This is a genomic window from Photorhabdus kayaii, from assembly GCF_025384895.1.
Lineage (GTDB): Bacteria > Pseudomonadota > Gammaproteobacteria > Enterobacterales > Enterobacteriaceae > Photorhabdus > Photorhabdus kayaii.
Map to the genome: position 1 here is coordinate 1 of NZ_JAJAFZ010000025.1, position 56,695 is coordinate 56,695.

The window sequence follows — 56,695 nt, forward strand, 5'->3', positions numbered from 1 at the left end:
GCTTGTCCCCGTCAGGGGCGGGTTTCCGGTAACAGGAGCTGTTAATGCCTGCTTTTCATTCACCTTCTGATCCGATAATCCTGCCGGCTTCAGAGACATTAACCCCGAAACAACAATCCCTCATCCGCGATTTGATCCGTGATGAATGTGACTACCGTGATCGTGACGCACTCTTCAAACTTTTGAGCGTGATAACGCTGCTTAAATTTGCAGGGATCTTAACGCTGGGTGTGTTGTTACTGGTTTTCCGGTTGTTATGGGGATAAAAGGAGACGAACCATGCTAATGATCTTTGTGACAGTGCTTTGGGGCGTGATTCGCTGGATTTCTTTGTCGTTTTACCATGTGCTGTCCTGGTTGTTACGGCGAAGACCGGTGAGGTTACCAGCAGCTCATGCGCGAAGACACACGGTGTATGCCGGTAAATGGCAACTTTCTGATGACGCGAAGTCGTGCGGGAGACCGGTTGTGGTCAGAGATAGACACAGCTACAAACCGGGTGTGGAGTTGCTGTATTTCGGTGAGGAGAGTCCGGAGCCGTTTTATGGCGAGCGGTACCTTATCGACGAAACGGAAGCGGTGGATTCGGCGCAACAGATGCTCACGCGTCTGCTGAGACAGCGTAGTTTGTCGAAAGCTTATGATGAGGCCGCATAATGGTCAATGAGACGTTGATTGCCGTTACCCGGGCGGTGATGCCAGCTGTGGCGATTGAAGAGCCAGTCTGGCTGCGAATGGTAAGTTATCCGTCTGCGCCAGAATATGAAACAGAGCGGTTTCATCAACTGATTTACCAGGCATTCAAAGCCTGGTCGGCAGCAAAGCCGGGAGTCTGTGAGGTGACGTTTGGTTTTTTCTGTTTGCCGCATGACGGCGACATGAAGGCCCCCTTATGGCAAGCGCTGCGGCTTAAACATGAATCTGATCGGTTGCTGATTGCGTTGGACGCCTAATTTATTGATCACCCTGACGGGGAAACCCGTGAGGGTTAACTCCGTCAGTCATTTTTTTACAACAGGAGTTAACCCTATGAGTACAATGACGACTAAAGAATACATTCGGGAATCGTCCCAGTCTCTGTCAGTGCAGGCGCTGACTGAACCGGAGATATTCAAAAAAACCCGTAGCCGGTTTAATCAGTGGTTGCAGGCACAATTCGACAATCACTATCACACGCTGAGAAATCATGGTTACCGCTGTTTTCTTGCTCGCCATCATCCGACCGAGCTTGAGCGTTACGATGAGGCTTCTGAAGCCTTACGGCGTGAGGAATTTCACCGGTTCAGTGAGTTGCAGACGCTGGGGCTGTTCCTGTATCAACAGGTTCAGTTAAAGGAGAAAAAACTCAGGCAGCGTCGTCGCTGGCTGTTGACCGGGATAGCATTGACGTCGCTGGTGACAGGCGTGTGTTTGATGTTTCACGCTTACGAAGTTGACTTGTCAGCAGTTTATCACTGGCTGACCGCGTTACCGGCCAGAATAGCTAATTATTTCATGCGCTAATTATTTATCCCCCGGGGAGAGACGACTCCCTGTGGAAGGGGCTCTTCCTTAATTTTAGACAGGAAAGATGATGACCCTTTCTTACCTACCGGATGATATCTGCCGGTTAATAACCCGACGTCTTACAGACAGCCTGGAAAGTGGATGGGCGCCCTGGCAAGCGGCCAGTGAGTACGGTTTGCCGCAGCATGCGCTGACCGGACAACCGTTTAGCGGTATCAATGTGCTGTTGCTCTGGCAAACTATGTTGCAGCGGCAGTTGATATCTAACCGCTGGTTAACCGGTGATGAGTTAAGAGCGTTAGGCGGATGGGTGGTCAACGGTGAAAAACCAACAACCATCGTCCGTTACCAGCCTTCAATGTCGCTGATACGTGTCATTAATCTGGAACAATGTGAAGGACTGCCGACAGAACTTCAACCCGGTTGTCCTTTACCTCCCCGTCCGGCTCCCGGTTTTACCGCTGTTCAGCAACTGGTGACGGCCAGTGGGATCCCGGTGGTTCATCGATCGGGCATCATGCCCGTTTACCGACCATGGCATGATCGTATTGAGCTGCCTGTCCAGCGGGACTACGTTGAAGATTCACAATACTGGCATGACTTGTTGCATCAACTGGTTTATGCCACTGGCCATCCGTCCCGGTTAAACCGCTTTGGCCTGACAACCCGAAGTGAGTTAGATGAAGCTCGGGAACAATGGGTGACAGCATTGGGCGCGGCGTTTGTGGCGGCATTAACCGGTGTTCGGGGTAACTCGGTCTATCCTGATAATACAGTACCCTGGGAACACGCTTTGGGTTCAGATCCGTGGTGGTTATTTCAGGTGGCTAATGATGCCCGCCGTGCCATGGATTATTTGCAAGACCGGAGACAGCAGTTACCGACCCAGGTGGAATTGTGGCAGCAGATAGCTACCGTGTTGCTCAGTGAGCACTATGGTTTGCCGCTGAATGACACCATGCTGGAATATGATGAGGTGGTTCAGCGCCATATTGATGAGGGTATCACACCGCTGATGGCTGTCAGTGCTTTAGCCCGAATATATCACTGGGAACGGCATGACCAGCCAGAAGGCAGGTTGTTTCCGGAAGAGTTGGGGCAGGCCAGCGAGGCATTGGCGTTATTCGCCAGCCAGCCATCGTATCTAAACTATGCTCGGATCCCGGTGACAGAACCCGCTGATACTGGTGAACCGGACAGATCATCACATTCTGAATGGTTGTTGTTACCGCCGGTGGCGTCTGACCGTGGTTATGCGGATGAAGATAATGATCCGCCTGACGATAACGTTGTGGCGCTGCCATTAGCGGCAACTTACCGGGAACCGAATCCACATAAACAGGCTTTTATCAGACTGTTTAACCAGATTGCACCCCATGAAAACCGCTGGCAGGTGTTCTGTGATTTTGTGCATATGGCCGCCTGTTCATTGTATAACGCGCTGTTGCAAAATGAGGAATTTGAAGCGGACTATATGCAGCGGGTTAAACGTTATTCCCGTGAAGATGCATTCCGGCTGAGTCGTTTGCTGAGTGAAGTTATTACGGGGCTGGAGTATGCAGTCGGTGATTTTCTGGGGGCTATTTTCATGGCGCTGGAATTAGGTCATGACCGGGCTGGTCAGTATTTTACGCCGTTTCCTGTCAGCCATATGATGGCCAGAATGCAGTTCACTGAAGGCTTGACGAAGTTGGGATCCGGAGAGCATGAATATATCACGGTGTCTGACCCGGCTTGTGGCGCCGGCGGGATGATTATTGCGATGCATCAGACTCTGCTGGAAGCGGGGTTTAATCCTCAGCAGCAGATGTTGGCGTTTTGTGTCGATATCGACCCGGTTGCCGCGATGATGACGTATATCCAACTGTCGTTGCTGGGTGTTCCGGCCGTGGTCACGGTAGGCAATTCACTCACTCATGTCATGTCTCAGCAAATGGTGACGCCAATGTACCATTTAGGCTTCTGGCAGTTCAAACGTCAGCGTCAGGAAGCTGAAGACGAAATAGTGATGCGCAAGGCTGGCTGACATCACATCTTTAATTCAAAGTCACCATTGGGTGGCATCACATTAACCCGATAGGGGATATCCCCTACAGGGGGAACCCCGTCAATCACGAGATTTCCCTTATGTCTTTATTACGTTTTTATATTCGGCATCAATTCGCAGAGCGAATGGGGCTGGAGCTGGATGACGACGCTATTTTCTATCTGTTTCATGAGAGCCAGGGAGATTACGTCAATACCTATATAAAGTTTACCAAAGAGTTACTTTTGCCCATCATGACTCATCTTTTGGACAGTTTGTCTGAGGATCCGGCAAACCGGGCCAGATGCAGAAATAGTGAGCGTATCCTGACGTTATGGATACGGGGAATGGATGCGATATCTCATGCTTATCAGGATCCGATGCTGATGCCCTATACCCATCCGGAAAGCAGTGGTCGTGTGGATACCCTTATCAGACCCGACACAGCCGTTTTGCTGAATATGTCGGCGGAGGAGTTTCTCCGTCTGACGGCACAGGATAACTTGCCGGAGGAGGAACAAATCACGCTGGAACAGTTCAGTAAAACGCAACAGTACTGGACACGTTTTATGGACTATTTGGATAAGCAGTTGACAGAAACGTGTCTGTATTGTTTTGAACGTTTGGGTCAATTTCTTCGTTACTTACAGGTTGAACCCCGTTTAATCCGGCGTTTTTCCTCCGCTATCGGTTACATCGATGTATTAATGGGGCCACAGGATTTGCACAATATTGAGGCAGAGGAATTTGAGTCAGGGTATCTCGAAGACTATATCGATGCGGTCTCCGATGGATTGATGACACCCGTCCAGTTTCGGGTTGATGTGGTATACAAAAATGATCGTGTGATAGAGAGTTTTCGATCAGATGTAGACATTGAAGATGTTAACAACCCAACAGTCAGAGATTATCGGGATGTGGTGGATGAGGCAATCACCTGGGTAGATGAGCAGTTTGTGCTGAAAACCCGTTCAGTGAACCTGTCTTCGCCAGTACAGAGGCTGGCAGCATAACTAAAATTTAACCCATTGGGGGAAATGTTCCCTCAATGGGAACGTTTCTCCTCAGGAGAACGACGATGTTACTTTTTAAGGCTAAAGACCTGAAGCCCGTGTTGCGGGAAGCGATAGCCCATCAGTGTGACGTGTTGCTGGTCAAGGATCAGGGCATTTATATCATGTCTGATATGGGTACGATGCAAAACGGCAGACATCTTGTCGCTTATGCGTGCGGTTATCATCCAGAGAAGGACGAAGGCTGGTATGAACGTGCCCGGGAGGCGGTGGGCGGAGATGATTTTGCGGAAAAGCTGGGTTTCTCCGTATTGACACTCAACCGGTTACTGAATGACAAATGTGATCTGAAGGTGACGCTGACAGCCACACAAATTATCACACAATTTTATCCCTGATTGCCGGGATGCCGGCAGTCATTTTCACCCTGACGGGCGTTATTTCCCGTCAGGGGATAACGCCCGTTTTTATTTCGGAGCGTTACTGATGAAAAAGATTAAGACCAAAACAGCCCCAAAAACTGTCCGCAAGAATAAAGTCGCCCGTCGTCATGGCAGGCGTTTCCGGCCTGATTTGTACCGGGTGATGACGGGCAGGATTATCGCGGCGTTTGGAAAAAGAAGGCGCCCTGATGTACAGGCCACAAAATTGTGGAGACCGGCTGTCCGGCTATAAATAATTCGGATAGGGCTATCCGAAAGCCGGATAGCCTTTTTTCACATCGCTGAACTTATCATCTGCCTGTGGGGGTATAGCCTTCACAGGGTATGCCCTGTTTCAGGTAAAAAAGAGGATTTTTTACTATGCCGAAGTGTTACGCCAATCGTTTGCATATCACAGGCCAACCTGACCAACTGGAGGCTCTGCAACAATGGGGATTGGGAGACGTCATTCCCTATTACGGGCAGGCTATCCATCAAAGTATTAAGCTGTTTGTCGCGGGCTGTGCCGGTCTTCTGCAACCCACTGAAACGACAGATTATCCACTTTATCTGGCGCTGGTAGCGCAGGGAAAAGGAGACGGCTCACCGGAAAACCAGGCGTTTGAGCAATGGCTGGCCTTGTTAAAAGAGAATGTTGCGCTTGATGAAGTCACCAGCCAACAGATTGACAGGCTATACCAACAAAGTGGTCTGGCTGCGCGAAAATGGGAGACGTTGCTCCCGGTAGCGCAGAAAACCATTATAGCTTTGTTTAACCAAAAGTCCTGCGACTGGTTCGGTCTGGTTGACTGGAACGGAGAGCATGACACGGAAATGCTGTGGTCTCATCTTGATGACAGGCTGACAGAGACAGTTCCTTGTGACTTGTTTCTGCTGATACCGACCCGTCTTGCGAGTGAAATCAATGGATTTTGCGGTGGATTGTTAAGGGATCACGAAACGACTCATGAGTTGTATTTCCGATTGTACGATATGGCACGGCCGCGAGGTTATGAAATAGCCTGGAAGTACAATGATGATGGTAGTCTGACCGGGGATTTTGATACAGCACCCTGGGAGCCATGGTATGAAAAAATTATGGTGCCTTTATCCAGGCAATATCACTGCCATATTACCCATTATTTTGAGGATGTCTGTGGCTTTTGTGGTTACGACAAGTACCAGAATGGGCAGTGGGAAGCTGGCAGCTTTGATGAGCTGGAATTTGGTGAGGAAGGTGAGGGCGGTATCCGTAAAGTGGTCGGGCCGGCCTACATTCTCGGCAATATTTCATATGACGGATGTTAGTGCGCTGACAATGTTATCCCGCAGGGAAATTCCTTGGGTGAATTGACATAAAAAACAGGTTCAGGTTTACCTGAGCGTCTGATAACACTACTGCCGGCGGATATGACGCCGGCGATTTACCCATTGGGGGAATATTCCTCTGAGGGGGAGTGTCCGGTTCTTGGGCCGAACAGGACGGAGATGAGAAATAAATCGATTGAAGTTGTTTTGTTTATCCCTGACACGTTTTGGTCTGAATCGGTAGTGCTTCCCAGATGCACTGGACACATTCTATTTCCCTTAATCCTTTCTTACATGAGCCGTCATTTGCCTTTTGTACTTATCATGATTGATTCAACGAAATAACCGGATACACGCTTCGTTTACCCGTGACGGAATTGGGAACGTTTGAATCATTGCGTGCGGTTTTCATTGATTAATTTTTATTCCCGGAAAAGAGTTTTGCCTTGTCCCTGTCAGAGGATGTATTAGGGTTTTGGGGAAAAAAGAGGAGATTAATCGTGTTGAAAAAAATTAACATCCTGCTGGCGGGAACATCCGCAGGAAAAAAGTCACTTCCACAACCCACCGCCATCCCAGAAACGGTCAAAGCAGGCTACTTTTTGCCGTCTGAGTCCAGACTGTTGCTGGATACTTCCCGGCGACGGCAGTGTTTACAGTGTCTGTGGGACAATAGCGCATTACCTAAAACACACTATCAGGCATTGTGGCTGGCCCCGTTACATGAGTGTGTTGCATTGATGCAACAACTTCCGGCGGCACCGCAGGGGTCTTATGCCCACCTGGGGGGCTTGATAGATGTGACTTTGCAATGTACTGCATTTGCCGTACGTTTGGCGAAAGGACAGATGTTACCGCCGGGTGTGGCCCCTGAGACGCAGGCAGAACAAAGTGTGATATGGAGCACGGTGGTGTTTTACGCTGCGTTATTTCATTTTTTACCTGTTTTGGCCCAGTTTGACGGGGAACTGGATGAAGGCCAACCCTGGTACCCGGGATTGGTTGTGCCGCAGGGGCCGTATCGTTTTCGGTTCAAAATTCCTCCCGTGGAGACGAGGGTTGGCTGTCATTTCGGGGTGTTACTCGCCGGACGATTGCTGCCGGCTAAGGCGTTGACCTGGCTGGCGTCAGTACCTCATGCCTTGCCTGCGCTGTTCTGTATTTTATCCGGTGATATGAAGGAAGATGACGTAATAAATCAGATAATGACAGAAGCTTTGAATAAAGCGGGCGCACCAACAATATCAGAAATATTATCTGTCACGGCGGCATCACCGCAAATGATTGTTTCAGGAAATCCTGATGTCTCTGCTACGCCTTTATCAACCGCAATGGACAGTGTTCTGCCTTCTCAGAGACGGCAGGAAGATAACCCGATGACTGAAATTGTTTCATCAGCCGTGAGGCCAGTTGATGAGATCTCTTCTGCCGTCATGACAGTCGCGCCGGAGCTGGGGATGCCGTCGGATGGGAGCACGCAACAGCTATTGTCATTAATGGGGATGAATGTTGCGGGCACAGTGACAGAACAGGTTATAGCGAGTGAAGCAGAAATCGTACCGCCAGACACGCCGGTGCCTTCACAACACGCGGTTCAGGCAACATGGCAGAACGAAAATGCGATTGAGACATCCTGTATTGGAGAGCAATTCTGGGATTGGTTGTCCGCTGGATTAAGGCATGGGGTAATGACCATTAATACGCCGGAAGCCCGGATACATCTGGTCAGTGGTTTTGTGTTTGTGAGTGCGCCGGCCATTTTCTTCCAGTTTCTCGGTGAGAAGAAACAGGCGGATGGCAAAGAGGTTAGCCAAAAATGGAAACGGGTACAAACCGCATTTGAGCGACTGGGACGACATCGAATCAGTGGTGGAAAGTGTTTTTGTTGCTGTCATCTTTATGATTCGGCTGATCGGACTGGCTCCTATCAACGTATTCATGGCTACTTAATCAAAAACACGTTGCTTTATCGTGACCGTTCTGTACCAGAGGATAGCCCTTTTCTCATGATTTCATGAGAAAGCATCTTTAATAACAATATGTTATTTTCTGCGCCCCGCAATGGGTTTTTAAATTGATGAAGTGAGGAAGTAGAGATGGACAGTATGACCTGGGATAACCTGCTGGATGAGTATTTCTTTGCCAAAATGTTGCGGCCGGATACGGAGTCAAGTTATCGCAAGGTGGTGAATACCTTCCAGGTGTTTGCAGGTGTGGACAATCGGCCTGCTCAAGTGACCCGACAACAGGTGCTGGCGTGGCGCAGATATGTGTTGCATCAGTCTGGCCTGAAAGGTGTGACCTGGAACAGTAAGATTGCGCATATGCGGGCGGTGTTTAATTTTGCGATAGAAGAAAAAATACTGCCCCAAACGGAAAACCCCTTTAATGGTGTGGTGGTCAATGCGAACAAAAATAAAAAGAAAACATTGACCAAAAAACAACTGACGGCCTTGTATCTCACGATGGGGCAATTTGAAGAGCGGGAGCGACAGGCAGGGGATAACCATCGTGCCCGCTGTGCATTATATCCGACCTGGTATTGGCTGACGGTACTGGATACATTGCGTTATACTGGGATGCGGCAAAATCAGCTATTACATATTCGGCTTGGAGATGTTGATCTGAAAGAACGCCGGATTATTCTTTGCTCCGAGGGGAGTAAGAACCATTATGAACACTTGGTGCCGGTGGTGAAATGATTGTATCCGCGACTGGAAGTTTTGCTGGAACGTGCCCTGGCGGCTGGGGCAAAACTGAGTGATCCTCTGTTCTGTGTGAACTATTTTACCGCCAAAACAGACAGAGGAAGTGAAACCGACCAGTTACAGACGATAAAATCATTCTTTCGGCGCTTATCAAAAGAGTGTGGATTTGATGTGGGTCCACACCGTTTCCGGCATACCCTGGCAACTGAACTGATGAAAGCGCCTGATCGTAATTTGCAAATGGTGCGCGGATTACTGGGGCATCGCAGTATTGCCACGACGATGGAATATATTGATATCAATCTGGATACTGCCGGACGTGCGCTGGAGCGCGAATTGATGCTGTATATCGATGTTGAGCCAGAGAGAAGCGAAATGTTAATCGGATAAAACAGAATATTCCCGCTGTTGCTTGAATCTGTCTTTTTCTGCATAAATCATTCCCTGTCGCAAGATGGGGAATTTTTTTGAACCGATGCAATCACCCATAATTAACTTTCTTCTGATCAATGAGGAAAGTTGAGTAACCAACATACAACATCGTGTTAATTAATTCATTGATTTTAGTTTGGATGGCTTGACAGTTGCAATAGAACTTGTAAATATTGCGCTCGAACGAAAAATGGATATCTGATTTCTCAGATACCCTGAATCTAGAACCCCTTTAATTAACATCGAAATATTGCATGATTGAATAATGCCACGCGATGCATTTTTAGGTCCCAGTATCGAACGCTTGTTGAGCTTTTTCATCTCTCAAATCAACGTGTTTTGAATTGGTGCCCGGAGGCGGAATCGAACCACCGACACGAGGATTTTCAATCCTCTGCTCTACCGACTGAGCTATCCGGGCAACGGGGCGCATTAAACCGTATTCGGTAGAGCCCGTCAATAGATTTCTTTGGAAATAGTGACTTGTGCTTTGAAATTATTCGATTGGCTAGAAATATAAGCAAAATAATAACGGAGAGTAGAAAATTTGCTCTCCGTTATTTTCTTAATATTTTAATGTGTTAATGATGGTAGTTTTTCTGGGCAGTATTGACTTTCATCAGGTAGCGACGTGATTCTGCCGATGGATGTTTGGTTGTCAGGGTTTCATAAACGTCACCCGGTGCCATGTTATTAATAATTTGAGCCGCTTTTTTCTTATCGCTAGAAAATACTCTTAATACACTACCGGCACCACCGTTGTAAGCCGTTATTACTGCGTAGCGGCGAGATGTTGCATTAGTGATATCAACCAGATAACTGTTTTGTAATATCGATAAATATGCAGTGCCGGCATCGATGTTATTTCCTGGATCAAATAGATAACTACGGCTTGGTTGCCCTGATTTACCTTTCATTTTAAAGACATCACGGCCAGCAGTATGTTGTACAACTTGCATCAATCCAAGCGCATCAGAACGGCTGACTGCATAAGGGTTGAAGCTGGATTCTATTTGCATAATTGCCAAAATTAGGGATTCATCTATGCCATATTTAATGGAAGCTTGACGAATCAGTGGCAGATATTTATGAGCACGTTTGTCCAAATGGTTTGGTACCAGTTGTATAGTGACAGACCAAATGACATGTAAACCGGATTGGCGTTTTTGTAATTTGTTGGCAATCAGATAATCTGCAAAGTGTGTTGCTCGCCATTCCCAACGAATCGGTTGACCATTATTGTCCATAACTTGTCCGTAAAGGAAAGGTTCTTTACTGATCTGAATATCGTTAGTGTCAGAATAAAGATCAACGGAACCTGGATCATCACCCATTAATAAGGTCGTGATAATGGCCTTGCGTAAATAGGTTGTAGGGTCAATTGGAGAAATTGTCTCAATCGTGATCGTTCCAGCTTCAAAATTGATATGGCTGCGGGTCCGGTATTGATCGGTATATTTAACGTAGTCCTTTGGGCCTGCAATTAATACTTCATGCAACCCCCAAATGTTCTCAATGTTATGAGCAAACTGGCCCATCAAAATATCAAAACCATTGGTATCTTTTATATATTCTTCGCGGTATTCACTATTTTTGTTGCTGGTACAGGAAATAAGAATTGGGGCAATAACAAACAACGCTAACAGTTTTTTCATCTTACATTGCCATCTGGTGTTGAATACAACATCAGAGCCAGTGGCTCTGATGAAAGCTAAATATTATTTTTCTGGTGGGGTATATCCATCAATTTGAATATCATGACCTTCGAACAGGAATTTGGTCATTTCCTGTTCAAGTAGTTTGCGATCTTCCGGGTTCATGGTGTTGAGTTTTTTCTCATTGATCAGCATGGTTTGTTTGCTCATCCATTGTCCCCACGCTTCTTTGGAAATTTCATTGAAAATGCGTTTGCCCAATTCGCCCGGATAAAGCTGAAAATCCAGTCCTTCGGCTTCACGTTGTAAGAAAGTACAAAAAACAGTTCTGCTCATAATAAATCCTCAAAATAGTGGGAGTGGGATTCAGCTCAGTTGCTGTAATAGATATTCAACTGGTGCTGCCAGCCCAACAGTTGCGGGTTGCTGTAAGTTATACCAAAGTCCTGTATTTTCATCCATGCAGGTAGTAAAGGATAAGATATTTATTTTTATCGGCACAATATCTAGATGAAAATGGCTAAATGTGTGGCGGAATGCGGTGAGTTGTTCATGTTTACTGTGAGAAATACCTGATTGTTCTAGCCATCCGTTTAGCAAATCCATGCTTTCAAACTGAGGAAACGCAAACAAACCACCCCAGATCCCTGTTGGTGGGCGTTGTTCTAGCCAGACAGAATCATTATTCTGCATCAGCAAGAAATAAGCTGTTTTCTCAGGAATGCTCTGTTTAGGTTTTTTACCGGGATATTTTGTCCAGCTATGGTTAGCGTAAGAGATACATCCTTGATTTAATGGGCAGATTTCACATTTCGGCTTGCTGCGAGTGCAAACCATTGCGCCTAAATCCATTATGGCCTGATTAAAATATTCCACCTCTTGTACTGGCGTTACATTGGTGCTGATTTGCCAGAGGCTGCTTTCGACCTCTTTTTTACCCGGCCAACCTTCCACGGCATAACAGCGGGCCAATACCCGTTTAACATTGCCATCAAGAATGGGGAAATGTTTACCTTGAGAAAGTGAAAGAATTGCGCCTGCTGTTGAACGACCAACACCGGGTAGGGCAACCACATCTTCAAAAGTTGTCGGGAATTTCCCTTGGTGCTGCTCCACAATCTGTTGTGCTGCTTTATGTAAATTACGAGCGCGGGCGTAGTAACCAAGACCGGTCCATAAATGAAGGACTTCATCAAGGGGGGCTGCGGCAAGTAAAGTCACATCGGGAAAACGTGAAATAAAGCGCTGAAAATAGGGAATGACCGTCGCAACCTGAGTTTGTTGCAACATCACTTCTGAAAGCCAGACGTGGTAAGAGGTCTTTTCCAGTTGCCAGGGCAGGGTTTTACGACCGTAACTATGGTACCAATCCAGTACCACTTTGGAGAATTGCTTTGCTTCCATCATTGGGATAATTATCTTTAGGGAATATCAGTGTTTCGTGAACAGGATTGCAACATAGTGTTACTTCACTGTAAACCGGAACTTTGTTTTTGCAGCACTGCGCAATCTGGGATTAAAATTGTACTTGTCATTATTGGACTTGCTAAAATCGCCCATCTTTGGATAATGCGCTCTCTTTAGGTGGTTTGCCGGTAAAGCAGCCATAATTGCCTGAATAAATGTCTTTAAAACTGACAGAAATACCATGATAAATAACGTAATTTCGCCGGAATTTGATGAAAATGGCAGGCCATTGCGCCGTGTTAGGAGTTTTGTTCGTCGTCAAGGCCGGTTAACTAATCGTCAGCAACAAGCACTTGATGATCTCTGGCCAAAAATGGGTGTTGAATATCAGACGGAAAAGCTAGATATGAAGGCACTTTTTGGGCGTGAAGCCCCCATTGTGCTGGAAATTGGCTTTGGTATGGGAGCATCACTTGTCACTATGGCAAGCCAGAATCCCGATAAAAACTTTCTTGGAATTGAAGTTCATGTACCTGGTGTCGGTGCTTGTCTGGCTTCCGCTGAAGATGAAAATATCGGTAACTTGCGGGTGATGTGCCATGATGCGATTGAAGTGCTGGAAAACATGATCCCGGATAATAGTTTGGAAATGGTACAGCTTTTCTTTCCGGATCCGTGGCATAAAGCACGTCATAATAAACGCAGGATTGTACAGCCACCATTTGTGGAACTGATAAAAAGCAAGTTGAAAGCGGGGGGCGTATTCCATATGGCGACTGACTGGCAGCCATATGCTGAACATATGTTGGAAGTGATGAATGGCGTAGATAATTACCTTAATTTGTCTGAAAATGGTGATTATGTGCCGCGTCCATCTTCACGCCCGATAACGAAATTTGAATTGCGCGGTCAGCGGTTGGGGCATGGCGTATGGGACATAATGTTTAAGAGGATTAAGTAATGGCTAAAAACCGCAGTCGTCGTTTGCGTAAAAAGATGCATATTGATGAATTTAAAGAGTTGGGTTTTTCTGTTAAGTGGAATTTCCCATCTAATACACCTGTAGATGTTATCGATAGCACTGTTGATGCATTTATTGATGAGCTGATTGAATCCAATGGCTTAGCATTGGATGCCAGCGGTTATCTGAATTGGGAAGGCTTAATCTGTTTGCAAAAAATTGGTAAGTGTACAGAAGAACACCGCCAATTGGTTGAAAAATGGCTGAAAGATCGCGGTATGGAAGATGTTATGACCTCTGAATTGTTTGATGTTTGGTGGGATTGATTAATCTATACCCTATGGATTTCAAGATGCATCGCGACGGCAAGGGAGTGAATCCCCGGGAGCATAGATAACGATGTGACCGGGGTGAGCGAGCGCAGCCAACAAAGAGGCAACTTGAAAGATAACGGGTATATCGCTATAAAATAGCTTGCGTGAATCACAACAGGGGCACCTTTAATCGGTGCCCCTGTCTGGAGTAAAATCAGTGAGTACAACGTTCTCTAATACGTTATTGTCGGATATTTTGCGACAAGTTCGTCCCTTGCTTGGCCAAGGGAAAGTAGCAAATTATATTCCTGCACTGGCGGAAGTTCCTGCTGATAATCTGGCAATAGCTATCTGTACCATCGATGGGCAGATATTTCATGCAGGAGATGCTGAGAAGCGTTTTTCGATTCAATCTATTTCTAAAATATTAAGTCTGACTTTAGCCATGACACGTTATCAGGAACAAGAGATCTGGCAGCGAGTCGGGCAGGAACCTTCTGGTCAGCCATTTAATTCACTAGTTCAGTTGGAACTGGAAAAAGGCAAACCTCGTAACCCTTTTATTAACGCGGGTGCATTAATTGTATGTGACATGTTGCAGTCGCGATTGAGTGCACCTAAACAGCGTATGCTGGAAGTGGTGCGCAAACTTGCTGGTTGTCCTGATATTTGTTACGACAGCAAAGTTGCCCGTTCTGAAATGGAACATTCTCACCGCAATGCAGCGATTGCCTATCTGATGAAATCCTTCGGTAATTTCGATAACGATGTGCTCGCGGTACTGCAAACTTATTTTCATTATTGCGCTTTGAAAATGAACTGTATTGAGCTTGCTAAATGTTTCATTTATTTGGCGAATCAGGGGAGTACGATAGGTTCTGAGCAGCAGATTCTTAGTCCTCGTCAGGCCCGGCAGATTAATGCACTGATGATGACCTGTGGTATGTATGATGGTTCCGGTGAATTTGCATTCAGGATTGGTATGCCAGGAAAATCGGGTGTTGGTGGTGGGATCGTGTGTGTCGTGCCGGGAGAGTTTACAGTTACTGTCTGGTCACCGGAATTGGATCGATCGGGGAACTCTTTGGCCGGTTGCGCTGCCCTAGAATTGTTAGCCGATCGTGTTGGGCGATCCATTTTTTAACTCTCAGGTGATTTTCTTAGGAGAAAACATGTTACGCAAAATTATCATTGCTGCATCTTTGCTATTTGTTGCTCAGACTCAAGCAGGTTATGAATGCCAGGTAAATCCACAGAATGACATTATTATTACTTCTCAATCAGTTCAAGTTGTGGGGGCAAGTGGCAATCTCCAGATTTCACCTGATGGTTCAGTAATTCGTGATGGTAGGAACTTAAGTTTAAATACAGAACAGCGTCAGAAAGCACAACGTTATCAGCAGGCTTTGCGGCAGGATTTGCCTTGGATTAAACAAGAAACCGGAAGACACCTGATAACGGCCCGTAAATCCTTGGATAAAGTCGTAGTAGATACTATCGGTAAGGATAGCAATGTGCGTAATCGGTTGTCTGATCTTGAGTCAGGGCTCAATCAGCAAATAAACCGAATTATTGAAACTCGCTCTGATGGCATGGCATTCCACCATCAAGCGATTAAGCAGGTTGAAAAAGATAGCCGTAGCTTAATTGAGCAAAGTCTTGGTGGAGTGTTACAGGACAGTATTAATGAGATTGGCAATAAGCAATTTAGCCTAAATGGTGATAATAATCAGGCACTACAATCTTTGCTTGGTAGTTTGGGTGGATTGCAGAATAATTTGAAAGCTGAATGGCGGGCTCAGGAGGAAGATTTCCAGCGTTTTGGCAAAGAGGTTTGCGGTAAGATCAGTGGCCTTGAGCAACAACGAATTGAATTACTGAATTTTATTAAATAGTTGCTGATAATCACAAATAAGAATCAATTTGAAATTGATTCTTATTTAGATTGACATATTTTTTTCGCTACCTAGAATGCAAATGCTTACTAAATATTCTTTCTTGGAGTGCAATATATGAAAAAGATAATCCCCGTCGTTCTGGTATCGTTATTTGCTGTTGCAAGCCATTCCGCATTTAGTCAGAAATCTGCTGTAGTTACACCAAATGCTGTTACAGCTCAGGCTGATGATAAGGTTATAGTTAAGCACCTTTCCGGTGAAACTGAGGTCAAAAAGAATCCTCAGAAAGTTGTTTTATTTGATTTCGGCACTTATGATTCATTAGTTAAATTAGGTTTATCAGATAGGGTTGTTGCATTACCTACTGGTAATACGCCTGAATATCTCCGTAATAGCTTACCTAAAGAGGTAGAAAATGCGGGGGGGATGAAAGATCCTAATCTGGAAAAACTGGCGCAACTTAAACCTGATTTGATCGTTATTACTGGTCGTCAAGGTTCTTTCTATGAAAAACTGTCAAAAATAGCACCGACAATTAATTTGGGAACTGATAGCAAAAATTATTTGGTTTCAGTTGAAAGTAACATAACGTTATTAGGTGAATTATTTAGTAAACAGAGTGAAGTGAAAGATCAGATTGCCGATCTGGAAAAAACTATTGCTAAAGCTCAGGATAAAGCTAAATCTGCTGATGCAAAAGTTTTAGTATTGCTGCATAACGCAGATAAATTAATGCTGAATAACCAGAGTGTCGTGTATGACGTGGTTAAGGCACAGAAAGCGGAATTAGCTATTCCTGCTGGTGAAAATAAAACCAAACGCGTTGTAGTGACTTCTGATATGATTGCTCAAGCCAATCCAGATGTGATTTTAATTATTGACCGCAGTGAAGCAATTGGTGCTGGTAAGCTAGATAAAGCGAAGTTTGAAGATGATAAAGTGAAATCCACTTCAGCGTACAAGAATGGCAAAATTACTTATCTGAAGTCTGATCTGTGGTATTTGTCTGGCGGTGGTTTGGAAAGTCTGTCAGCACAAGTTAATGCGGTGGCTGATGCCCTTTAATCAGGTCATGTGCCATTTTGAATTTGAACAGTGATTGAAGTTCCACAATGGATTGTTTTAGTTTGGTCTGACAGTTATCGGTTTTTTATGCTGGTAACTGTCAGGTTTGGTCTGAGCTATACTCTATGGATTTCAAGATGCATCGCGATGGCAAGGGAGCGAATCCCCGGTAGCATAGCTAACTTCGTTATTAATAAATATATTTATATCATATGTAAGTAAGCTGAGAAATTATTTACATTGGTCATTTTTAAAATAACCAAAATTAATCTAAATATTTTTTCAGATGATAATTTACTTTCTGTGAAAAAATAATTTTTTTAAAATATTAATAGTAATTTACATATTGAATTTACAAGATGAAATTATTTTATATTTTATATTTTAATGTCTGATTTATTCGATTTTATAATATGGAGAATGATATTTATACTGAAAGGAACTTATAATAAATAATAAGTTCCTTGATAATTAAATGAGATTACAGATAAATGCTTTATGAACAAACATGAACTGCGTTTGCCGCATCAATCCCCAATGTAGCTATAGCAGCACCAGCCAGAGCTAGTTCTGCAATAAATGCGGCTCCATCTGTAGCAAACCATATAGTTAATTGTGCTGCTGCGGTTACCCCAGTAATTACCCAGTCATACCAATGCATTGAGTCCTTTAATGCCTTGATTATTCCAGAAAAACCTACAGCATTCTTAATTTCAGAAATTAATGACCAAATAATCTTCGCTTTATCAAGAAGAGAAGTCGCATTTTTAAAGTCTTCGATTGTAGCAAGTAATCCACGTAGAGTATCCTGGCTTAACTCTTTTAATAATGCGCGTGTGGCTGCACGAGTTTCAGCTTCATTTATACCTAAAAATTGGAATACAAGACCAAAAGCATCAGCAACAACCGTACCAATTGCAAGAATACATGGAGATACACCGGCGTATTCAATTGGCTTTAATTCTCTATCAATGCGAAGATGAGTTAAATTATTAAGGAATAATCTCTTGTGAGCATCATTTACAACCATATCAAGGCTGATATTTGCTTTTTGATAATCGGAAAGTTGATCATAAAAGTCTTTATAATACGGAGTCAGTGCTGTAGCCAGCTCTTCTTTGGATAAAGTATATAACATTTCTTTATTTTCAACGTTCATTTTTTATTCCAATTCAAGTTAAGTTAAGAATAATTTTTGAGAATGCTTGTGCTAATAAGAATATAATAAAGAGAAAATTAAATATAGTCGTATTTGAGATAATTTAAATGATATTATTGTGCTGTAATTCACATATATTAAACTTAATTCTTGTGTATAATGTGTTTTTATTAAACTTCAATTAATATACTTGCTGATGGTCGATATTAACTATTATCTACATGGATAAATATATTTATACGAGAGATTCATAAATCTTTATATTATTATTTTTTGTATTATATTTTTTTTGTTTATTTTTATGTATATTGAGTTTTTATTATTGAAAATTAAATTGTGAATTATTATTTTGATATTAATTGGGATGTAATCAGTCCTCCAAAAGGAGTAGGAATCCGACACTGGTCAATCAGTCACTACCATCTAATGGAGTCCCCACTGAAGTTCAGCGGGGGAAATGTATTATGAATAGAAACGAAACCAATGGAGGTATCAATTTTATGCAAAGATAATCTTTGTGGAGTTGAATTTTCCGAAGGCGATTTTTGTGTTAAAGAAATAGTTCCAATAATGAATTTAGGAACAGTTTGCCTTTCTGCGTAATTTGCCAGTGTGTTGCTGTTTCAGAGAGATAACCAGCGGCTAAGGCTTGTTCAATTTGAGTACGAATTGAGGTTTCAGATAACCCGGTGAAATCACTGAAATCTTGTTTTGGCATCATTTCCAGTAGACGGAATCGGTTCATAAAAAATTCAAATGGTCGATCTTCATTTTCTACCTGATGCTGTTTATCCAGATAGCGCCCCTGCATATATCCACGAGGATGTTTGGTTTTCACTGTGCGTAGGATACGGCCATCTTCAAATGTGATTTTTCCATGAGCGCCACAGCCAATACCAAGGTAATCCCCAAAACGCCAGTAGTTGAGATTGTGCTGGCATTGATAGCCTGGCTTGGCATAAGCAGAAGTTTCATATTGCTGATAACCTGCCGCTGTCAGCAATTGGTGACCTTGTGAAAAGATATCCCATAAAGCATCATCGTCGGGTAGAACGGGAGGACGAGAACCAAAGCTGGTATTAGGCTCAATAGTCAACTGATACCATGAAAGATGCGGTGGTGATAATGCAATTGCCTGACGTAAATCATTCAGCGCTTCATCAAGACTTTGGTTCGGCAAACCATGCATCAAATCTAGATTAAAACTGCGTAGCCCCAGACTGGCGGCTAAACGTGCTGCCCGTTTGGCTTCATCCGGCCCGTGAATACGGCCAAGACGTACTAGTTTATCCGGGCTGAAACTCTGCACGCCAATGGATATTCGGTTAATACCCGCTTGCTGGTAACCGCTGAAACGGTCGATTTCCACAGTACCCGGATTGGCTTCCATCGTAATTTCAGCTTGTGGCGATACCGGCAGGAGAGCACGAACGCCATCCAGCAATTGTTGCATTGCCTGTGAGCTAAGCAGGCTAGGGGTTCCTCCACCAATAAAGATAGTGGTAACTTCCCGTCCATTGACCATTGGCCGATCTGTTTTCAGATCTGCCAATAAGTGGTCAACATACTCCTGATGTGGAACATCACCTTTCAAGGCATGAGAGTTGAAATCACAGTAAGGACATTTTTGTACACACCATGGAATATGGATGTAAAGACTCAGTGGTGGAAGTTTAAGCATTACGTAGTGTATCCAACATCATCTTTAGTGCCTGACCACGATGCGAAACAGCATTTTTTTGTTCACCCGTTAATTCAGCGGCAGTACAGCCTAATTTTGGTATGTAGAAGATGGGATCATAACCAAACCCGCCATTACCGGCAGGCTTATGAGCGATAATCCCCGGCCAGCGACCATGAAATACCAGAGGAGTTGGATCTTCTGCATGGCGTATATAAACCAACACACAGTTAAACTGAGCTTGACGTTGATCGTCAGGAATATCTTTCATCGTATCCAGCAATTTTTCCAAATTTTGCTGGTCAGTAGCATTTTCACCTGCATAGCGGGCTGAATAGATACCCGGAGCGCCGCCAAGGATGTCTACAGATAGACCAGAATCATCAGCAATTGCGGGCAGGCCGGTAACTTGTGCGGCGTGGCGGGCTTTAAGAATGGCATTTTCAATAAATGTCAGCCCGGTCTCTTCGGCTGAATTTACGCCTAACTCAGTTTGAGCAACAATATTCAGACCAAAATCAGCCAGTAATTGTGCCAGTTCACGAACTTTTCCGGGGTTGCCGGTTGCCAGAACGACTTTTTGCATTATTTTGAGCTCAATTTAATTCTTATTTACTGTATCAGCCATGAAAGAACATCAGCGCGGAGATAGTTCAGTGCGTATAGGATCAAAATGACGATCATTGCTGAAAAATCAAGGCCGCCCATTGTTGGCATAATGCGGCGGATAGGTGCCATCAATGGCTCTGTTAGTTGCATCAAAACATAGTCAATCGGATTGCGTCCCTGGCTTATCCAGCTTAGTAGAGCACGTGCCAGCACCAACCAGAATATCAGTTTACCTGCTGCTGTCAGCAATTCAATTAACCCGATAGGGATGAAAAGTGTGAGGAAAGCAACCGCACCGGTACTGAACCAAAGTTGCATGATCAATTTAAACAATACCAGAACGTAAGCGACAACAATGGAGGCAGTATCGAGAGAACCAATAGACGGTATAACTCGGCGTAATGGCCGAACGATCGGTTGGGTCATTTTCACAATAAATTGGGCAAATGGGTTATAAAAATCACAACGAGCCCATTGCATCCATACACGAAGTAATAAAACAGCGATGTATAAATCCAGAACTGTGAATAGAATAAAGGTTAAAAATTGCATTTAGCAGCCTTGATAAAATTAAAATTGTTTTTCCATTTCCTGTGCCCGGCGAATAGCCGCCTGCATAGCGTTGGATACGGTTTCCGGCAATTTGCCTTCATAAAAAATACGTAATGCTTCCGCAGTAGTACCGCCTTTAGATGTTACCTGTTCACGCAGGGTTGCAAAAGGGAGATCTACATTTGATGCGGCCAGTGCCGCAGAACCTATTGCCGTTTGCAAAACAATTTCACGGGCTGTTTGGCTATCAAAACCTAGACGTTCTGCTTCCTGTTGCATTGATTCCATAAATAGGAAGAAATAAGCGGGTGCACTGCCTGCTACGGCGATAACGTCATTGATGCCATTTTCATCTTTTACCCAGTAGGTTTTACCAACACTGTTCATTAATGCTTGAGTGAAATCACGGTCAGACTGACTGACTTGCTCAGATGCGAATAATCCGCTCACCCCTTGACTAATTAATGCCGGCGTGTTTGGCATGATACGAACAATATTGAGTTTGTCTTGTAATAAAGCATCAAAACGTGCAACGGAAATACCTGAAGCAATAGACAGAACCAGCTTGTTACTGAAATCTACATTTTCTTTCAGAGGCTGGCAGACATCTGCCATGACTTGCGGTTTTACCGTCAGAACAACAACGTCTGCTTCCTGTGCGTAGCGAATATTGTCACTACCGCTGTTAACGCTATACTCTGTTGCTAGTGCATCGCGGCGAGTATGACTTGGTGCGCAGACATTAATCAGCTCAGCAGGGTACCCTCCTTTTACTAATCCAGCTATGATGGCGTGAGCCATATTACCTGCACCAATAAAGGTAATTTTACGTTTCTCCATTGAATACCTCGTAGCATTGAAATGGTTAATTGTGATACTGACGTGCACCGAAAATTGCTGTTCCAATTCGTACTAATGTGGAACCACAATTAATAGCGGCAGCCATATCATCAGTCATCCCCATTGAAAGAGTATCTATTTGAGGATATTTCGTTTTCAGGTTAAGGAAGGCTTGTTCCATCCTCCTGAAAACCATTAATTGATGTTCATAGTCAGGTTCTGGTGCCGGGATTGCCATTAAACCACGGAGCCTTACATTCGGCAGTTTGTTCACTTCGGTTGCCAGCGTTGATAGTTCATCAAGTTGAATACCTGATTTGCTCCGTTCATCACTGATATTTATTTGAATAAGAATATTCAGCGGTTCCATTCCCTCCGGGCGTTGTTCGTTCAGGCGTTGTGCTATTTTCAAGCGGTCAATGGTATGGCACCAGTTAAAATTTTCTGCCACCAAACGGCTTTTATTAGACTGTAACGGACCGATAAAGTGCCATATCAAATCATTACAATTTGCAAAATACGCAATTTTTTCTACACCTTCCTGCACATAATTTTCACCAAATTGGCGTTGCCCGGCAGCGATTGCTTTTTCGATATCTTCCACAGGTTTGGTTTTACTGACTGCAAGCAAGGTAATTTCTTCTGGAACGCGTTCGCATTTCTGTGCGGCAATGGCTATGTGGGTCCTGACATCTTGTAAATTTTGTTCAATATTGTTCATGGTGACTCAGGAGATTAAAAAATGAATATGGATAAGCTAGTGGCCCTTAGTGTAAAGCATAATGCTTCAGATCTGCATCTTTGTATTGGGCAAGTTCCTGTATTACGTATAAATGGAGTGCTTTGTCCGCAAACTCAACTGCCATCTGTAAATAATCTATTGCTGGAAGAGTGGAGTAGGCAGTTTTTATCAGAAAATCAGCGACAACAGCTACTAACGAGTGGACATGTGGATTTTGCGTTGGAAACAGAAAATGGCCAACGATTGAGGGGCAACATTTTTTGTCAACACTCCGGGTTGTCAGTCGTTTTGCGTTTAATTCACTCTCAGTGTTCAACTCTGGAACAGCTAAAAGCACCTGAAATTATCCGTGAAATGGCTTTGCGGGAAGAGAGTGGGTTGATCCTGGTAACAGGTGCTACAGGCAGCGGGAAGTCGACAACGTTAACAGCCATTGTGGATATGCTGAATAGCCACTGTTGTCAGCACATTATTACATTGGAAGATCCCGTGGAATTTATCCACCATAGTCGCAATTGTCTGATACAACAACGGCAAATTGGATTGAATTCTCCTAGTTATCAGGAAGCGTTAAAAGGGGCTCTCCGGCAAGATCCTGATGTATTGTTGTTGGGTGAGTTGCGGGATAAAGAGACAATACGCTTGGCGTTAACCGCGGCAGAGACTGGGCATTTGGTATTGTCGACTTTGCATACCAGAGGTGCTGTACAGGCAATTGACCGGCTGGTGGATATTTTCTCCGCTGAAGAAAAAGGGTGGGTACGTAGCCAGCTAGCAGGCAGCCTGAAAGCTGTGATAGCACAGCAATTAGTCTCTGCCCAAGGAGGAGGACGAGTTGCTATATATGAAGTATTGGTAGTTAATCAGGCAGTGAGTCATCTGATACGAGAAGGAAAAAATCATCAAATAACAACACTTATGCAGACGGGCGCTGCCAGTGGGATGCAAACTTATGAGCAAGGCTGGCAGCAGCGTAAATTACAGGGATTACTGGCAGAGCAAACAGAAAGGAAGATCAAAGAGAATGCTATCAGTTAATTGCGAATCGCGGTTATATGGTTGCTGTTAATAGTGCTGTTCAAACCAGCTTTCCAGAATAATAACAGCGGAAGTAGCATCTACTTTTCCTTTATTTAAGGCTTTATAACCCCCTCGGTCAAACAGATGGGCACGGGCTTCAACCGTTGTCAGGCGTTCATCTTGGAGTTGAACTTGTACGCCAAACCGGCCATGTAGCCGGTTTGCAAATTTACGTGCTTGCACTGTGACGAATTGCTCAGTGCCATCCATATTGAGGGGAAGGCCAACGATAACCAGATCAGGTTGCCATTCTTTAAGTAATTTTTCGATTTGCCCCCAATTGGGGATACCATCTGTGGCTTTAAACGAGGTTAATGCTCTGGCGGTGCCCGTGATTTCTTGTCCAATGGCTGCGCCGATGCTGCGGGTGCCAAAATCGAAGGCCATTATTGTACGGTTATTCATCTATGCATGTCCTGCCTGTGGGGCAATATTATAGATATTGATTCCGAGCAAAGATGCGGCTTCACGCCAGCGGTCCGCAATGGGTGAGTTGAAAATAATGTGTGGATCAGCGTTTGCTGTTAGCCAGCTATTCTCCATTATCTCTTTTTCAAGTTGACCCTTTTCCCAACTGGCATACCCCAACGTGACCAATATCTGTTTTGGTTGGCGTGGTGTACCCAAGGTTTCAAGGACGTCTTTGGAGGTGGTGATCATTGTGTCATCGGAAATTCTGATACTTGAATTGAAACCTGGTTTTGGTGTGTGCAATATAAAACCATGATCTTCAGCAAGTGGGCCACCAGTCATAACAGGCTTGTTTAGATTGATACTTTCATCCCGATCTTCTGGTGATATTTTCAGCTTTTGTAAAACTTTCCGAACGGAGATTTGCTCAATAGGTTTATTTATCACCAATCCCATTGCCCCATTTTCATTGTGTTCACATATGTAAACAACTGAGCGTTTGAAATAGGGATCAGATAATGAAGGCATGGCGATAAGAAAATAGTGCTGTAGATTCATTTTTTTTCTAGTAATTAACCTGGCTGTGTAAGGATTATTTAGCCCAACAGTATGTGGGCTAAAAGTATAAATGACAAACCTTGACAGGCAAATTCGTGAAAAGAATTTTTTATTTCTCTAATCGTTCTTCAATTGCATTCATTAACATGCCAATGATTGAAATATCAGGGAAAGCGGCTTCTATCTCGCGTGCACAGGTTGGACTGGTGACATTAATTTCAGTCAGTTTGTCACCAATGATGTCCAGACCAACAAAGATTAACCCTTTTTCTTGCAAAGTTGGAGCAACAGCTCTGGCGATAGCCCAGTCACTTTCTGAAAGCGGGCGAGCTTCACCACGGCCACCCGCAGCAAGATTACCACGGGTTTCACCTTGGGTAGGGATACGAGCCAGGCAATAAGGAACGGGTTCGCCATTGATAATTAATACTCGTTTATCACCTTCTTTTATGGCCGGTAAGAAATTCTGCGCCATGCAGAAGCGATTGCCATGTTCTGTTAGAGTTTCAATAATAACACTAACGTTTGGGTCATCTTTTTTCAGGCGGAATATCGATGCACCGCCCATACCATCTAGTGGTTTAAAGATGACATCTCCGTGTTTCTGGTGGAATTCACGTAAGTGAGCGGCATTGCGAGTCACTAATGTATCTGGTGTTAAATCAGGGAACCAGGCTGTGAAGAGTTTTTCGTTACAATCGCGTAGGCTTTGTGGTTTATTGACAATGAGAGAGCCTTTCTCTTCCGCGCGTTCCAAAATATAAGTGGCGTAAATGTATTCAGTATCAAATGGTGGATCTTTGCGCATCAGGATGACATCCAATGTTTCCAGTGCTAGATCTTGTTCTCTATCGAATTGGTACCATTGTTGTGGATGGTTTTCTACCTGCAATAAGCGGGTACGTGCGCGGGCTTCCCCTTGGTGCAGATAGAGATCACTCATCTCCATATAATGGAGTTCCCAGCCGCGACGTTGTACTTCTAATAGCATGGCAAAACTGGTGTCTTTCTTGATGTTGATGGATGAAATGGGGTCCATCACTATGCCGAGTTTGATCATTCTTTCTCCTTAACCCAAATCGCCGAAACGCACTTGTAATGCAGTAATTGCGGTGAGCGCTGTCGTTTCTGTTCTCAGTACCCGTGGTCCTAATAGGATATCAGTAAATTGGTAATTAGCTGTCATGGCAATTTCATCTATCGATAATCCGCCTTCCGGGCCGATCAGTAAACGCACTTTTTCCACAGGTAAAGGTAGGGTATTGATGCTTTGGCTGGCTCGTGGATGTAGATTTAATTTTAAACTGCCATCATTTTCTGCACACCAGTGCTCAAGTTGCATCACTGGGCGAATTTCAGGTACACGGTTACGACAGCATTGCTCACAGGCAGCAATAGCAATTTTCTGCCACTGCTGAAGTTTTTTAGCCAGCCGTTCTCCATCCAGCTTTACACCACAGCGTTCAGAAATTAAAGGCGTAATAACATTTACCCCTAATTCTACAGATTTTTGAATGGTGAATTCCATTTTCTCACCACGGGATATGACTTGCCCCAGATGGAGATTAAGTGGTGATTCATTATCGGCGAGTTCGCTATTGCTGATATGTACTTTGACAGATTTTTTGCTAGCTTCGGTAATCTGAGCGTTGAAGATCTGATTGCTGCCATCAAACAGTTGTAACTGTTGGCCATGAGTCATTCTGAGTACCCGCCCAACATGGTTAGCCGCCTCATCACTCAGATAAATTTCAGTATTCGATGAGAGTAATTCCGGGTGATATACGCGGGGTATACGCATGTTTTTCTTTCCTTATACATAAGGCCATAAATAATGGAGGGTATGATAAGGGAGGCTTAATCCAATTATCAAGTTATCTCGATGCGGATTGTTATCTCTGAATAAATGTTGCGAGTCTGCTCGCATATTTATATCTTATTTGACTTTTTTATGTTTATTTTGTTGTTTTAATGTAGTGGTGTTTATTATTATCTTTTTATGCCAAAAACATAATGAATATTTGTTTTATTATTTGGTTAAAATATTCATTGTATAATTAAGCTGGAGGTGTTTTATTAAATGGATTTTAATATTAAGGTTATTGTTTTGGCTGTTTTTATTGGAATAGTGTCTGGAATGATTCTGAATAAAGCGATATCTGTATTTATTAAAATTACTTATGGATATGAAAAAATAGCTTTCGGTTATTTTCAGATTGAATTAGTGACACTGTTTATAACGGCTTTTTTTGTGATTTATTTTTCATTGAGTTTTCATTCATATATTGTTTTAATGTTTGTTTTGATATTTACTTGGATGCTAATTATACTTTCTTTTATTGATGTAAAAATTAGGTTGTTGCCAGATATAATAAATTACCCACTTTTATGGTTAGGGTTATTATTGAATTTAAATCAAACTTTTGTGTCTATTGAACAAGCTGTGACAGGTGCGATTGCGGGTTATTTGGTTTTATGGTCGCTCTATTGGTTATTCAGAATAATCTGTCATAAAGAGGGATTAGGATATGGCGATTTTAAATTAATGGCGGCGGTTAGTGCTTGGTTGGGGGTTGGTGCAATTCCTTTATTAATGTTCTTATCCTCATTGTTTGGTATTATTGGATGCGTGTGGCAATGGAGAATGCGAGAAAATTATCAGGATGCTATGGCTTTTGGTCCTTATATAGCTATTTCTGCGATCATAATGATTTATCTGAACTTGCAGGGAATGGATGGATTATTTTGGATGGCGCCCGATAGCTAAATAAGATATGGGCGCCAGTAGTTAAAATTGTGGTATTAAAAAATTGTGGTATCAAAACTGATAGTGAATCAGCATATCTTGCCAACGTTTAGGTTGTCCCAAATATTTATCAAGAGAAATAATAGATAGCTCGTTTCTGTTATTTTCTAAAATAAACGTAGGGAAGCCTGAGCCGCCAACTTTTGCCAATAGTTCTCGGCTTTCTCTAATATGTTGGAGACTTTCTGATTCATTATTCAATATCAGCTCTTGCTGGAACTGTTCTGAATCAAGCTGTAGTTCATTTGCTAAATTCAATAATGTTTCAGTTTCGCTGACTTTTAGTCCACGAACATAATGCGCTTTTTGTACTGCCAGTAACATTTCGACACCTTTAACAGCCAACTTTTCTGCTGCAAGAATGGCTGATATTGGTGGTAATGAATCCATAATCAGTGACTTATCATTTAACAGTGTAACATATTGCTCACTGAAAATTTGCCCGGTCAGGCTTGCGATCCGTTTATCCTGACTAAGGACATAATCACGCCATGTGCTGTCTATTTGGCGTCTATTATCACCTGTTAGCATTCCGCCGCCATGCAATTCAATTTTCACATTTGCGACCTCTTTTGCTGCTTGTATCAGAGAGGAAACGCCATAGCACCAGCCACATAGTGGATCATAGATATAATGCAGAGTCATTCCGGGCATATTACTTATTCCTGAAAAAGGGTTAATTCACTTATTGGGGCCACTTCATTTCGCCTTTCAGCACCTTAGCACTTAATTCGAGACTGGATTTGTCTCCAAGTTTTGGATAGTGTTTCTCCATTGCAGCTATTAGCGCTTTTGAATCTTTCGCTTTTGCCAGCTCTTTCTCAAAAATAGTCAGGTACTTCTGCGTGAAATGAACGGATTCCAACGTCATTGGCGTGTTACCAAGGAAATGTCCCGGAACTACAATTGTCGGTTTTAGCTCTTTGATACGATCTAATGTCTGCATCCAGTTTTTACGAGACTCTTTAGTCTGTGTATCCGCCATCCAGACATGAATGTTGCTTGAAACGGTGACACCGCCTACTACCGCTTTTAGTTTTGGTATCCAAACGAAAGTACGGTCAGCCGCAGGGCCATCAAGACCTTCGACGATCAGTTTTTCACCATCAACTGTAAAAGTGTGACCTTCCAGTAGTTGCGGCACGATGACTTTTTTGGGTGCCTGTTCTTTCAGGACACCTCCCCAATAAGCCAGTTTGCCATCTTTGGTCTTGTTGATTTCTTTAATTGTTTCTGGTGATGCAATGACTTTGGCATCAGGGAATGCTTTGGTCAGTACTTCAAGGCCGAAATAGAAATCAGGATCGGACTGACTGATATAAATGGTTGTCAGCTTTTTTCCGGTATCTTTAATTCTTTTGACCAGTGCTTCAGCATCATTTTTTTGAAACTGAGCATCGATCAGTACAACTTCTTTATCTCCACTGATGATTTCAGAAGAGACAGGAAATAGGCTTTTCTCACCCGGATTATAAACATCCAGTTTGAGATCAGCGGCTTGTGCCAGAGAAATGGTACCCAAGGAAAGGATACCTGCCAGCGCAATATTTAGTGTTGTTTTGCGAGTCATGATTGAATTCCTGATGTTGTGTGAACGAGGTTCATAATAAGTTGCGTTTTTCGATGGAAAAACCGCATAATTGGTAATTATTTGTTGCATAAATCGAGCTAATTGATGGATAGAATCACTGCTGCGCAAGTGTTCACTATAATTGTAGAACAAGGCAGCATGATTGCTGCATCGGAACGGTTAGATATGTCGCGGGCAATGGTATCCCGTTATTTGGCTGAAATGGAAAAGTGGGCGGGAGTACGTCTGTTACATCGTACGACGAGAAAGATCAGCCTGACATCAGCAGGAGAGATCGCCTATCAGCGCAGCCGTAAGTTATTGCAATTGTCGGAAGAGATACCTGTTCATCAACCAGTAGAAGCGCAGGAGCTGAGTGGTCTTTTGCGGATAAGCAGTTCTCAATCTCTGGCAGTAAGCGCGTTGTCTGTAGCGATTCCTGAGTTTATGCAGATTTATCCTCAGATAGCTATTGATATGCAAATAAGCAATAAGGCAATAAATTTGGTCGAGGAGCGGATAGATTTAGCGTTACGCATCACGAATAATCTGGAACCGAATTTGATCGCCAGACCGTTATCGACATGTCATTCTGTGGTTTGTGCCGCCCCTTGTTATCTGGCGGGAAAAATGCTCCCGCAAAAGCCTGCTGATTTAGCCCTGCATAACTGTATGACTTATAACTTTTTTGGTAAAAGTCTTTGGTTATTTGAACATCGAGGGGAAAAATATTCTGTTCCTGTTAGCGGTACTTTGAGTGCCAATGAATCGATGGTGTTAATGGAAGCAACATTGCAAGGTGCGGGAATCGCCATGCAACCTTATTATTCTGTTGCTTCGCATTTGGCGTCAGGAAAATTGATTCAGTTGTTGCCAGAATATCGACCTCAAGCTATGGGAATTTATGGTATTTATGCCAGCCGTCAAAATATGCCCGCAACGCTGAGGGCATTACTGGATTTTCTGGTTCAATGGTTTGCTTCCTCTCCATACTGGCAAGCACTAATGCTGAAAAGCTGACTTTAGTTTCTGAGGAAACAGAGCAACTTGTGCTTTTAGGTGCTCAATAAAAGTATCGACTGGGGCGGAAGAAGGACGGTGAATGGGTTTTATCAGGCTGACAGTAAAAGGAATGTTAATACTAAATGGGCGAGCGCATATTTCAGATTTGCCATGACTGTCTAGATAATCGAGTACGGTCAGTGGGTTGACAATAGAAACACCAATGCCTTCTCGCACCATTGCACATACTGATGCAGCACTGTGAGTTTCCATAATCATGCGGCGGCGAATATGGTGTTCTGTGAATATTCCATCAATGAGCTGACGGTAACTATCTGTTATTGAAAGGCTGATGAAATTTTGTTGGTTGAAATCTTCTGGAGTCAATAGCGGTTTATGACTGAGAGGATGAGCGGCAGGCAATACGCAAATTTCATTTAGTGTGATCAGTGTTTCTCTCTGTGTACCCGGTGGTGTCTGCAAATGTTCTGTCAGACCCAGATCATGGCGTTGAGCTGAGAGCCACTCTTCCAGTAGAGGTGACTCCTGTGGAATGATGGTTAAATTAGTGTCAGGGTATTGACGGGTGAAGTGGTGGCAAACTTTCGGTAACAGTGATTGAGAAAATACCGGCAGGCAGGCAATGGAAAGCTGAGCATGTTGAAATTTACGTATGTTGTCAGCCGCATTCATTATTCTTTCAAGTCCATAATAAGAGCGCTGTACTTCTTCAAAAAGGCGCAATCCTTGTGCTGTCGGATGCAGGCGGCCTTTTACTCGGTCAAATAGTTTGAATTTTATTAGATGCTCGAATCGTGCTAATTCGCGACTGACGGTTGGTTGTGATGTTTGTAATAAAATAGCCGCTTCTGTCAGGTTTTTTGTCGTCATTACCGCATGGAAGATTTCAATATGGCGCCATGAACAAGAAGACATAAATTGTTCCTTCGAAAGATAATTCTATATCACAGATGAATAAACTATAACGAAATGGATATTTTTATTCCTGTTTTTTACTGCCAATAATGGGTTATCTGTTGACTTTGTGAGAGAAACCCTGATGAGTGCTTTTACCTACAATTTTACCCGCAATAGTTGTCCTAATCTGATAGCGGAGAATTTGAGTTGTTTGCCAGAAACGTACGGTACTCCATTATGGGTTTACGATAGTGAAAAAATTATCCAAAAAATCAAATCATTATGTCAGTTTGATGTGGTTAGGTTTGCGCAGAAAGCTTGTTCTAATACTCATATTTTGCGCCTGATGCGTGAATATGGTGTGAAAGTTGATGCCGTTTCATTAGGAGAAATTGAGCGTGCTTTACGGGCAGGGTTTTGTCCAGGACAAGAAATGGCAGACATCGTTTTCACTGCTGATTTAATTGATGTGTCGACGCTGCAAAGAGTAACTGAATTGGATATTCCGGTTAATGCGGGTTCTATCGATATGTTGGAACAGATTGGTCAATATAAAAAAGGGCACCCGGTGTGGCTGCGGATCAATCCTGGGTTTGGTCATGGTCATAGCCAGAAGACGAATACGGGGGGGGAAAACAGTAAACATGGTATTTGGTATCAGGATCTGCCACTGGCAATTGAGAAAATCCGCCACTATGGATTGAAATTGCTTGGTTTACATATGCATATTGGCTCTGGTGTTGATTATCATCACCTTGCCAGTGTGTGTAATGCGATGGTTGAACAGGTTATTCTTTGTGATGAAGATATTCAGGCAATTTCAGCCGGCGGCGGTTTATCGACGCCTTATCATCAGGGTGATGAACGAATCGATATCGCTCATTATTTTGGGTTGTGGGATGATGCGCGTAAAAGGATTGAGCAGCATTTAGGTCATAAAGTTGAGCTGGAAATTGAACCGGGACGTTTTTTGGTGGCGGAATCTGGCGTTCTGATGACAGAAGTTCGGGCGGTTAAGCAGATGGGGAACCGTAATTATGTGCTGGTGGATGCGGGATTTAATGACTTAATGCGTCCAGTAATGTATGGCAGTTATCACCATATCTCAGTTTTGCCTGCTGATGGACGTAAGATTGAGCAATTGCCATTGCAGGAAACGTTAGTTGCGGGGCCGTTATGTGAATCCGGTGATATCTTTACGCAGGTTGAAGGCGGGGGTGTTGCGCCAAGAACGTTGCCGCCGGTTCGGGTTGGCGACTATCTGGTTTTTCATGATACGGGTGCTTATGGTGCGTCAATGTCCTCCAATTACAACAGCCGTCCGCTTATCTCTGAGGTGTTGTTTGTTAATGGTAGCCCCCAATTAATTCGTCGCCGTCAAACGATTGAAGAGTTGTTAGCATTGGAAGAAGTATCTTGTGCCTCTACGTCATAAAATACGGGGCGATATTTGTTAAGATATCGCCCCGTGATTAATTTAGTGCTTAACTCTCTTTAGTCGTCAGTTTCAGGCGGCTTCTGTTCTCAGTTTTTCAACGCGGGCAGGAACAGCCAGTGCTTCTGCTTCAAACTCATCGACGTTGATAGAACGTAGACGGCTTGCTTCGGCACGTTTCAGAATTTCGGCTTCGTCTGGCGTGATCTTACGTTCTGCCAGCGCTTGTTCTGCCAGTTTATCAAGTCGAGTAAAACCAAGGCGTTTACCTGCTTCGCGACTCAAACGGGCATGGATCGGTTCTGCGGCAATAATATCATGCAGGGCTTCTTCCAGTAATCCGTGAGGATTGTGCTCGCTTGGTGTCAGATATTGACCACGGCCAATGCGATCACGGGTAGCCGACGGTTGTTGTAAGATCTGGGCCAGTTTGTGATCCAGACGGTCAGATGGGGCTGAATGTACACGCCCTAGAGGGAAGACGATAACACGCATCAGGCCGGCGACCAGACGATTAGGGAAGTTACTCAGTAAATTATCTATCGCTTGTTCTGCCTGATACAAACTATCTTGAACGGCCCAATGAACTAGCGGCAAATCTTCTTTTTGACGACCTTCATCGTCGTAGCGTTTCAATGTCGCGGAAGCCAGATAGGTTTGACTCAGAACATCTCCAAGACGGGCGGAGACACGTTCACGGCGTTTCAGGCTACCACCTAATACCCCCATTGCCACATCTGATAATAGCGCAAGGTTGGCACTCAGGCGGTTTAATTGTTGATAGTAACGGCGTGTTGCATCATTGACCGGCGTGCTACTGGTGCGGCCGTTGGTTAAGCCAAGCCAGAAGCTGCGTAACGTGTTACTGACAACGTGACCAAGATGCCTAAACAATGCCTTATCAAAATCTTTAATACGGTTATTTTCAGCCGCGGCCATTTCGTCAAGTACATAAGGATGGCAGCGGATAGCGCCTTGACCGTAGATAATCATGTTGCGGGTCAAAATATTAGCGCCTTCAACGGTAATGGCGATAGGTGCGCCTTGATAAGCGCGGGCCAGGAAGTTGGATGGACCAAGGCAAATCCCTTTACCACCGGCAATATCCATTGCATCAATAACAGATTTTTGGCCTCGGTGAGTACAGTGATATTTGACGATAGCGGATAACACAGAGGGTTTCTCACCTAGCATAATACCGGTTGTTGCAAGCGTTGAAGCCGCATCCATCAGATAGGCGTTACCGGCAATGCGTGCCAGTGGTTCTTCAATCCCTTCCATTTTACCAATTGGCATTTTGAATTGGCGGCGGATATAAGAGTATGCGCCAATCGCCATCGCAACGCTTTTCAAACCGCCGGTTGCATTTGATGGCAGAGTGATACCGCGGCCAACAGACAGACACTCAACCAGCATACGCCAGCCTTGTCCGGCCATTTTTGGCCCACCAATAATGTAGTCGATCGGAACAAAGATATCTTTACCGCGAGTTGGACCATTCTGGAATGGAATATTCAATGGGAAATGGCGATGACCAATTTCTACTCCTGGTACATTGGTCGGGATCAATGCACAGGTAATGCCCAATTCTTCTGTATCACCCAATAAATGGTCAGGGTCAGACAGTTTGAAAGCCAGACCGAGTACGGTAGCGATAGGGGCAAGTGTGATATAACGTTTGTTCCAGGTCAGGCGCATACCGAGAATTTGTTCACCTTGCCATTCTCCCATACAGACTACGCCTGTATCTGGGATTGATCCGGCATCAGAGCCAGCTTCCGGGCTGGTCAGTGCGAAACATGGGATCTCTTCACCACGGGCAAGCCCAGGTAGATAGTGGTTCTTCTGCTCTTCGGTGCCATAATGCTGTAATAATTCACCAGGGCCGAGAGAGTTAGGTACACCTACGGTAATTGCTAGAATGCCGGATGTACCTGCTAATTTTTGCAGGACTCGTGCTTGAGCATAGGCTGAGAACTCCAGACCGCCATACTCTTTTTTAATGATCATGGCGAAGAAGCGGTGTTCTTTCAGGTAACGCCATAACTCAGGTGGTAAATCAGCAAGTTCATGGCTTATCTGGAAATCATTGGTCATGCGGCAAGCTTCTTCTACCGGGCCATCCAGAAATGCTTGTTCTTCAACGGTTAACTGAGGCTTTGGATAGTCATGTAATTTTTTCCAGTCGGGTTTACCGCGGAACAGTTCGCCTTCCCACCAGGTAGTACCTGCATCAAGAGCTTCTTTTTCCGTGCGAGATAGAATTGGCATTACTTTACGGAAGGCTTTTAAGGCCGGAACAGTCAGTAAGGAGTGGCGCATTGGCGCAAAATTCAGCGGGAACAGAATAATGGCCATGGGTAACAACATCCAGTAGCTCCATGCATCAATAACGCCCATCAAGACGGTATAGACAAGGAGCAGTAAGCTGCTAAGACTGAGATTGACTTTGTGATAGCAAAGTATCCCAATCAATACTAAGAATAGAATAATACTCAATGTGGTCATAATAAAAGCTCCTGGTTAATCTCAGGGTCAGATAAGTCATCAGAGGTCGGACCTGTTGTGGTGTTCTTCTCTTTTTTAGACCAGGAAATTGCTTTTAGCAATATCTTTACATCTTAATTACAATGTAGCTCACAAACTCATGGTGATCGGTGGCGGCTTAATTCTCCAGAAATGTAATGTTGTCTTCTTTCAATTCTCTTGATCCGGTAAACTGCCCTTCGGCACAACATTAAAGATTACCTGACCGAAGTGAGGAGCCTATGTATCAAGACCTGATCCGTAGTGAATTGAGCGAAGCCGTGGATACGCTGGCAAAGTTTTTAAGTGACGATGCAAATATTGAAGCAATTCAAAAAGCAGCAGTATTACTGGCTGATTCATTTAAAGCGGGCGGCAAGGTATTGTCCTGCGGTAATGGGGGTTCGCATTGTGATGCGATGCATTTTGCTGAAGAATTAACCGGCCGTTACCGCGAAAATCGTCCTGGCTATCCGGCGATTGCAATTTCTGATGTCAGCCACCTTTCCTGCGTCAGTAATGATTTCGGGTATGAATTTGTTTTTTCTCGTTATGTGGAAGCGGTTGGGAAAGAGGGGGATGTGTTACTGGGTATTTCTACTTCCGGTAATTCCGGTAATATTATCAAAGCAGTAGAAGCTGCCCGCGTAAGAGGCATGAAAGTCATTACGCTGACAGGCAAGGATGGCGGTAAAATGGCAGGAACCGCTGATGTGGAAATTCGTGTCCCGCATTTTGGTTATGCAGATCGTATTCAGGAAATTCATATCAAAGTTATTCATATCCTGATTCAACTTATTGAAAAAGAAATGGTTAAAGTTTGATTTTATACCCTATGGATTTCAAGATGGATCGCGGCGGCAAGGGAGCGAATCCCCGGGAGCATAGATAACGATGTGACCGGGGTGAGTGAGTGCAGCCAACAAAGAGGCAACTTGAAAGATGACGGGTATTATAGGCTACAGAGGTGGGCAATGTGTGAGTTACTTGGCATGAGTGCAAATGTGCCAACAGATATCTGCTTTAGTTTAGGTGGTCTGATTCAACGGGGGGGTCATACTGGGCCTCATAAAGATGGTTGGGGGATCACATTTTATGAGGGGCGGGGCTGTCGCACATTTAAAGATCATCAACCCGGTTACAATTCGCCCGTTGCTCGCTTTGTACAAGAGTACCCGATTAAATCTAGAGTGGTGGTTTCTCATATCCGGCAGGCTAACCGCGGTAATGTTGCGTTGGAAAATACCCATCCTTTCATTCGTGAGATGTGGGGACGCAACTGGACTTATGCCCATAATGGGCAACTTCGGGGCTATCGGCAGCTTGAAACCGGTCAGTATCGTCCCGTTGGACAAACGGATAGTGAACATGCTTTTTGCTGGATTTTACAGCGACTTTCACAAAAATATCCAAGAACTCCCTCGAACTGGCCTAAGGTTTTTCGTTTTATCGCCTCACTCGCAGATGAACTCAGCAAAAAAGGCGTATTCAATATGTTGCTGTCGGATGGGCGTTTTGTGATGGCATATTGTTCAACCAACCTTTATTGGATTACCCGTCGGGCACCGTTTGGAAAAGCAAAACTTCTGGATCAGGATATTGAAATTGATTTTCAACAACATACACAGCCGGATGATGTTGTTTCTGTCATTGTTACTCAACCTTTGACGGGTAATGAAGCTTGGAATCGTATTGAGCCGGGTCGCTATGCACTATTTCATCTTGGTGAACGCATATTGTGATTGATGCTGCAAAAGTGGCGATTTTTCAGGTGTAGCATTAACCACATATTGGCCGTTAATGACGCTAATCGTTGCTGGCCGGTGATTTTTTACAAAATACTCATAGGCTGGCTGTAATTGTAGCCAAAACATGTAATAGGAGGATGAACGGTGGCGTAACATATTCTGCGGTGTCATTCTGAATGGATAAATACTGATATTAATTTCATACTGCCCGCGCAATAATGCACTTTCTACATAATCGTAGATTTCATCCATGTAACCATTAGTCATAGCGTAACAACCGACAGATTTACACTCGCCGTGGATCATTAAATAGTTACCGGAATAGCCTCTGAATTTATCGTATTCATTTGGAAAACCGAGATTAATAGATCGGTAATATCGACTATTTGGATTGAGCTGATGGGGTTTTACACGATAGAAACCTTCCGGGCTTTTCAGGTCACCTTCTGTGGTTTTGGGACCAAGGCCGCCAGAGTAATTACAGATGGGGTAGCTTTTAGACAGTTGGTAGCTTCCATGACCATTTTTAGTATAAAGCTCCAGTATCCGCTCTTCTTTGAATATTTGGATAAAGACAGGAGAGCCGGTCTGCGCGGGAGAATTTTGCTTCAATTGGACTAAAATATCCTCAGCATAGACAGGAGTAAATGAACTAAATAACAACAATATTATTGCAGAAAAAGCCGCGGTTTTTTTCATGTGACTACCATAATAGCGACGTAGCGGACTGACTAAAAATTTAGCTTAAGATTGCCATGAGTTATCGACTTTGTGAATAGAAAATGACGATGATAACTTTATCACTACAAAGTGATTGTTAGGTTAAAATATAATCTGTTGTCGGTAAAGGTGATATAAATATTCGTTTTTTGCGAACTGTTAATGGTTCAGCGCCAAAATTATTCCTGTTTGCTTGAACTAAATCACTTGATTAGTCAGACAGTCTAAGAAGGGAGATGTTAAAATTGCCGCCCGGAGATTAACAGAAAATCGTAATAATTATCGGAGAATTATCACCTGGGCACGCTTCGTGACTTAAGGGGCTTTTTATAGAGTAGCTATGTTACCACCAGGTAATCTGTAGCATATGATTTAATTGATAAACTTGTGCAAATCTTATGATTAAAATTAAAAAAGGACTCGACCTCCCGATTGCAGGAGCGCCTGCTCAAGTAATAGAAGACGGTCCGACGATTCGCCATGTAGCACTGTTGGGTGAAGAGTATGTTGGAATGCGTCCTTCTATGTTGGTTAAGGAAGGTGAGCATGTTAAGAAGGGCCAGATTCTTTTTGAAGATAAAAAGAATCCAGGCGTGGTTTTTACCAGTCCGGCCTGTGGGCAGATTGTGGCGATTAACCGTGGTGAACAACGTATTTTGCAGTCAATTGTGATTGAGATAACGGGAGATGAACAGGTTGATTTTGACCGTTATGATCGTTCCCAACTTTCTCAGTTATCCCGAGAACAAGTGGAAAAGAATCTGATTGATTCTGGGTTATGGACTGCACTGCGTACCCGTCCTTACAGTCGAACTCCTGCTCCCGGCTCCTCGCCAAAAGCAATTTTTGTAACCGCGATGGATACTCAGCCTCTGGCTGCAAATCCACAGGTTATTATTGCTACCGATGAAGAGGCTTTTGTTGATGGTCTGAATGTGCTGACTAGACTGACCGAAGGTAAAGTCCATGTTTGCCATAGTGCAGGAAGCTTGCCGAGTGTCGGCAATAATGCACAAATCACTTATAATCAGTTCTCTGGTCCGCACCCTGCGGGATTAGCTGGAACTCACATTCACTTTATTGAACCCGTCAGTGCGACTAAAACGGTATGGCACCTGGGATATCAGGATGTGATTGCTATCGGAAAATTATTCACTACCGGTACACTTTATACTGATCGTGTCATTGCACTGGCCGGTCCACAGGTTGAGAAACCCCGTCTTATACGTACTTGCTTAGGGGCTGATCTGCTTGAGTTAACTCAGGAGCAGCTTAAAGAGGGTGAAAACCGTATTATTTCGGGTTCCGTATTGTGCGGTACGCAGTCAGATGAGGTTCATCACTATCTTGGTCGTTTCCACACTTTGGTTTCCGTTTTGCTTGAAGGTCGCGAAAAAGAGCTATTTGGTTGGATAATGCCGGGTATCGATAAATTTTCAATCACCCGCACCACCATTGGTCATTTCCTGAAAAATAAGCGCTTTGCTTTTTCAACGACAATGAATGGTGGTGAACGTTCTATGGTACCAATCGGTAACTATGAGCGTGTTATGCCTTTGGATATCATGGCAACCCATTTACTGCGGGATCTGCTGGCGGGTGATACCGATAGTGCTCAGGCACTGGGTTGTCTGGAGTTAGATGAGGAAGACTTAGCGCTTTGTACCTATGTCTGTCCTGGCAAGTATGAATATGGTCCGGTACTGCGTGAAGTGCTGACTAAGATTGAGCAGGAAGGATGATTTCATGGGCCTGAAAAACTATTTTGAAAAAATTGAGCACCATTTTGAGCCCGGGGGCAAATTAGAAAAATATTATCCGTTGTATGAAGCGGTAACGACGATTTTCTATACACCGGGTACAGTAACTGCTGGCCGTGCCCATGTCCGTGATGCTATCGATCTAAAGCGCATGATGATCATGGTATGGCTGGCGGTATTCCCGGCAATGTTCTGGGGAATGTATAACGTTGGTCAGCAGGCGATTCCTGCGTTGTATCATTTATACAGTGGCGCAGAATTACAACAACTTTTGGCATCTGACTGGCACTATCGGGTTGCTCAGTTTTTGGGGGCGTCACTGACACCGGATGCGGGTTGGAACAGTAAAATGTTGCTTGGTGCAACTTACTTTTTGCCCGTTTATATCGTTGTATTTGTGGTTGGCGGCTTCTGGGAAGTGCTGTTTGCCCTTATCCGTAAGCATGAAATTAACGAAGGATTTTTCGTTACTTCTATTTTATTTGCGTTGATTGTTCCACCAACTATTCCTCTGTGGCAGGCGGCGCTGGGTATTACATTCGGTGTTGTCATTGCGAAAGAAGTATTCGGTGGTACAGGCCGTAACTTCCTGAACCCGGCACTGGCTGGCCGTGCTTTTCTGTTCTTTGCTTATCCGGCACAGATTTCGGGAGATTTAGTCTGGACTGCGGTTGATGGTTTCTCAGGCGCGACTCCGTTATCTCAATGGGCGGCTGGTGGTAGTCAGGGATTAGTGAATACCGTTACCGGTCAGTCTATTACCTGGATGGATGCTTTCATTGGTAATATTCCTGGCTCTATCGGTGAAGTGTCTACTCTGATGATTTTCATCGGTGGTGCAATTATCCTGTTTACCCGCATTGCTTCATGGCGCATTGTCGCCGGGGTGATGTTAGGTATGGTTGCAGCTTCCTACTTATTTAACGCTATCGGTTCAGATACTAACCCACTGTTTGCTATGCCGTGGTATTGGCATATGGTTCTGGGGGGTTTTGCTTTTGGTATGATTTTTATGGCGACCGATCCAGTGTCTGCTTCATTTACCGATAAAGGTAAATGGTGGTACGGCGTTCTGATTGGTGTAATGTGCGTTCTGATCAGAGTTGTTAACCCGGCATACCCGGAAGGTATGATGCTGGCGATTCTGTTCGCAAACCTGTTTGCGCCATTGTTTGATTATCTGGTAGTGCAGGCCAATATTAAGCGGAGAAAAGCCCGTGGCTAATGATAAACCAAAAAATAATGACAGCATCGGCAGAACATTTATCGTTGTTTTTGTGCTATGTCTCGTTTGCTCAATTGTGGTAGCAGGTTCTGCGGTAGGGCTGAAATCTCAGCAACAGGAACAAAAATTGCTGGATAAACAGCGTAATATCCTCGATGTTGCGGGGTTACTCAATCCACAGATGAGTGCCGATGAGGTTAAAGAAGCGTTCAAAAGCCGCATTAAAACTGAGTTATTGAATCTGGAGACGGCAACGCTTGAAAGCAGTCAGAGCAAGTTTAACCTGAACGATGCGTTGCGCAGTGATGATACCAGTATTGCATTACCACCTGAAAAGGATTTGGCGAAAATTCGCCGTCGCGCCAATATGGCCGAGGTCTATCTGGTGAAGAATGAACAGGGTAAAACTCGCGAAATCGTTCTGCCTATTTATGGTTCTGGCCTGTGGTCTGTTATGCATGCTTTTATCTCCGTTGATGTAGACGGCAAAACGGCTCGCGGTATCACTTATTATTCACATGGCGAAACGCCGGGATTGGGGGGAGAAGTGGATAACCCACAATGGCGTAAAAAGTGGATAGGTAAAAAACTGTATAACGATGAAGGCAATCCGGCGATCAAAATTGTTCGTGGCGGGGCTGCTGCCGATGACCCTTATGGTGTTGATGGCTTGTCTGGTGCGACTCTCACCTCTGCCGGTGTCCAGAATATGTTTAATTTCTGGTTAGGGGATAACGGTTTTGGTCCGTTCCTGAAAAAAGTACGCGAAGGAGCGTTGAAAGATGGCTGATAGTAAAGAAATAAAGCGAGTCCTTCTTGGGCCACTCTTGGATAATAACCCGATTGCATTGCAGGTTCTGGGGATTTGCTCAGCGCTGGCGGTAACAACCAAGTTAGAAACGGCGTTGGTAATGACAATAGCGGTAACATTGGTTACTGCCTTTTCCAGCTTTTTTATCTCGTTGATCCGTCATTACATCCCTGGCAGTGTGCGAATCATCGTCCAGATGGCTATTATTGCATCACTGGTTATCGTGGTAGATCAGATTTTGCAGGCTTATGCTTATGAAATTTCCAAGCAGTTGTCGGTATTTGTTGGCCTTATCATTACTAACTGCATCGTGATGGGACGTGCGGAAGCCTATGCGATGAAATCTCCACCCATTGAGAGCTTTATGGATGGTATCGGTAATGGTCTGGGTTACGGTGTTATTTTGGTAATGGTTGGTTTCCTGCGTGAGTTGTTTGGTTCCGGCAAACTGTTTGGAATTACTGTGATGGAGTCGGTACAGAATGGCGGTTGGTATCAGCCTAATGGTTTGTTCCTGTTAGCCCCTAGCGCGTTTTTCATTATTGGTATGCTGATTTGGGGTCTGAGGACTTTGAAACCGGCTCAGGTTGAGAAGGAGTAATGACAGCATGGAACATTTTATAAGCCTGTTTGTCCGCGCCGTTTTTATTGAGAATATGGCGTTGGCTTTCTTCCTCGGTATGTGCACTTTTTTGGCCGTATCGAAAAACGTCACAACGGCGTTTGGTCTGGGTATTGCCGTCACGGTGGTTTTGGGGATCTCTGTTCCTGCCAACAACCTGGTGTATAACTTGGTATTGCGTGACGGTGCATTGGTTGAAGGGGTTGATCTCAGTTTCCTAAACTTTATTACTTTTATTGGCGTGATTGCTGCATTAGTTCAGATTCTTGAAATGATCCTTGATCGTTATTTCCCTTCACTCTATAACGCGCTCGGCATTTTTTTACCACTGATTACCGTTAACTGTGCAATTTTTGGTGGTGTCTCTTTCATGGCGCAGCGTGATTATAGTTTTTCGGAATCCGTTGTATATGGTTTTGGCTCAGGTATAGGCTGGATGTTGGCGATTGTTCTGCTAGCTTCTATCCGTGAAAAAATGAAATATGCTGATGTTCCGGCAGGGCTGAAAGGATTGGGGATCACCTTTGTCACTACGGGTTTGATGGCATTGGGTTTTATGTCCTTCTCTGGTGTGCAGTTATAAGGGCGAGAAGCGTTCATGGATATAATAATTTTAGGCGTAGTGATGTTTACCCTAATTGTGTTGGTACTGACGGCGCTGATTTTGTTCGCAAAATCAAAGTTAGTTAACACTGGGGATATTAGGGTTGAAGTTAATGGTGATCCGGAAAAGAGCTTTACCGCTCCTGCCGGTGATAAATTGCTAAATATGTTGTCAAGCCAGGGGATTTTTGTCTCTTCTGCTTGTGGTGGTGGTGGCTCTTGTGGTCAGTGTCGCGTAAAGATTAAAGATGGCGGTGGCGACATTCTGCCAACAGAACTTTCTCACATTAGTAAACGTGAAGCGAAAGAGGGTTGCCGTCTGGCTTGTCAGGTCAATGTAAAACAGGACCTGAAAATTAAGTTACCGGAAGAGATATTCGGTGTTAAGAAATGGGAATGTGAAGTTATCTCCAACGATAACAAAGCCACTTTCATTAAAGAGCTAAAATTGAAGATCCCTGATGGGGAAGTTGTGCCTTTCCGTGCAGGTGGTTATATCCAGATTGAAGCGCAGCCACATATTGCTCGTTACGAGGATTATGATGTGCCGAAAGAATACCGTGAGGATTGGGATAAATTTAATTTGTTCCGTTTTGTTTCTGAGGTGAAAGAGCCAACAGTTCGTGCTTACTCAATGGCAAACTATCCAGAAGAACGCGGAATTATCATGCTTAACGTTCGTATTGCGACGCCGCCGCCAAAAAATTCAGAAGCGCCGCCGGGAATTATGTCTTCTTATATTTGGTCACTAAAGCCCGGTGATAAAGTGACTATTTCTGGTCCATTCGGTGAATTTTTCGCGAAAAATACTGATGCGGAAATGATCTTCATCGGTGGTGGCGCAGGTATGGCGCCAATGCGTTCTCATATCTTTGATCAGCTTAAGCGATTGAATTCCAAACGTAAGATTAGCTTCTGGTATGGCGCCCGTTCTAAACGTGAAATGTTCTATACAGAGGATTTCGATCAACTGGCGGCTGAAAATGAAAACTTTACCTGGAATGTAGCCCTATCTGATGCACTGCCAGAAGATAACTGGGATGGTCACACCGGCTTTATCCATAATGTTCTGTATGAGAATTATTTGAGGGATCATCCGGCTCCAGAAGATTGTGAGTTTTACATGTGTGGGCCTCCGGTTATGAATGCTGCGGTGATCAAGATGTTGAAAGATCTTGGTGTCGAGGATGAAAACATCATGTTGGATGATTTCGGTGGCTGATAGGCCATAAATAGTTTGATTTTTATGACTGGCGCCCACAATTTTGTGGGCGCTAACAATTTGGAAAGAGTAATTAACTGTGCGTAAAAAGATAAGTAGCTGGATAGCGTTAATATTTGCAGTACTGCTGCTGGCGGCATGCGATGGTCTGGAGCAGAAAAATATTCATGGGCAAACAATGGGGACTTACTATTCCATTAAATTTGTCACGGGTTCGTCGGCGCCTTCGCCAGAAGCTCTGCAAAAAGAGATAGATCGTTTGCTGGAAGAGGTTAACGACCAGATGTCGACATATCGCCCTGATTCTGAATTGAGTCGTTTTAATCAAAGCCGTCAAATTGATCGGCCATTCCCGGTATCAGCCGCGACAGCCAAAGTGGTTAAAGAAGCGATCTACATTAATAAATTGACGGATGGCGCGTTGGATGTAACGGTTGGCCCATTGGTTAATTTATGGGGATTTGGTCCTGAGGGGCACGTGACGAAAGCACCTTCTGCAAGCGAACTGGAAAAACGCCGTGAATGGACTGGGATTGATAAACTGGTGGTAGAAGGTAATAACCTGATTAAAACCGTTCCAGAACTGTATATCGATTTATCATCTATCGCTAAAGGTTATGGCGTAGATGTTGTTGCTGAATATCTGGAATCGCAGAATATCAAAGATTATATGGTTGATATTGGCGGTGAAGTCCGTACATCAGGCCATAGTGGTAAAGATCTGCCGTGGCGGATTGCGATTGAAAAGCCATCTGACACTGGCATGGCACAAAATGCTCAGGAAGTGATAATGCCTGGGAATATGTCGATAGCGACTTCTGGTGATTACCGTAATTACTTTGAACAAGATGGTGTGCGCTATTCACATACAATTGATCCAAAAACGGGGAGCCCTATTTCTCATAATTTAGTTTCTATTACAGTGATTGCTCCAGCTTGTATGAATGCTGATGGGCTTTCGACTGGACTGAATGTTTTAGGGCCGGAAAAAGGGATGAAAATTGCAGAAAATCTGAATATCCCGGTTTTTATGATTATAAAAACGAAAAATGGTTTTGAAGAGCGTTATAGTAAAGCCTTTGAGCCATACCTACAGAAAAATCAATGAGAAGGGGAAGGAAGTGCTAAAAATATTTATTGCCGCCTTCGTTTTTTTCCTGCTGGCTTTTGCGGGAATGTCGTTGGGCTATATGATTAAACGTAAGAGTATACAAGGGAGCTGCGGTGGTTTAAGCAGTATTGGCGTAGAGAAAGTATGTGATTGTCCAGAACCTTGTGATGCCCGTAAGAAACGTATGGCGCGTGAAGCGGCGCGGCAGGTTCAATTAGAGAAACATCGGATTATCTGAGTTTAACAAGTCTGCGTAATACTCCTTCTTGAATGCTAATTGAGAGCAAAGCGAATTTTTAGTAGGGGGATTTCGCGTAGTTTGAGATAAAGTAAATAAAAAGTAGAGATGCTAGTTTGATAAAATTCCCTTCACATTAAGCGGTTTACTGTGAAGGGTTTTTTAAATGCACACTCCGTTAATATAGGATTTAAAATAAAGTGAGCAACCTGAATTCATATAAATATGAAATTCAGATTATTTAATTGTACCTTTTAAAACTATTTAATCGACAGGGGTTAGTTTAATAAATCCTTGCGAAAAATAGATGCCAAAGTTACCCCAGTTATGAATAAATTAAATAAGATAATATTAATCACATAGCTTAATATCTTTTACATAGGTATTAGGTGACGCCCAGGATATTCTTTCACATACCAAATAATTCTCGCTTTTTAATTTGTAATCTACATAGAAAGATAGGGGAAAACTCGAAAAAAATGAGATGACAGTTATCATCCCAAAAAAGTTAATAAAATTATCGTGATATTTTGGGCAACGGCCTGTTATATTAAAAAAAATAACAAAAATCATGCTATATGAAAGCAGAGGAAAAGAAAAGAACATTATAAAAACAGGACCTGAGAATGTTATTTTATCTTCCATTTTAATTAAAGAAACTAAGTTTCCCCCAGTTAAAAATAAACCTGATAGCGCTAAAGTAAAAATAGCAAAAGCGCCAATGATATGCATAATCTTTTTTTTATTTACCATAATTCCCCCAGTTATGAAGAAATTGATTGAAATTAGCTTCTGGCGTTTTTGGTTTTCTTTCTATTTCTTTTTTGATCAAATTAATAACAGCTTCACTAATTTTGAATTTTTTATCTATAGAATCAAGTATAGATGCCGTTGCAATACCAACAGCAAGCATAATACCAGCCACAGCAATTACACTACCACCAGCCACAAAGAAAGCTGAGAGAACAGCCCCAATAACCCAAGAAGTAAAGGCTGCCACTGCTGCTTTTGCCATATCTACTGAAATATTTCCTAAGAAATCAGCCAGTGTGTATTCATCCTTAAAGATGTATTCAACCGCTCGATAAGCTGCGGAGAATAAGATATTGAATTTAACTCCCTTAACTATGCCACTATCTGTTCCCTGTTGCCCTATCCCCATAGATATACCCGTCGTCTTTCAAGTTGCCTCTTTGTTGGCTGCACTCGCTCACCCCGGTCACATAGTTCTCTATGCTCCCGGGGATTCACTCCCTTGCCGTCGCGATGCATCTTGAAATCCATAGGGTATATAATCTTCATGTTAGAAGCACTGTATCTTGAAGCGGTGATGATTTTTCTAAGCCCCGCATGACCTGAAATTTTAATATATCTTTGCCCATTTTTGCCAACATACTCTGTGGCTTTAATCCCTAATTTTTTAAATTCTCCTACTACATTTATAAAGTCGAAAGCATCACGTATATTACCTGCATAGGGTGATATAGGATCGGCAACCGAAAACATTTTCTTCATAAATGGGCTTTTTGCTTTTGGAGAATCAATATCCTCTAAAACATCTTTCGCTTCCTCTAAGGATAGTAACGCAATATACGTTGTATTCTCGTTTAACTGTTTCTCAAAACCAATAGCATCAAAGAATTGATATTGGGGATTTAAGTGATTAATCCCAACATTACCTCTTAGAAAATCTCCCATATAGCCTTCCCAAGAGGGGCTGTGTCTTTTATGTGTCATCGTGAAGTTTCCTTTAATATTCTTAAAATCAAAAGTCGTCACATCGGTATTTAACGGACGGAGTTTCCGATTTGAGTATAACATCGTTGCGTAAAAAAAATCCAAATTGGTTACATAATAGCAAAAAGTTGGATAAGCGCAACGCCCATAGGTTCAAGTTACTTAAAGGTTTCAAACTGAGTAATGGAAAAAAGCCACACACTCACAAGTGATTTAACCTGACAAGACGGGAATAAATATAAGTGTGAAAATGATAAATAAATGCTTTAAATTCTGTTATCCCAACCATCGTTAATAAGTGAAACTATTAACTCGAACAGGTAAATAAAAGCCTATGAGCTTTAAAAAAGGTATTCGGTATTAAAATCACCTTTTTATTTACCTTTTTTTCGGGCAGAAACGCTTTTTTTTCAAGTTTAATCATCATGGTTTATCTTCATAAATCAGTGATTAAATAGTCTGATGATATAAAGATAGCCCTTTATGTTCTTTCAGATAATTCCTTATTTTTTAGGGTTTAAATCCGGCTAAATTAATCGTTTTACTATTTTTTATGGTTTCTTTGTAAAATAACGGCAAGAAAACACTTTAATATGAACCTATTTTAGATTATATTCTTTTTCTCGCTGATTTTTTCAATTTTCTTTTAATGTTTAATAGCTTTCGATTAAATGCGATTTACTATTTATCTGAAAAGTTAATTTATTGATTTAAATCGATCTTTTCTATAAAGCTTTAATCTCTTTATATTAGTGCTTTTAAATTTTCAGGTCGGTTAGATAAATGTAAAATAGACAGAGGGTTAGCATTGTGACAGATAAGCGCATTAAACATGCCAGAAAATAAAACCGTTTTTAGTCACGTTGTCTCTTTTTAAAATATGGTATTAATGGAGCGCCTATGTTTTTAATCTGTAATCTGATAAACGTTATTGTTCTTTTTCCATCATGAGGTTCACCCTATTAAACGTTTTAATATAATTTTATATTTTTGTAATTGGGTTAATCCAGTTCGACGAGCGGGGTGTGATTTTGTGAAACTATGTGATAATAATCAATATGTGAGATAAGTTGCACATTGATTGGAGGTTATTTTGACAATAACACGTTTACGTCAACATAAACCCGCGTAAAGACCTGAAGCCTTTGCTGGCAGTGGCAAAAAAATCCCGAAATTACCGCCGGTAGAAGCCCGGCTGCATCGTGAAATTAACGGGGAAGTGAAAAGCATGACAATCACTCGCATTGCAACAGGCAAGTATTTACGCCTCAATACTCTGCAATGACGGCATGGAAGCGCCAGTAAAGCCATCCCTGTTAACCCTTGTACCAGCGTTTTGACAGGATGACGCTCATCTTTATTTCCTTAGGTCAACTTAACTGCCAAAAGTTCACCACAATCATTGATAACCAGATGAAGTTTAAAGCCATAAAACCAGCCGGTACGGGTTTTCCCTCGCTGTGCGACACCCGTTTTACGGCGGGGAGCAGTCACATAACATTGATTTTAGATAACTATGGCATTCATAAAAGCCGGAAAGTGAGGGTATGGTTAAAGCAAGACGTTAATCAGATTACTTATTTAATAGTAATAATATATTAATTATTTTGGCTTAGCTCAAATATTTGGATTGATTCGTGGAGGTTTCTTTTTTTATTGCTACTTTTAAAATCGTCACTGTGTTTTTAGTCTCTGAGTAAATGACGCTAATTATCATTCCATGCGGGGTAGCCGGGCTATTAATTCCCGTTTTTTTACTCTGCATGTTCGCTTTCTCTGGTAGTCAAAAGTAAACGCTGTGTTATCCGACTCGTTTGCATGCAGAAGAGTGTGGAGTCTGCACAACGTTTTAATCGTAGGGCTTGCAATGGAAAGGTGAAGATTATGCGTGTTCAGTTAGGGCAATTATATGAATAGAAATTTTAATTTATGTATCAATAGCATACCTGTCATTCTTCATCTTTTATAGTTGCATAAGTAGAGCACAGCCTTTCTCTGGATCATGATCATTGTTGATTGGTTGAAAAGTTGAAACGCTATTTCTGATAAGCCGTTGATTGATGGAGTAACACCAAGCACAAACTTTGCCCTCTCCGTAATGAGGCTGGCTTAGCCAGAGGGTGGGGGTCATGGACCCTCAGCAACGGATTTGTCTGGAGGTTTGCCATAAGGCGCTGGAACTTAGCGGTTATTCCAGCGGGGCAGATGCAGGGCTCTGTTCAGTTTTTATCGGTTCTCGTCGGAGTACCTGGCAAGCCGATGTACCGACGCTGCCCCCTCTTCTGCTGACGCCATGCTGATGTTTGGTGGAAGTTCTGTAGATGCTTTGGCAACGCGTATGGCGTATAAACTCAACTGTTTAGGGCCTGCTGTCAGCGTAGGCACTTTTTGCTCAGGTTCACTAGTGGCTGTGCATATGGCTTGCAACAGTAAAACCGGTAGAGATCGTCTTCATTTTGAGGAAAGTGAGGTTGATATGAGTGATATTGAAATTATTCAGAGAGAAATAATCGCTATTTTTGCAGAAACATTTGGTTTACCGAAAGAAGAGATAGAACTAGAAATACCGTTGGTTGAATTGGGTGCGGAATCACTCTTGTTATTCGAAGCATTGGAGCCCATCCATAAACGATTTGGTATAAAACTTTCAGTGCGGCAATTTTTCGCAGAATTACAAACGGTTCGTCAACTCAGTGAATATATCTTGATGGCGGATAAAAATAAGGTTACGGCAGATAACCATTCGGTCACTCAACCCGCCTTGGCTGATCAAGAAAAAAGGTCTGAACAATCCGATACACCCAATATTCCACCGGTTAAGAAAGAACGCCTTTTCCAATGGATGTCAAGAAGTGCATCATCGATTGAATCTGAGGAGAGAAAAAAGTATCTGGCTTCATTCATATCTAAATATAACGAGCGAACGATTAAATCAAAAATTCATTCGGTAGCGGTACGTAAAAATATTGCAGATAGCCGTTCTGGAATTGGCTTTAAACCCTCCATAAAAGAGCTACTTTACCCGATTGTCTGCACCAAGTTTGCCGGCCCTGTTGTCAAGGATATTGATGGTAATGATTACATTGATATGACGATGGGGTTCGGTGCGCATTTGTTTGGCCATAGCCCACCCTTTGTAGTTAAAGCGCTCACTCAGCAAATAGACAACAGTTTTGGTTTGGGAACTCGGCATGAGATAGGTTTAGAAGTGGCTGAACTTATCAAAGAGATTACCGGCATGGATCGCGTTGCTTTCGTCAATAGTGGAACGGAAGCGGTGATGAATGCGGTTCGGGCAGCACGAACGCTTACTCGCCGTAATCATATTGTGCTCTTTTCTAGCAGTTACCACGGACATTGGGATGCCGTACTGGCTAGAGCTGGTGAATATGATGAAGTTAATGCGACAAAACCCATTTCGGTGGGTATACCTGAAAATATGGTTGCTGATGTTTCGGTGTTTGGGTTTGGCTCCAATGAGGCCATTGAGTTTCTCAAAACCAATAGAACCGATATCGCCGCGGTGCTGGTAGAACCTATACCCACGCGTGACCCAGGGCTTAGCAATCCAGATTATTTGCGACGTTTGCGTCAAGTGACCAGGGAGTTAGATATTCTGCTGATATTTGACGAAATCGTGACAGGTTTCAGAGTTCATCCAGCGGGTGTCCAGGGGTTATTCGGCATTGAAGCGGATATTGTGACCTATGGCAAAACGATAGGTGGTGGAATGCCTCTGGGCGTCATTACGGGTAGGAAGAATATGCTTGATTCGATTGATGGTGGAAACTGGAATTTCAACGATGATAGTTTCCCCGCAGCGGAGCCGACATTCTTTGGTGGGACCTATTTTCAACATCCGCTTTGCATGACCGCAGCGAAAGCCACTTTGCAGGAGATCAAGAGGCGAGGGGAAACTTTTACCAAAGTACTGACTCAGCGTACTGAATCATTTGTTTCACGTTTGAACCAACTGTTCTTAAGCCGTCGGGTTCCTATCGAGGCAAGATCGTTTTCCTCATTTTTTAGATTAATACATCGCGACAACATGGATTTGCTTTACTACAACCTGTTGATGAGAGGGGTTTATATCTGGGAATGGCGTTGCTGGTTTATATCCGATGCACATGATGACACTCATCTGGAAAAAGTTTATTTGGCATTTGTAGATAGCTTAGATGAACTTGAGGAAAACAACCTGCTTCCTCGATATAGCTAGAACAAACTGGCCTGTTGTGAGTGATAACTTATTGAATTATTAAGCATCCTATCTTCTGGCTGTGCCGAGTTCGATGCTCTGAAACGACGGCTCATAGTCTGTTGAGTAATGAAAATTAAGGGGAACGTTATGCCGTTGGCAAATAAAAGTGTTTTCATTGGTGGGCCGATTCAATTTGCAATTTGTGATAACGGTTTTCATGAGGAGTTGAGAACGACGATCCAACTGGCGATTAACACGGTTAAGGCACTGAATGGTAATGTATTTTCGGCGCATTTGACTGAGAAATTTGGCATTGATACACCCAGTTATACGCCAGATATGGTATCGAAACGGGATTTCCAATGGATGCGGCAGTGTGATTTTTTCATGCCCATTCTTCCGGTTCATCAAGGTGATGAATTACTGCGTACTGACGGTACACATATTGAACTTGGTTGGGCCTCTGCTCTGAAACGGCCCGTCTTATTAATCACTCAACTACCGATTGTGAATGGTGGTAGTCATTTGTTAAAGGGATTAGAGCATATTTGCAATTTGTCGAAATTGGATATTCACGATTTTCGTCAAAATCCGGGACAGATTGGCGAGATTTTCAGGAATTTTGCAGTTGAATAGCTATTGATCATCTTTTTGAGGATATACCGCCTTTCCATTGACTTTCTATTGAATTGAAAGGCGGGTTAATAGCGAGTTTGCTTGAATGGGTAATTTGTGGAGTTACGATGGAAAATCGAGTTATTGAATCAACCTATGATGTTTTAGGAATGAAGATAAAAAACCCAATTATTGTTGGGTCGGGTCTACTTTCTGATCAAGCTAAAAATATTCGCCAGTTTATCGCTCACGGCGCAGGGGCAGTCGTGACAAAAACGATTTACCCGCGCTCAGAAAAATTGCATACAGAAAAGACCTATTTGTTCAGTACAGGGATGCTGAACAATACGACGTATTCGAAGAAAACCGTTGAATATTGGTTAATGCTTCTCCGTGAATTTAAGGAAGAACAACTTCCGGTGATAGTTTCTATCCACGCTGAATCACCTGAGGCGTTAGGTTCATTGGCTGTTCGTATCTCGGAAGTGACCGATGCCCCTTTGGAGTTAGGCATTTCATGCTTGCATGCGGACGACTTCACGGAAGATACACCAGAACGAGTATTCAACTACACCAAAGCGGTGGAAGAGCGAACGGACACCCCTTTTGCGGTCAAACTCTCGCTTGGCGATAATTTGTATGGGCGTGTTCAAGCTGCGGTAGAAGGGGGGGCTGATGCGATAACGTTGAGCGATACCATTTCAGGCATTGCATTCGACACAGCGAATGGCGAAGCGCTGCTTAATGGGGTTTGCGGATACTCTGGGCCAGGGATCAAACCAATGGTGCTTGCCGCTATTTATAACCTGCGTAAGCGAGGGGTGACGATTCCAATACTTGGGTCGGGAGGCGTACAGGATGGCAATGATGTTCATGAATACCTACTGGCAGGGGCGAATACGGTGCAGGTTTACACCGCGCTTCATCGGCATATGTATAAAACATTGCAGCGCATTGTTCATGAATATACGCAAGTCATGACGTCAGAAAAAGTATGAGGAAAAAGGATAACATTATGAATAATAATAAAATTAGAGAATTTGCGGAACTGACCAGTGAGCAGGTCTTAGCCGCGGTTGAAGGTAAGACATTGATATGGCCGATTGGCGGGATTGAGCAGCATGGGCCTCATCTGCCGTTGAATGTGGATTCAGTGATCCCAGAAGCCTTTGCCCGCGTGTTGGCGGAGGATATTAATGGATTCACCTTGCCGGTACAGCCAGTGTCTGCCAGATCATTGCCACAAAGTGGGGGTGGACTTGAATTTCCTGGCACGATTTACCTAGACGGATCAACATTTACTGCTTATATCAGCCAAACAATTAAGAGCTTGTGCTCATTACCCTTTAAGCAACTGGTGATCATTAATGGTCATTTTGAGAATGAAGGTTTTATTTTCGAAGCGGTAGACGCATTACGGGCGGAGGGACATTTTAACGATCGTTCCGTTATCGTATTTAGCTGGTGGAGTTTGGTGTCTGATGACTGGACGCGTGAACATTTAATTGATTTTCCCGGTTGGCATGCTGAGCATGCAGGGTTAACAGAAACGAGTTTAATGTTGCATTTACGCCCGGATTTAGTGAGAGCTGAGCGACCTGATCACGATAAACCTCCACGTGCTGGGATCTATCAAGTGCCGATTAAAAAAGAATTTTCAACGAGAGGCGTTCTTTCTAAAACATCCGGTTCGAGTGCGGAGATTGGCGAACTCATTTTCGAGCATGTCAGGCAGCAAATATTGGAACTGGTTACTGCGGATTAATCAGTCGTAATATCGTTGTCTCTTTTCGATTTTGTTTTGGTTGCTGGGGAAAAATTTATTGCTTTCTATTATCAGGGTGCGCCTTAAAACTTTGTCTTTCAGGGGAAGATTATAAGGCGCAGTTTTCTGTATACCCGTGTTGCTAATATTTGCTGCGACGACCTGCATAAAGTCATCATGACAATCAGAAAAAACCACACCATGATTATCATTGAAGATTTAAAGGTGACCAATATGTTAAAGCTTAGATTTAAATATTAACGTTAGTAGATTGTAACTCAAATCTTAATCCAAGCGCTTTGACTATTTTCAAAATAGTTGTAAAAGTGGGATTTCCTTTTCCTGATAAAGCAGGTGTTAAGAAAAGCTGTTTTTGTCTATCAGTGTGGTTTTAAAATCGGGAAAGAAATGGTAAACGTATTATGAAAAAACAGGTAAAAACTTTAATCATCAAAGGTAAAAAGAAGTGGTTAAGATTCTTTTTCTGCGGATAAAAATTCGATGCTATATTAGCATTGGAAGAGAAAAAAACAGGAAAAGCAGATTTTAAGTTTATTTTACAGGGCTGTAAGAAGTTTACGGAAAATCAGAGATAATCGTTAAAGAAAGCGGATAAGATTTTAGGTTAACCAGATTAACAGCATTAAAAATGATTAAAGAAATATGCTTTAATTTTAATGTCATTAACACACCATTTACTCTCTCTGTTTTTTAAGTGTAGAAAAATGAATATAGAATTATTAAAGTAAAATTGAAAAAACCTAAGTATCAGTTTAATGGAAAGTATCAATTTAATGAAAATGGCATCGTTAAATACGAGGTGGAAAATAGAATTATTTACCGGTTCCAGATTCAGCTTATACCCTATGGATTTCAAGATGCATCGCGGCGGCAAGGGAGTGAATCCCCGGGAGCATAGATAACTATGTGACCGGGGTGAGCGAGTGCAGCCAACAAAGAGGCAACTTGAAAGATGACGGGTATATCATCTTTTTAACATGGTTCAGCTTATCTTTTTACTTGCATTTTCACTTCTGGACAATTGAAAATGCTTTTTATCGGTGATTAGTTAAGGATTGAAAAAAAACAGGTGCATTCATTAATGCCAGATTTAAAAAATACAGAGTGGCTAAAAACGGCTGACTCTCTGTCATATTTAATACATTTATCGGCAATGTTATCCTCCGATTATTTTACGTTTACTTAACCTGATACAACACTTTAAAAGTGATAATACGGAGCTATTAAAGATTTTATATAACTAACAGGAGGATATTCAGATGCTTTTTCGTTGTTATTTTACGAGAAAAGCTATAAAAATAACGCAATAAAAAATTAGGTAAAATGGTTAATTTAGTAGGATTTAAAATCTGAAAAATGAGTTGATTATCCGAAAAAACATAAAGGGTAACGACTTATTAAAACCACTCAAGATTGCCGGTCAGTATTAGTGCGCGTTGGGAAATAATGGATAAAAAAGAATGAATGATTAAACAGATAAGTGATTATTATGATCAGTAAAAATGAATAGCGGGTATGATTAAACTTAACAGAAAGCAGACATCGAAAGTGGTAAAAATACCGATTAAAATTTTATACCGATTAATTCCAGTGAATGCCATTTTCAGTATGAACTGTGACTGATTTTTTGTTCAGGCACATCAAGGTGCCTGTCACAATTTCACGTTCACTGTTCTGAAAACTCACGACATCATTTGGCTAAAAGACACCGGGATAAGCGCCTCCGTCGATAAGAATATTTTGTCCTGTTATATAACCGGCATGGGTACTACATAAAAATGCACAACAGGCTCCAAATTCTTCTGGAATTCCAAATCTTCCTGCGGGAATTTTCTGGCTACGTTGCATTGCCATATTTTCCGGTGAATCACCATATCTTAATGCTTTTTGTTTAAATGTTTGTCTCAAGCGCTGAGTCTCGAATGCTCCGGGTAATAGATTATTTATAGTGACATTATTTCTCATCAATAAATGAGATTTTGCCAAACCACTAACGAAAGTTGTTAGCCCACCTCGTGCTCCATTTGATAATCCCAACTCATTTTGAGGTGCTTTAACTGTACCAGAAGTAATATTAATGATGCGTCCAAAACTACGGTCAGCCATTTTATTGATCACTGCTTGGATCAGAGTTATTGGTGTAAGCATATTGGTGTTAATTGCCTGATACCATATATCATGACTCCATTCAGAAAAATGACCTGTTGGCGGCCCTCCTGCATTTGTGATAAGGATATCCACCATAGGTGAAGCTGTTAACACTGCCTCTTGTGTTTCCGGTTGAGTTATATCACCCGATATCCATCTTATCGACACGGCTGAATTTATCTCTTGCAACTGTAGCGCTGCCATTTCCAATTGTTCAGTTCGTCGTGCGTTAATAACAACATTTACACCTTCTGCAACTAACGCCGCTGCGCAAGCAAAGCCCAGACCTTCGCTGGCTGCACATATAACAGCCCAACGCCCCGTTATTTTAAGATCCATATTCTCTCCATATAAGAATAGTTCTACAAACATCAGTTTTCTGTTTCAGACACCCAATACTGGGTACAAGCTATTAAAATGAAACAAATCAGAGCAAGAGCAAAAAGTCCCCACATCAAGCCAGTCGCAGTCGTTGTATGACCACTGGAGAAAAACCATAATACAATAGCGGCTCCGGCCATTTTGAGTGCCCCCTGCAAAGCGCTACCCGTTCCTGATAATTCAGGATGACCATGTAAACTTATCCCGAGTAATAAAGGGGAAGATAGCCCACATCCCAACCCTATTGCTAAACTATAAATAATGATGAAGCCAATTGATAATATCTGAGTGAAGTGAATAAAAATGAGCGCTATTACCGTGAATGACAGTAATAATGGCAAAGATATTTTAAGAATGTATTCAGGTGTAGCGTGTGATAATCCTTTTTTTGTTAACAATGAACCTATTACAATTCCAGCGGAATAGATTATAAACAAATATCCGTTCTGTGATGACGATAACCCAAATTGGGTCTGGAATACGAAAGGACTGGCAGTAAAATAACCAATGGTAATGGCAAATAAGACAGCAGAGACAACACTGTATACAACAAAATTAACATCTGATAATAAAATTCGAAAACCAGCCAGTCTACCATTGCGACTTGATCTCATCGGAGATGTTTCCGGCAGTGTCATTTTGACAAAAATCGCACCTAATAACATCATGATGGCTAACGCGATAAAATTAAATTTCCACGGCAGATACTCTGTGATATATCCCCCAATAATGGGGGCAAAAGCAGGAGAAACTTGTGATGCCATAGAAAAAATTGCCAGTGATTTTGATAATTCCGTCTTATCCCTAAAAGTATCGCTGAGTATTGCTCTACTAATAACTGGGCATCCACCTGCACCAATTCCCGTCAGGAGTCTGAATAATGAAAGTGTGTGAAATGATTCTGCGGTAGAAGTTAGATAGTTACCAACAGCAGAAAATAATAAGGAAAATATGATTACAGGAATACGCCCGTATTTATCAGAAAGTGGGCCATAAAAAATCTGAGATACTGCAAAACCAAGGAGATAATAAACAACCAAGCTCTGTGCCTGATTGTCTGTTATTGCGAGCGCTATTTTTATAATGGGAAGTGCTGGATTATAGAGGTCTATAGAAAACAATCCGAGTACTAAGATAACGCACGAGTTGATGATAATGAGTTT

At 42.9% G+C, this 56,695-nt stretch carries 58 protein-coding genes, 1 tRNA gene and 4 pseudogenes (1 of these 63 cut by a window edge); 38 read left to right on the plus strand and 25 right to left on the minus strand.

Features of this window, described 5'->3' with window-relative positions; genetic code table 11:
• The first annotated feature begins 44 nt into the window (after window positions 1–44).
• The 11 genes and pseudogenes from LGZ98_RS11285 (at window position 45) to LGZ98_RS11335 (ending at window position 9,373) form a co-directional block, all read left to right on the plus strand.
• A complete protein-coding gene (locus tag LGZ98_RS11285; protein WP_036776922.1) occupies window positions 45–266 on the plus strand; it encodes a hypothetical protein in 222 nt (73 codons plus the stop codon).
• A gap of 13 nt (window positions 267–279) precedes the next feature.
• On the plus strand, window positions 280–657 hold the full coding sequence (locus LGZ98_RS11290) for a hypothetical protein (RefSeq protein ID WP_113043263.1): 378 nt from the start codon (window positions 280–282) through the stop codon (window positions 655–657).
• A 38-nt stretch (window positions 658–695) separates the two neighbouring features.
• Window positions 696–953: a hypothetical protein gene (locus LGZ98_RS11295; protein WP_228901437.1), complete on the plus strand. Its 258-nt coding sequence runs from the start codon at window positions 696–698 to the stop codon at window positions 951–953.
• Window positions 954–1,029: 76 nt separating this feature from the next.
• Entirely contained in the window at window positions 1,030–1,503 is a 474-nt protein-coding gene (locus LGZ98_RS11300) for a hypothetical protein (RefSeq protein WP_113043265.1), read from the plus strand.
• A gap of 70 nt (window positions 1,504–1,573) precedes the next feature.
• Window positions 1,574–3,532 carry a TA system toxin CbtA family protein gene (locus LGZ98_RS11305; RefSeq protein ID WP_229015708.1) on the plus strand — a complete coding sequence of 653 codons (1,959 nt, stop codon included), beginning with the start codon at window positions 1,574–1,576 and terminating at the stop codon, window positions 3,530–3,532.
• 101 nt (window positions 3,533–3,633) lie between these two features.
• Entirely contained in the window at window positions 3,634–4,545 is a 912-nt protein-coding gene (locus LGZ98_RS11310; protein WP_113043267.1) for a hypothetical protein, read from the plus strand.
• 65 nt (window positions 4,546–4,610) lie between these two features.
• Window positions 4,611–4,943 (plus strand): DUF3085 domain-containing protein, encoded by a 333-nt coding sequence (locus LGZ98_RS11315; RefSeq protein ID WP_065391120.1) that lies wholly within the window; start codon window positions 4,611–4,613, stop codon window positions 4,941–4,943.
• Between the two features lie 88 nt (window positions 4,944–5,031).
• On the plus strand, window positions 5,032–5,220 hold the full coding sequence (locus tag LGZ98_RS11320) for a hypothetical protein (RefSeq protein WP_082300852.1): 189 nt from the start codon (window positions 5,032–5,034) through the stop codon (window positions 5,218–5,220).
• 128 nt (window positions 5,221–5,348) lie between these two features.
• The gene (locus LGZ98_RS11325; RefSeq protein ID WP_113043268.1) at window positions 5,349–6,275 is read left to right on the plus strand and encodes a DUF1281 domain-containing protein; all 927 of its coding nucleotides are present in this window, start codon (window positions 5,349–5,351) and stop codon (window positions 6,273–6,275) included.
• A 500-nt stretch (window positions 6,276–6,775) separates the two neighbouring features.
• Window positions 6,776–8,293, plus strand: coding sequence for a conjugal transfer nickase/helicase domain-containing protein (locus LGZ98_RS11330; protein ID WP_262978099.1), 1,518 nt, complete (start codon window positions 6,776–6,778; stop codon window positions 8,291–8,293).
• Window positions 8,294–8,371: 78 nt separating this feature from the next.
• Window positions 8,372–9,373, plus strand: a pseudogene (locus LGZ98_RS11335) (tyrosine-type recombinase/integrase).
• A gap of 387 nt (window positions 9,374–9,760) precedes the next feature.
• Here the strand turns inward: LGZ98_RS11335 and LGZ98_RS11340 are convergent.
• From LGZ98_RS11340 to mutY, 4 genes are all read right to left on the minus strand, one after another.
• Window positions 9,761–9,836 (minus strand) — tRNA-Phe (locus tag LGZ98_RS11340).
• Window positions 9,837–9,996: 160 nt separating this feature from the next.
• The gene (gene mltC, locus LGZ98_RS11345; protein WP_112878762.1) at window positions 9,997–11,070 is read right to left on the minus strand and encodes a membrane-bound lytic murein transglycosylase MltC; all 1,074 of its coding nucleotides are present in this window, start codon (window positions 11,068–11,070) and stop codon (window positions 9,997–9,999) included.
• A gap of 63 nt (window positions 11,071–11,133) precedes the next feature.
• Window positions 11,134–11,406: an oxidative damage protection protein gene (locus tag LGZ98_RS11350; protein ID WP_112896809.1), complete on the minus strand. Its 273-nt coding sequence runs from the start codon at window positions 11,404–11,406 to the stop codon at window positions 11,134–11,136.
• A gap of 30 nt (window positions 11,407–11,436) precedes the next feature.
• Window positions 11,437–12,477, minus strand: coding sequence for an A/G-specific adenine glycosylase (gene mutY, locus LGZ98_RS11355; RefSeq protein ID WP_262978100.1), 1,041 nt, complete (start codon window positions 12,475–12,477; stop codon window positions 11,437–11,439).
• 241 nt (window positions 12,478–12,718) lie between these two features.
• Here mutY and trmB point away from each other — a divergent pair, with 241 nt between their 5' ends.
• The 6 genes from trmB (at window position 12,719) to LGZ98_RS11385 (ending at window position 16,937) form a co-directional block, all read left to right on the plus strand.
• The gene (gene trmB, locus LGZ98_RS11360; RefSeq protein WP_262978101.1) at window positions 12,719–13,438 is read left to right on the plus strand and encodes a tRNA (guanosine(46)-N7)-methyltransferase TrmB; all 720 of its coding nucleotides are present in this window, start codon (window positions 12,719–12,721) and stop codon (window positions 13,436–13,438) included.
• A complete protein-coding gene (locus LGZ98_RS11365; RefSeq protein WP_113043272.1) occupies window positions 13,438–13,764 on the plus strand; it encodes a YggL family protein in 327 nt (108 codons plus the stop codon). Before trmB ends, LGZ98_RS11365 begins: the two co-directional genes overlap by 1 nt.
• Before the next feature lie 205 nt (window positions 13,765–13,969).
• Window positions 13,970–14,896, plus strand: coding sequence for a glutaminase B (gene glsB, locus LGZ98_RS11370; RefSeq protein WP_113043273.1), 927 nt, complete (start codon window positions 13,970–13,972; stop codon window positions 14,894–14,896).
• Between the two features lie 28 nt (window positions 14,897–14,924).
• A complete protein-coding gene (locus LGZ98_RS11375; protein WP_113043274.1) occupies window positions 14,925–15,647 on the plus strand; it encodes a YggN family protein in 723 nt (240 codons plus the stop codon).
• A 117-nt stretch (window positions 15,648–15,764) separates the two neighbouring features.
• Window positions 15,765–16,715: a siderophore ABC transporter substrate-binding protein gene (locus LGZ98_RS11380; RefSeq protein WP_262978102.1), complete on the plus strand. Its 951-nt coding sequence runs from the start codon at window positions 15,765–15,767 to the stop codon at window positions 16,713–16,715.
• A 30-nt stretch (window positions 16,716–16,745) separates the two neighbouring features.
• Window positions 16,746–16,937: a hypothetical protein gene (locus tag LGZ98_RS11385; protein WP_262978103.1), complete on the plus strand. Its 192-nt coding sequence runs from the start codon at window positions 16,746–16,748 to the stop codon at window positions 16,935–16,937.
• Between the two features lie 274 nt (window positions 16,938–17,211).
• Here LGZ98_RS11385 and LGZ98_RS11390 read toward each other — a convergent pair whose 3' ends face one another.
• From LGZ98_RS11390 to LGZ98_RS11415, 6 genes are all read right to left on the minus strand, one after another.
• A complete protein-coding gene (locus tag LGZ98_RS11390; protein ID WP_262978104.1) occupies window positions 17,212–17,874 on the minus strand; it encodes a hypothetical protein in 663 nt (220 codons plus the stop codon).
• Window positions 17,875–18,424: 550 nt separating this feature from the next.
• Window positions 18,425–19,555, minus strand: a complete 1,131-nt coding sequence (gene hemW, locus LGZ98_RS11395; protein WP_113043277.1) for a radical SAM family heme chaperone HemW — start codon at window positions 19,553–19,555, stop codon at window positions 18,425–18,427.
• Window positions 19,548–20,141, minus strand: a complete 594-nt coding sequence (locus LGZ98_RS11400; protein ID WP_113043278.1) for an XTP/dITP diphosphatase — start codon at window positions 20,139–20,141, stop codon at window positions 19,548–19,550. The genes hemW and LGZ98_RS11400 overlap by 8 nt, the downstream gene beginning before the upstream one ends.
• A 26-nt stretch (window positions 20,142–20,167) precedes the next feature.
• Window positions 20,168–20,716 carry a YggT family protein gene (locus tag LGZ98_RS11405; RefSeq protein WP_113043279.1) on the minus strand — a complete coding sequence of 183 codons (549 nt, stop codon included), beginning with the start codon at window positions 20,714–20,716 and terminating at the stop codon, window positions 20,168–20,170.
• Between the two features lie 18 nt (window positions 20,717–20,734).
• A complete protein-coding gene (gene proC / locus LGZ98_RS11410; protein ID WP_113043280.1) occupies window positions 20,735–21,556 on the minus strand; it encodes a pyrroline-5-carboxylate reductase in 822 nt (273 codons plus the stop codon).
• Window positions 21,557–21,581: 25 nt separating this feature from the next.
• Window positions 21,582–22,277, minus strand: coding sequence for a YggS family pyridoxal phosphate-dependent enzyme (locus tag LGZ98_RS11415; protein WP_113043281.1), 696 nt, complete (start codon window positions 22,275–22,277; stop codon window positions 21,582–21,584).
• Window positions 22,278–22,298: 21 nt separating this feature from the next.
• Between LGZ98_RS11415 and LGZ98_RS11420 the strand changes: the two genes are divergently transcribed.
• Window positions 22,299–23,336, plus strand: a complete 1,038-nt coding sequence (locus tag LGZ98_RS11420; protein ID WP_113043282.1) for a type IV pilus twitching motility protein PilT — start codon at window positions 22,299–22,301, stop codon at window positions 23,334–23,336.
• 27 nt (window positions 23,337–23,363) lie between these two features.
• Here LGZ98_RS11420 and ruvX read toward each other — a convergent pair whose 3' ends face one another.
• The 4 genes from ruvX to rsmE all read right to left on the minus strand — a co-directional run bounded on the left by ruvX (window position 23,364) and on the right by rsmE (window position 26,148).
• Entirely contained in the window at window positions 23,364–23,783 is a 420-nt protein-coding gene (gene ruvX, locus LGZ98_RS11425) for a Holliday junction resolvase RuvX (RefSeq protein WP_113043283.1), read from the minus strand.
• The gene (locus LGZ98_RS11430) at window positions 23,784–24,347 is read right to left on the minus strand and encodes a YqgE/AlgH family protein (protein WP_113043284.1); all 564 of its coding nucleotides are present in this window, start codon (window positions 24,345–24,347) and stop codon (window positions 23,784–23,786) included.
• Window positions 24,348–24,456: 109 nt separating this feature from the next.
• Window positions 24,457–25,407 carry a glutathione synthase gene (gene gshB / locus LGZ98_RS11435; protein WP_113043285.1) on the minus strand — a complete coding sequence of 317 codons (951 nt, stop codon included), beginning with the start codon at window positions 25,405–25,407 and terminating at the stop codon, window positions 24,457–24,459.
• A 9-nt stretch (window positions 25,408–25,416) separates the two neighbouring features.
• Window positions 25,417–26,148: a 16S rRNA (uracil(1498)-N(3))-methyltransferase gene (gene rsmE / locus LGZ98_RS11440; RefSeq protein WP_113043286.1), complete on the minus strand. Its 732-nt coding sequence runs from the start codon at window positions 26,146–26,148 to the stop codon at window positions 25,417–25,419.
• A gap of 279 nt (window positions 26,149–26,427) precedes the next feature.
• On the opposite strand from rsmE, the gene LGZ98_RS11445 reads away from it, so the two are divergent.
• Window positions 26,428–27,114, plus strand: a complete 687-nt coding sequence (locus tag LGZ98_RS11445) for a prepilin peptidase (protein WP_113043287.1) — start codon at window positions 26,428–26,430, stop codon at window positions 27,112–27,114.
• A gap of 51 nt (window positions 27,115–27,165) precedes the next feature.
• Here the strand turns inward: LGZ98_RS11445 and LGZ98_RS11450 are convergent, their stop codons facing one another.
• Window positions 27,166–27,807, minus strand: coding sequence for a DsbA family protein (locus LGZ98_RS11450; protein ID WP_113043288.1), 642 nt, complete (start codon window positions 27,805–27,807; stop codon window positions 27,166–27,168).
• Window positions 27,808–27,838: 31 nt separating this feature from the next.
• Window positions 27,839–28,723 carry an MBL fold metallo-hydrolase gene (locus LGZ98_RS11455; RefSeq protein WP_113043289.1) on the minus strand — a complete coding sequence of 295 codons (885 nt, stop codon included), beginning with the start codon at window positions 28,721–28,723 and terminating at the stop codon, window positions 27,839–27,841.
• Window positions 28,724–28,828: 105 nt separating this feature from the next.
• Here LGZ98_RS11455 and LGZ98_RS11460 point away from each other — a divergent pair, with 105 nt between their 5' ends.
• Window positions 28,829–29,743 carry a LysR family transcriptional regulator gene (locus LGZ98_RS11460; RefSeq protein ID WP_011145516.1) on the plus strand — a complete coding sequence of 305 codons (915 nt, stop codon included), beginning with the start codon at window positions 28,829–28,831 and terminating at the stop codon, window positions 29,741–29,743.
• Here the strand turns inward: LGZ98_RS11460 and LGZ98_RS11465 are convergent.
• On the minus strand, window positions 29,726–30,661 hold the full coding sequence (locus LGZ98_RS11465) for a LysR family transcriptional regulator (protein ID WP_113043290.1): 936 nt from the start codon (window positions 30,659–30,661) through the stop codon (window positions 29,726–29,728). The two genes, LGZ98_RS11460 and LGZ98_RS11465, sit on opposite strands and share 18 nt — an antisense overlap.
• A gap of 124 nt (window positions 30,662–30,785) precedes the next feature.
• On the opposite strand from LGZ98_RS11465, the gene lysA reads away from it, so the two are divergent.
• Window positions 30,786–32,078 carry a diaminopimelate decarboxylase gene (gene lysA, locus LGZ98_RS11470; protein ID WP_113043291.1) on the plus strand — a complete coding sequence of 431 codons (1,293 nt, stop codon included), beginning with the start codon at window positions 30,786–30,788 and terminating at the stop codon, window positions 32,076–32,078.
• A gap of 72 nt (window positions 32,079–32,150) precedes the next feature.
• Here lysA and fadE read toward each other — a convergent pair whose 3' ends face one another.
• A complete protein-coding gene (gene fadE / locus LGZ98_RS11475) occupies window positions 32,151–34,586 on the minus strand; it encodes an acyl-CoA dehydrogenase FadE (RefSeq protein WP_113043292.1) in 2,436 nt (811 codons plus the stop codon).
• A 260-nt stretch (window positions 34,587–34,846) separates the two neighbouring features.
• On the opposite strand from fadE, the gene lpcA reads away from it, so the two are divergent.
• Together lpcA and LGZ98_RS11485 are read left to right on the plus strand one after the other, a co-directional pair.
• Window positions 34,847–35,428, plus strand: a complete 582-nt coding sequence (lpcA, locus tag LGZ98_RS11480; RefSeq protein WP_113043293.1) for a D-sedoheptulose 7-phosphate isomerase — start codon at window positions 34,847–34,849, stop codon at window positions 35,426–35,428.
• 150 nt (window positions 35,429–35,578) lie between these two features.
• Entirely contained in the window at window positions 35,579–36,346 is a 768-nt protein-coding gene (locus LGZ98_RS11485) for a class II glutamine amidotransferase (RefSeq protein WP_112878728.1), read from the plus strand.
• Here LGZ98_RS11485 and LGZ98_RS11490 read toward each other — a convergent pair.
• Window positions 36,317–37,051, minus strand: coding sequence for a L,D-transpeptidase family protein (locus LGZ98_RS11490; protein ID WP_113043294.1), 735 nt, complete (start codon window positions 37,049–37,051; stop codon window positions 36,317–36,319). The genes LGZ98_RS11485 and LGZ98_RS11490 overlap by 30 nt on opposite strands.
• Window positions 37,052–37,470: 419 nt before the next feature.
• On the opposite strand from LGZ98_RS11490, the gene LGZ98_RS11495 reads away from it, so the two are divergent.
• From LGZ98_RS11495 to nqrM, 8 genes are all read left to right on the plus strand, one after another.
• Window positions 37,471–38,814, plus strand: coding sequence for a Na(+)-translocating NADH-quinone reductase subunit A (locus LGZ98_RS11495; RefSeq protein ID WP_113043295.1), 1,344 nt, complete (start codon window positions 37,471–37,473; stop codon window positions 38,812–38,814).
• Window positions 38,815–38,818: 4 nt separating this feature from the next.
• Complete coding sequence (locus LGZ98_RS11500) at window positions 38,819–40,057, plus strand: NADH:ubiquinone reductase (Na(+)-transporting) subunit B (RefSeq protein WP_113043296.1); 1,239 nt, start codon at window positions 38,819–38,821, stop codon at window positions 40,055–40,057.
• A complete protein-coding gene (locus tag LGZ98_RS11505; RefSeq protein ID WP_113043297.1) occupies window positions 40,050–40,847 on the plus strand; it encodes a Na(+)-translocating NADH-quinone reductase subunit C in 798 nt (265 codons plus the stop codon). Before LGZ98_RS11500 ends, LGZ98_RS11505 begins: the two co-directional genes overlap by 8 nt.
• The gene (locus LGZ98_RS11510) at window positions 40,840–41,469 is read left to right on the plus strand and encodes an NADH:ubiquinone reductase (Na(+)-transporting) subunit D (RefSeq protein ID WP_112878723.1); all 630 of its coding nucleotides are present in this window, start codon (window positions 40,840–40,842) and stop codon (window positions 41,467–41,469) included. The genes LGZ98_RS11505 and LGZ98_RS11510 overlap by 8 nt, the downstream gene beginning before the upstream one ends.
• Window positions 41,470–41,476: 7 nt before the next feature.
• Window positions 41,477–42,073 carry an NADH:ubiquinone reductase (Na(+)-transporting) subunit E gene (nqrE, locus tag LGZ98_RS11515; RefSeq protein WP_112878722.1) on the plus strand — a complete coding sequence of 199 codons (597 nt, stop codon included), beginning with the start codon at window positions 41,477–41,479 and terminating at the stop codon, window positions 42,071–42,073.
• A gap of 15 nt (window positions 42,074–42,088) precedes the next feature.
• Window positions 42,089–43,315 (plus strand): NADH:ubiquinone reductase (Na(+)-transporting) subunit F, encoded by a 1,227-nt coding sequence (nqrF, locus tag LGZ98_RS11520; protein ID WP_113043298.1) that lies wholly within the window; start codon window positions 42,089–42,091, stop codon window positions 43,313–43,315.
• Between the two features lie 79 nt (window positions 43,316–43,394).
• Entirely contained in the window at window positions 43,395–44,423 is a 1,029-nt protein-coding gene (locus tag LGZ98_RS11525; RefSeq protein ID WP_113043299.1) for an FAD:protein FMN transferase, read from the plus strand.
• 13 nt (window positions 44,424–44,436) lie between these two features.
• Complete coding sequence (nqrM, locus tag LGZ98_RS11530; RefSeq protein ID WP_113043300.1) at window positions 44,437–44,664, plus strand: (Na+)-NQR maturation NqrM; 228 nt, start codon at window positions 44,437–44,439, stop codon at window positions 44,662–44,664.
• Window positions 44,665–45,015: 351 nt separating this feature from the next.
• Here nqrM and LGZ98_RS11535 read toward each other — a convergent pair whose 3' ends face one another.
• The 3 genes and pseudogenes from LGZ98_RS11535 to LGZ98_RS11545 all read right to left on the minus strand — a co-directional run.
• The gene (locus tag LGZ98_RS11535; protein WP_113043301.1) at window positions 45,016–45,417 is read right to left on the minus strand and encodes a DUF1240 domain-containing protein; all 402 of its coding nucleotides are present in this window, start codon (window positions 45,415–45,417) and stop codon (window positions 45,016–45,018) included.
• Window positions 45,407–45,826 (minus strand): hypothetical protein, encoded by a 420-nt coding sequence (locus LGZ98_RS11540; RefSeq protein ID WP_228903204.1) that lies wholly within the window; start codon window positions 45,824–45,826, stop codon window positions 45,407–45,409. Before LGZ98_RS11540 ends, LGZ98_RS11535 begins: the two co-directional genes overlap by 11 nt.
• Before the next feature lie 131 nt (window positions 45,827–45,957).
• Window positions 45,958–46,362: pseudogene (locus LGZ98_RS11545) on the minus strand (hypothetical protein); the annotation flags it as partial.
• 1,201 nt (window positions 46,363–47,563) lie between these two features.
• Here LGZ98_RS11545 and LGZ98_RS11550 point away from each other — a divergent pair.
• Window positions 47,564–47,729, plus strand: a pseudogene (locus LGZ98_RS11550) (RNA-guided endonuclease TnpB family protein); the annotation flags it as partial.
• Window positions 47,730–47,769: 40 nt separating this feature from the next.
• On the opposite strand, the pseudogene LGZ98_RS11555 reads toward LGZ98_RS11550, so the two are convergent.
• Window positions 47,770–47,886, minus strand: a pseudogene (locus LGZ98_RS11555) (transposase); the annotation flags it as partial.
• Window positions 47,887–48,530: 644 nt separating this feature from the next.
• On the opposite strand from LGZ98_RS11555, the gene LGZ98_RS11560 reads away from it, so the two are divergent.
• The 6 genes from LGZ98_RS11560 to LGZ98_RS11585 all read left to right on the plus strand — a co-directional run bounded on the left by LGZ98_RS11560 (window position 48,531) and on the right by LGZ98_RS11585 (window position 54,047).
• Window positions 48,531–48,701, plus strand: a complete 171-nt coding sequence (locus LGZ98_RS11560) for a beta-ketoacyl synthase N-terminal-like domain-containing protein (protein WP_262405173.1) — start codon at window positions 48,531–48,533, stop codon at window positions 48,699–48,701.
• The gene (locus LGZ98_RS11565; RefSeq protein WP_262978105.1) at window positions 48,695–50,620 is read left to right on the plus strand and encodes an aminotransferase class III-fold pyridoxal phosphate-dependent enzyme; all 1,926 of its coding nucleotides are present in this window, start codon (window positions 48,695–48,697) and stop codon (window positions 50,618–50,620) included. The genes LGZ98_RS11560 and LGZ98_RS11565 overlap by 7 nt, the downstream gene beginning before the upstream one ends.
• Window positions 50,621–50,749: 129 nt before the next feature.
• Window positions 50,750–51,238: a hypothetical protein gene (locus tag LGZ98_RS11570; protein WP_113043302.1), complete on the plus strand. Its 489-nt coding sequence runs from the start codon at window positions 50,750–50,752 to the stop codon at window positions 51,236–51,238.
• Between the two features lie 107 nt (window positions 51,239–51,345).
• Entirely contained in the window at window positions 51,346–52,215 is an 870-nt protein-coding gene (locus tag LGZ98_RS11575) for a beta/alpha barrel domain-containing protein (protein ID WP_113043303.1), read from the plus strand.
• Between the two features lie 17 nt (window positions 52,216–52,232).
• Window positions 52,233–52,982, plus strand: coding sequence for a creatininase family protein (locus LGZ98_RS11580; protein ID WP_113043304.1), 750 nt, complete (start codon window positions 52,233–52,235; stop codon window positions 52,980–52,982).
• 927 nt (window positions 52,983–53,909) lie between these two features.
• Window positions 53,910–54,047: a hypothetical protein gene (locus tag LGZ98_RS11585; RefSeq protein WP_158536582.1), complete on the plus strand. Its 138-nt coding sequence runs from the start codon at window positions 53,910–53,912 to the stop codon at window positions 54,045–54,047.
• A gap of 654 nt (window positions 54,048–54,701) precedes the next feature.
• On the opposite strand, the gene LGZ98_RS11590 is transcribed toward LGZ98_RS11585, so the two are convergent.
• Window positions 54,702–55,490, minus strand: coding sequence for an SDR family oxidoreductase (locus tag LGZ98_RS11590; protein WP_113043305.1), 789 nt, complete (start codon window positions 55,488–55,490; stop codon window positions 54,702–54,704).
• 32 nt (window positions 55,491–55,522) lie between these two features.
• Window positions 55,523–56,695, minus strand: the 3' portion of a protein-coding gene (locus LGZ98_RS11595) for a Bcr/CflA family efflux MFS transporter (RefSeq protein WP_113043306.1). It continues 9 nt past the right edge of the window; only the last 1,173 of its 1,182 coding nucleotides appear in the window; its start codon lies off the right edge, out of view — the gene reads right to left on this strand; the stop codon is at window positions 55,523–55,525.

Excerpts from the sequence above, each read along its gene's own strand:
- LGZ98_RS11285 (WP_036776922.1), top strand. The coding sequence starts at position 45 with ATGCCTGCTTTTCATTCACCTTCTGATCCGATAATCCTGCCGGCTTCA.
- LGZ98_RS11290 (WP_113043263.1), top strand. The coding sequence starts at position 280 with ATGCTAATGATCTTTGTGACAGTGCTTTGGGGCGTGATTCGCTGGATT.
- LGZ98_RS11295 (WP_228901437.1), top strand. The coding sequence starts at position 696 with ATGCCAGCTGTGGCGATTGAAGAGCCAGTCTGGCTGCGAATGGTAAGT.
- LGZ98_RS11300 (WP_113043265.1), top strand. The coding sequence starts at position 1,030 with ATGAGTACAATGACGACTAAAGAATACATTCGGGAATCGTCCCAGTCT.
- LGZ98_RS11305 (WP_229015708.1), top strand. The coding sequence starts at position 1,574 with ATGACCCTTTCTTACCTACCGGATGATATCTGCCGGTTAATAACCCGA.
- LGZ98_RS11310 (WP_113043267.1), top strand. The coding sequence starts at position 3,634 with ATGTCTTTATTACGTTTTTATATTCGGCATCAATTCGCAGAGCGAATG.
- LGZ98_RS11315 (WP_065391120.1), top strand. The coding sequence starts at position 4,611 with ATGTTACTTTTTAAGGCTAAAGACCTGAAGCCCGTGTTGCGGGAAGCG.
- LGZ98_RS11320 (WP_082300852.1), top strand. The coding sequence starts at position 5,032 with ATGAAAAAGATTAAGACCAAAACAGCCCCAAAAACTGTCCGCAAGAAT.
- LGZ98_RS11325 (WP_113043268.1), top strand. The coding sequence starts at position 5,349 with ATGCCGAAGTGTTACGCCAATCGTTTGCATATCACAGGCCAACCTGAC.
- mltC (WP_112878762.1), bottom strand. The coding sequence starts at position 11,070 with ATGAAAAAACTGTTAGCGTTGTTTGTTATTGCCCCAATTCTTATTTCC.
- LGZ98_RS11350 (WP_112896809.1), bottom strand. The coding sequence starts at position 11,406 with ATGAGCAGAACTGTTTTTTGTACTTTCTTACAACGTGAAGCCGAAGGA.
- mutY (WP_262978100.1), bottom strand. The coding sequence starts at position 12,477 with ATGATGGAAGCAAAGCAATTCTCCAAAGTGGTACTGGATTGGTACCAT.
- trmB (WP_262978101.1), top strand. The coding sequence starts at position 12,719 with ATGATAAATAACGTAATTTCGCCGGAATTTGATGAAAATGGCAGGCCA.
- LGZ98_RS11365 (WP_113043272.1), top strand. The coding sequence starts at position 13,438 with ATGGCTAAAAACCGCAGTCGTCGTTTGCGTAAAAAGATGCATATTGAT.
- LGZ98_RS11375 (WP_113043274.1), top strand. The coding sequence starts at position 14,925 with ATGTTACGCAAAATTATCATTGCTGCATCTTTGCTATTTGTTGCTCAG.
- LGZ98_RS11380 (WP_262978102.1), top strand. The coding sequence starts at position 15,765 with ATGAAAAAGATAATCCCCGTCGTTCTGGTATCGTTATTTGCTGTTGCA.
- LGZ98_RS11390 (WP_262978104.1), bottom strand. The coding sequence starts at position 17,874 with ATGAACGTTGAAAATAAAGAAATGTTATATACTTTATCCAAAGAAGAG.
- hemW (WP_113043277.1), bottom strand. The coding sequence starts at position 19,555 with ATGCTTAAACTTCCACCACTGAGTCTTTACATCCATATTCCATGGTGT.
- LGZ98_RS11400 (WP_113043278.1), bottom strand. The coding sequence starts at position 20,141 with ATGCAAAAAGTCGTTCTGGCAACCGGCAACCCCGGAAAAGTTCGTGAA.
- LGZ98_RS11405 (WP_113043279.1), bottom strand. The coding sequence starts at position 20,716 with ATGCAATTTTTAACCTTTATTCTATTCACAGTTCTGGATTTATACATC.
- proC (WP_113043280.1), bottom strand. The coding sequence starts at position 21,556 with ATGGAGAAACGTAAAATTACCTTTATTGGTGCAGGTAATATGGCTCAC.
- LGZ98_RS11415 (WP_113043281.1), bottom strand. The coding sequence starts at position 22,277 with ATGAACAATATTGAACAAAATTTACAAGATGTCAGGACCCACATAGCC.
- LGZ98_RS11420 (WP_113043282.1), top strand. The coding sequence starts at position 22,299 with ATGAATATGGATAAGCTAGTGGCCCTTAGTGTAAAGCATAATGCTTCA.
- ruvX (WP_113043283.1), bottom strand. The coding sequence starts at position 23,783 with ATGAATAACCGTACAATAATGGCCTTCGATTTTGGCACCCGCAGCATC.
- LGZ98_RS11430 (WP_113043284.1), bottom strand. The coding sequence starts at position 24,347 with ATGAATCTACAGCACTATTTTCTTATCGCCATGCCTTCATTATCTGAT.
- gshB (WP_113043285.1), bottom strand. The coding sequence starts at position 25,407 with ATGATCAAACTCGGCATAGTGATGGACCCCATTTCATCCATCAACATC.
- rsmE (WP_113043286.1), bottom strand. The coding sequence starts at position 26,148 with ATGCGTATACCCCGCGTATATCACCCGGAATTACTCTCATCGAATACT.
- LGZ98_RS11445 (WP_113043287.1), top strand. The coding sequence starts at position 26,428 with ATGGATTTTAATATTAAGGTTATTGTTTTGGCTGTTTTTATTGGAATA.
- LGZ98_RS11450 (WP_113043288.1), bottom strand. The coding sequence starts at position 27,807 with ATGCCCGGAATGACTCTGCATTATATCTATGATCCACTATGTGGCTGG.
- LGZ98_RS11455 (WP_113043289.1), bottom strand. The coding sequence starts at position 28,723 with ATGACTCGCAAAACAACACTAAATATTGCGCTGGCAGGTATCCTTTCC.
- LGZ98_RS11460 (WP_011145516.1), top strand. The coding sequence starts at position 28,829 with ATGGATAGAATCACTGCTGCGCAAGTGTTCACTATAATTGTAGAACAA.
- LGZ98_RS11465 (WP_113043290.1), bottom strand. The coding sequence starts at position 30,661 with ATGTCTTCTTGTTCATGGCGCCATATTGAAATCTTCCATGCGGTAATG.
- lysA (WP_113043291.1), top strand. The coding sequence starts at position 30,786 with ATGAGTGCTTTTACCTACAATTTTACCCGCAATAGTTGTCCTAATCTG.
- fadE (WP_113043292.1), bottom strand. The coding sequence starts at position 34,586 with ATGACCACATTGAGTATTATTCTATTCTTAGTATTGATTGGGATACTT.
- lpcA (WP_113043293.1), top strand. The coding sequence starts at position 34,847 with ATGTATCAAGACCTGATCCGTAGTGAATTGAGCGAAGCCGTGGATACG.
- LGZ98_RS11485 (WP_112878728.1), top strand. The coding sequence starts at position 35,579 with ATGTGTGAGTTACTTGGCATGAGTGCAAATGTGCCAACAGATATCTGC.
- LGZ98_RS11490 (WP_113043294.1), bottom strand. The coding sequence starts at position 37,051 with ATGAAAAAAACCGCGGCTTTTTCTGCAATAATATTGTTGTTATTTAGT.
- LGZ98_RS11495 (WP_113043295.1), top strand. The coding sequence starts at position 37,471 with ATGATTAAAATTAAAAAAGGACTCGACCTCCCGATTGCAGGAGCGCCT.
- LGZ98_RS11500 (WP_113043296.1), top strand. The coding sequence starts at position 38,819 with ATGGGCCTGAAAAACTATTTTGAAAAAATTGAGCACCATTTTGAGCCC.
- LGZ98_RS11510 (WP_112878723.1), top strand. The coding sequence starts at position 40,840 with ATGGCTGATAGTAAAGAAATAAAGCGAGTCCTTCTTGGGCCACTCTTG.
- nqrE (WP_112878722.1), top strand. The coding sequence starts at position 41,477 with ATGGAACATTTTATAAGCCTGTTTGTCCGCGCCGTTTTTATTGAGAAT.
- nqrF (WP_113043298.1), top strand. The coding sequence starts at position 42,089 with ATGGATATAATAATTTTAGGCGTAGTGATGTTTACCCTAATTGTGTTG.
- LGZ98_RS11535 (WP_113043301.1), bottom strand. The coding sequence starts at position 45,417 with ATGGTAAATAAAAAAAAGATTATGCATATCATTGGCGCTTTTGCTATT.
- LGZ98_RS11540 (WP_228903204.1), bottom strand. The coding sequence starts at position 45,826 with ATGGGGATAGGGCAACAGGGAACAGATAGTGGCATAGTTAAGGGAGTT.
- LGZ98_RS11560 (WP_262405173.1), top strand. The coding sequence starts at position 48,531 with ATGGACCCTCAGCAACGGATTTGTCTGGAGGTTTGCCATAAGGCGCTG.
- LGZ98_RS11565 (WP_262978105.1), top strand. The coding sequence starts at position 48,695 with ATGCTGATGTTTGGTGGAAGTTCTGTAGATGCTTTGGCAACGCGTATG.
- LGZ98_RS11570 (WP_113043302.1), top strand. The coding sequence starts at position 50,750 with ATGCCGTTGGCAAATAAAAGTGTTTTCATTGGTGGGCCGATTCAATTT.
- LGZ98_RS11575 (WP_113043303.1), top strand. The coding sequence starts at position 51,346 with ATGGAAAATCGAGTTATTGAATCAACCTATGATGTTTTAGGAATGAAG.
- LGZ98_RS11580 (WP_113043304.1), top strand. The coding sequence starts at position 52,233 with ATGAATAATAATAAAATTAGAGAATTTGCGGAACTGACCAGTGAGCAG.
- LGZ98_RS11590 (WP_113043305.1), bottom strand. The coding sequence starts at position 55,490 with ATGGATCTTAAAATAACGGGGCGTTGGGCTGTTATATGTGCAGCCAGC.